Source organism: Paraburkholderia sp. SSBN10T (assembly GCF_056619545.1).
In genome coordinates, this window is sequence record NZ_JBWQQI010000037.1 from 1 (window position 1) to 57,671 (window position 57,671).

A 57,671-nucleotide genomic window follows, 5' to 3' on the forward strand; every position below is an offset into this window, starting at 1 on the left:
ACTCTCGCTCGGAAGCTCTGCTTTCTTCGCGTCCGTCATCAAACGGGAGGCGAATTATGCGATGCCGCCTCAGACACGTCAAGCGCATTCGTGAAAAAAGTTTGCGAGCATGTAGAAGTCAACGCTCGTGACGCTCACTGCGTTGATGAAGACGAAGGTCGCGTGTACCTCTTCTCATATCTATGAGAGGAAGAGGAAGGGATGCAGCGCCCCTTCACGAGACGCGGCGATCGTTGCCGCAAGCATGCCGGATTCCTTACGCACCTCCCGGCGACACCTTGCGTGCACCAAAGTCGCCCCTACATATAGAGGAGCTATAGAGGAGCAACAGAGAGGACGGCGCGCCGGGCAGGAATGCATCATCGTGGACGATCTGCCCCTAGGGCGTGCACCACTTGACCTTTCCTCAACATATATCTCGCAGTTGAGGAGAGTTCGCCCTCAAGTTCGTATATAATCGCTGGCCGCGCGAATTTCGCGCGCCTCTATGGGCCCGCTTCGAGCGGGCCAATCTTTTCGCTCTTTGCGAGCATAGACAAACCAGCCGCATGTATCACTCAGGTGATGTTGCGGCCTAGCCGAAACGCCTGAGCGACGCGTCTTGCGCCTCATAGCGAAGCCTTCGAGGAGAAGACATTGAACCCTTTCGATCGGGATGATTCCGGAGACAACGCCGGATACTCAATCAAGGCCCCTGCCGGGCGAACTGCCAAAGGTAAGGGCGCGGGTAAAGCGATCCCGGTTGCTGCCGAAACGTCGCAGCAAGTCGAAGAACAGCAACGCCAAATGCGCGCGCTGATCCAGTTGGGCAAAGAACGCGGCTACCTCACGCACGCGCAGATCAACGATCACCTGCCCGACAATTTCGCGCAAACCGCAGCGATGGAAACCATCGTCGCGACCTTCAACGACATGGGTGTGGCTGTCTACGAGACGGCTCCCGATGCCGAAGCGCTGCTGCTGAACGCCAACTCGCCGGTCGTCTCCGACGACCAGGCCGACGAAGAAGCCGAAGTCGCGCTGTCGACGGTCGACTCCGAGTTTGGCCGCACCACCGACCCCGTGCGCATGTATATGCGCGAAATGGGTGCAACGGAACTGCTGACCCGTGCCGGCGAAATCGCGATTGCCAAGCGCATCGAAGATGGTCTGCATGAGATGGTTCAGGCGATTGCAGCATGCCCGTCCGCCGTGTCGGCCATTCTGGCCAGCGCGGATCAGGTCGCGGCCGGTGAGCTGCGCATCGACGAACTCGTCGATGGCCTGAACGAAAATACGGCTTCGGAAGAAGTTGCCGACGACAGCGTCGACGCCGCAGCGGATCTCGACGCCGAAGCTGCCGACGACGATGCCGACGGCGACGACGACATCGCCGCGGACTCGAGCGCTGTGGACGAAGCGCGCCTGAAAAAGCTGACGGCCGACTGCCTCGAGATTTTCGCTCGCGTGCGTACCCGCTTCGAAGAAGTCAGCTCGCTTCACGCAAACGACGCCAGCTCCTCGGAAGCGCATCTGCGCGCACGCCAGGACATCCAGCAAGAACTCGCGGCACTGCGCTTCACCGCACGCACGATCGACCGCCTCTGCGGCGACGTGCACCATCAGGTCACGCAGGTTCGCGCGATCGAGCGGCGCTTGCAGCAAATCGTGCTGGAAAAGAGCAGCATGCCGCGCGATCTGTTCATCGAGTCGTTCCCGGGCCATGAAACCGACCTCGGCTGGACCATGCGCATGGCGGCGACGTCGAAGGAATTCGGCGCCGCGCTGGAGCGTAACCTGCCGGCGATCCAGGCTGAGCAGCAAAAGCTGATCGCCATCGAAGCGACTGTTGCGCTGCCGCTGAAGCAGTTGAAGGAAATCAACCGCAAGATGGTCGCCGCCGAAGCGAAGATGCGCAAGGCGAAGGGCGAAATGATCGAGGCGAATCTGCGTCTCGTGATCTCGATCGCGAAGAAATACGTCAACCGCGGCATGCAGTTCCTGGATCTGATTCAGGAAGGCAATATCGGCCTGATGAAAGCGGTCGACAAGTTCGAATATCGCCGCGGCTGGAAGTTCTCCACCTATGCGACGTGGTGGGTACGCCAGGCCGTGACGCGTTCGCTGGCGGATCAGGCCCGTACGATTCGCGTGCCGGTGCACATGATCGAGACGATCAACAAGCTGAACCGCATTTCGCGCGAAATCCTGCAGCAGACCGGCCAGGAAGCTCATCCGTCCGTGCTGGCCGAACGCATGGATCTGTCTGAAGAGAAGGTTCGCAGCATCCTGAAGATCGCTCGCCAGCCGGTTTCGATGGAAACGCCGATGGGCGAAGACGGCGACGCCACGCTGGGCGACATGATCGAAGACTCCTCGGCCACGTCGCCGGCGGAAGCTGCGGTGCAGGCCGACCTGCGGATCGCCATCGACGACGCGCTCGATTCGCTGTCACCACGCGAAGCGAAGGTACTGCGCATGCGCTATGGCATCGACACGAAGTCGGACCATACGCTCGAAGAAGTCGGCAAGCAATTCGACGTCACCCGCGAACGGATTCGCCAGATCGAAAGCAAGGCGATGCGCAAGCTGATGCATCCTAGCCGTGCGGATCGACTGAAGTCGTTCCTCGACCGGTAAGTTAGAAAGGGTTCTGGTTTCAAACAACCAGAGCCCTTTTTCTATGGAGCAGGCTTCCATTGACTTGCCGAGATTTCCTTCCAGCAGTAAGCCCCTGATTTCCTCGCAGCAACGTGCCAGAATCGAAACCGCGCAAGCCGAAGTCGATCCGCAGCAGAAAGCAAAATCGCTCCGCGCGACAGATGGCATGGCACACCGGTATTCCATCCACGAATCGACCTTAGCCACGGCCCGCAGAAAACCGTGAGGAGCTGCGAATGCTGAAACATTTAACGAATCGGCTATCCAGCAAAAGCATCCGTACGGTGTTCGCGCTCCCAACCATCACAACCGTTTCCCGCACCATGCCGGGATGCCTCCGGCGCGCGATCTTCGAGCGGCTGCGCACAGCCGCAGTCCTCTGCGCATTAGCGCTGCCACTTGGCGCCTTCGCTCAATTACACGTCGTGCCTCTCGCCACGCCGCATGCCAAAAGCGACGACGATACCTCGCTCAAATTCCCGCTTGTCACCGGCGGCAGCGAGCAAGCCGACCAACGCATCAACACATGGCTGCAGGTATCTCAACTGCAAAAGCTGCCGGGGCGTTACCAGAAGAGTCCCTTCGAAGACATCGAGATGAAAGGCGACTCGCCGCCGGGCATCTCGTCGCTCGACTACTCGGTGAACGCCAATACGCGTAGCTACTTATCGCTGTCCATCAATGGCGAGTACGATTCCGCGTCGGTCAACATGTTCGATGTCCAATATAACTTCGACGCCCAGTCCGGCAATCCGCTCACCTTGACGGATCTGTTCAGCCCCCAAGGTCTCGCGAAGTTCGCGCAGCAGGTTCGCACAACACGCCTGAAAGCGGTGGACGGCTACCTGGCCAAACTCGCTGCGAAGCCGGCGAATCCGCCATCCGATGCCGATCAAAACACCGACATACATCGAATCTTTAGCGCATGCCGCTCCGATCTGGTCACGGAAAACCTGAGAGCCACCGACTTCTCGCTCACCAGGGACACGCTCTCGCTAAGCCGCGATTGCGCACTGTCGCACTACGACCAGGCGACAACAGAAGATTACGGGCCGATCGTCACGACCTATCGTTTGCAGGCGCTGGCTAGTCTTCTGAGCGATTACGGACGTTGTCTGCTGATCGACCAGCGTACCGATTGCGTGAATCCACACCCCGATCCATCGTGGGGAATCCTGCACGGCACGCTGGACGGCCACTATCCGATTACCCTGGTCTACGGAACGCCGGCGAGCAACGGCTACTTCTACGACAAGTTCGCCAGGTACATCGAGTTGACCGGCGCAGCGGAAGCGGACGGCACGGTGCGCTTGCGCGAGTCTCCTGAACACGGGCCGGACGCACACTTCGTGTTGAAGCGTCAGGCTGACGGCAACGTAACCGGGACCTGGACCCAGGACACCACACACAAGACATTGGCAGTGGCACTGCACCCGTGATCAGGATCTTCCCCGAACGGCACGACCGCCGACGACGAGAAGACCTCGTATCCCCCGCCGCCTTCGGACCGCGCCGAGCTGGGCCAAGGAAGCCCGCGAGAATCCCGCCTTCGCGAATTTCGTGAGTTAACCAATCACGCGACATCGGCCAACCCGGCCTCATAATCAGGGTTGCGCGCCGGCCTGCATCCGCTGCATGCCGGCTCCTCGTCGGGGTTCACCGTTGGCGGTTGCGGCATCGCAATGCCGTTGCCCACCTGGCGCCTTGTCCTCCTGCCGATCCGGGGCGGAAGTCAACGCCCCGTCCGGGCAGACTTACAAGAGGTAAACAACATGAATGTGCGCACGAGAGAATATGCCGCCACTGATGCCCAAGCCGGCCTCGAGTGGTGGCGCAGCGCTGTGATCTATCAAATCTATCCACGCTCTTTCGCCGACTCGGACGGTGACGGTATCGGCGATCTACCCGGCATCGCCGCGAAGCTGCCGTACCTGGCGCGCCTTGGCATCGACGCAATCTGGCTCTCCCCGTTCTATCGCTCCCCCCAGGCCGACGCCGGCTACGACGTGGCCGACTACCGCGTCGTCGATCCGCTATTCGGCACGCTGGACGACTTCGACCGCATGCTGCACGGGGCCCACGCGCTAGGCATGAAGATCATCGTCGACCTGGTGCCCAATCACACCTCCGACGAACACGCGTGGTTCCAGGCGGCGCTGAAGTCGCCGCCCGGCAGCGCGGAACGGGCGCGCTACCTGTTTCGCGACGGCAAGGGCGCGCGCGGCGAACTGCCGCCCAACAACTGGCAAAGCGTGTTCGGCGGCAACGCCTGGTCGCGAGCGCCGGGAGACCCGCAGTGGTATCTGCATCTGTTCGACCGCAAGCAGCCGGACCTGAACTGGGATCACCCCGAGGTCCGCGCGGAATTCGAGGACGTGCTGCGCTTCTGGCTGGAGCGCGGTGTGGATGGTTTTCGTGTCGACGTGGCGCACGGTCTCGTCAAGGCGCCGGGGTTGCCGGACTGGAACGGTCAAGCCGCGATGATGGAGGGCGCGGAGGACAGCGGCGGCAACGCGGGACCGATGTGGGACCAGGACGGCGTACATGAGATCTACCGGAGCTGGCGCCGCGTGCTGGACGCCTACCCCGGCGAGCGGATGATGGTGGCCGAAGCCTGGATTGCGCCGCAGTCGCGGCTCGCCCGCTACATTCGTCCCGACGAAATGCAGCAGGCGTTCAATTTCGACTATCTGCTCGCACACTGGGACGCCGCTGAACTGCGTGCGGTGATCGACAGCTCGCTGGCCGCCTCGGCTGCGGTCGGCGCCCCCACGACCTGGGTCATGTCCAACCACGACTCCGTGCGCCATACGTCGCGCTATGGCCTGCGCAAGCCAGGCGCCCGCCCGAAAGGCATCGACGCGCACGGCGAGCAGCCCAACGAAGCCCTGGGGCTGCGCCGCGCCCGTGCGGCCGCCTTGCTCACGCTCGCGCTGCCGGGGTCGGCTTACCTCTACCAGGGCGAAGAACTGGGCTTGCCGGAGCACACCACGCTGGAGGCACGCTATCGTCAGGATCCGGCGTTTTTCCGCACGCATGGCGCTGAAATCGGCCGCGACGGCTGCCGTGTGCCACTGCCCTGGAAGGCCGATGCGCCCTCCTTGGGCTTCGGCCCGAGCGAGAAAAGCTGGCTGCCGCAACCGGACAATTTCGCGCGCTATGCGGCGGATCGTCAGGACGGCGTGAGCGGCTCGACCCTGGAACTGTACCGGCGGCTTCTACACCTGCGACACGACTATAGGCTCGGTGCCGGACAGTTGCACTGGCACGCTGCCGGCACCCCAGAAGTTCTGAGCTTCGACAACGGCCAGTTGCGCGTGGTGATCAATCTGGGCATGAAACCCGTTACGCTTCCTGCAGGAACGCTGCTCGTCGCTAGCGAACCGTTGAACGAGCAGTTGAGCGCAACGGGTCAATTGCCCGGCAATACGGGGGTGTGGCTACGCGTGAACTGAGCACCGCGGCGCCGGTGATCGGGTCCGCAACCGCTCAACGATCCACGAACACGTCACGGTAAGCGCCGTAGATCGACAGCAGCGGCACGGCCGTCAACAGCGGGTTCAGCACCAGGGCACGCAGCGTCAGCGGAACTATGGCGGCAAACAGCGCAGCTACCGTCAGCGCTGCGAAGTACGTCATCATCACTGGCCAGTTGCGCGCGGCACCGCTCAGGCTCGCCATCATCGCATCGTGCGGCGTCATGTCGTGCAGCACCACAAGCGCCGGCGCGAAGCAAACTGAAGCCATCGCAACCGCGAAGATCGACATGCCGAGCAACGATTCGAGCACGCCGCGCACGCCGTGGTCGCCGCCGTAGCTGATCGACACGTTATGCACGCCGCTTGCCGTGACCGAGGCGTTCAGCGAGACATGGAACGTCGCCAGCAGGACCACATAGCCGATGACGACAATCGCCGCGCCGTACAGCCCGATCACGCACAGCGCATTGCTGCGCTGCGCCAGCGCCGCGAACGTCTCTTGCAGCGACACCGGCTGGCCCTTGCCGGCGCCGTCCTGCACGAACATCAGCCCGCCCACCACGAGCGGCGCCAGCAACAGCGCGAGCGGTCGCAACAACGGCAGGAACCCCAGCAGGGTCGCGAAATCGGCGCACAACAGCAACACGCTCAGCCACAGCACAGGCTGCCGGCTCGCCGCACGCGCGCCGCTCGCGAACCAGTCGGCAATACGCTGGGGGTTGACCTCTCTTCCACCGGGAAAAGGCAGTGCCGGCACACGATGGAGACGGGTTTCCCTGGAAACGCTGCTCGGATAATCGATGTTCATGACAGTTTCCTCAGTGAAAGCTGAAATAACTATTCGCACTCCTACTAACAAGACATCCGATACCTCTGCGTTCGCTTACTACCGCTGCTTTTCCTGGCACGCATGAAATCGGACTGGCCTGCTGTTACTGCTAATCTACGTAACATTGCGGACAAAGGTTGTCCGCATCTACAGAGGCCGACGCCGAATGTTGCAAAACTCCCCAAGGTTGCTGCGTCTGCTGGGCATGCTCAGGAGCTCCCAGTCGTGGCATGGTGCCGTGCTGGCCGAGCGCCTTGGCGTCACTGAACGGACCGTGCGACGCGACGTCGACCACTTGCGGGGTCTGGGCTACCGGATCAGCGCGACGCCGGGGCCCGATGGGGGTTATTGCCTGGAGGCGGGGACAACCTTGCCGCCGTTGCTTTTCGAGGAAGACGAAGCGCTCGCTGTCTCGCTGGCGCTGCGGACGCTTGCCGCCAGCGGCGTGCAGGGAGTTGAAGAGTCGGCACTCTCCGCCCTCGTCAAGCTCGAACATTTGATGCCTCCAAGGCATAACCGCAAGGCAAGGACGTTCTTCGCATCTATCCAGAAGTTGGCCCAAGCAGGCCCCAAAGTGGATCCAGCCGTGCTGGCCGCGCTTGCCGGCGCATGTGCAGACCGCGAGGAATTGCAATTTCGCTACACGGATGGCCAAGCCAAGGTGAGCCAGCGCACGGTCGAGCCTCAAGGCCTTGTCAACGCGGAATCACGCTGGTACCTCGTCGCCTGGGACCGCGGCCGGGCGGACTGGCGCACGTTCCGCATCGACCGGGTTGTCCCGCCGGTTTCGACCGGGCCACGTTTCGAGCCGCGGATCGGGCCGGACAAGGGTGATCTCGCTGCATACGTCGCGCGTTCGATTTCCACGTCGGCCTACGCGGTGCGCGCCAAAGTGATCCTTTACGCGCCGATGCAAGCGCTTGCCCAACGCATCGGCCCACTCGTCGGCCAGTTGGCGCCGCTCGATGCGCGGCGCTGCATAGTGCATACCGGAGCAAGCTCCGTCCATACGATCGCCTCCTGGCTGTGCACGCTGGAAGTCGAGTTCGACGTCCTGGAGCCTCCCGAACTTCTGGAGTTCTTGCAAGGCATGAACGCTCGCCTCCACCAGGCGTTAGAACGTTCCAGTCCAGACAAGCTGCACGCCGTCGGCAAGATTCGGAGACGATGAAAAACGCCAGGTTTCCGATGAGAAAAACCCGGCCTCGTTCCACGAAATCCGCTCACTCGCCACGTGGCCATACAGCAAACAGCTAGGGAAAAGCCTCGTTGAGGCACTGCCCGGCCGCCCAATGTTATGATCGGAAACATTGCACGCCCTGCGGCGCGCTTATAGCTCTACACCCCATGGATACCCATCTCACCAAACCCGCCGAGCCCTCCACCTCGGATCTTGGCCGACGCGTGCGCGCCGCGCGCCAGGCGCAGGATCTGACGCTGGAGACGGCGAGCCGCCTGTGCGGCGTGTCGCGCTCGACCTTGTCGAAAGTGGAAAACGGCTTGATGTCGCCGACTTTCGACGTGCTGCAAAAAATCGTGCTCGGTCTGAAGATCGAAATCGGCGAACTGTTCGGCTCGACGCCGAAAGTCAGCGCCAGCGGCCGCCGCGCGCTGACCCGCAAGGATGCAGGGCAGCGCCACGCGTATCGCGGCTACCAGATGGAGCTGCTCGCCACCGACCTCGCGCACAAGGCAATGCTGCCGTTTCGCATCCGCATCTCCGCCCACACGCTCGATGCATTCGACGACTGGGGCCGGCACGAAGGCGAGGAATTCCTGTACGTAATCAGCGGCAGCGTGTGCCTGTACTCCGAGTTGTATGCCCCGACGCATCTGAACGCGGGCGACAGCATCTACTTCGATAGCCGCACGGGCCACGCGGCGGTCTCCACCAGCGACGAAGATGCCGAGGTGTTGTGGATGGCCACGAGTGCGGATATTCCACAAGCTCCGGCCGATTCGACGAAGAAGTAAGCGGCGCAGCCCGTACAAGCCCATCACGGGCAGGCACAGCGCGGCACGTGTCGTCGCTTTACCTGGTGGCGGGCTACACCGCCGGGTTCGCTGCCGCGGCAGCCTCGCTGCCCGCTTGCGCCGCACCCGGCGCGACACCTTGCGCCGCCAACGCGCGCTGCGCCAGTTGTGCAATATGCAGCGCACGACGCCCGGTCCCATGTTCGATCTGCTCGCGACAACTGAAACCGTTGGTCAGTACGATGGTTTGCGGCGCTGCGCCGCGAATCGCCGGAAACAGCTTGTCTTCACCGATCTTCTCCGAGAGTGCGTGGTGCTCCACGTTAAAGCCGAACGAACCCGCCATGCCGCAGCATCCGGTGTCGAGCAGCTTCCATTTCACGCCTAACTTCTCCAGCAGCGCCGTGTCGCCTTGCATGCCAAACAGCGCCTTCTGATGGCAATGGCCGTGCACCACCACCTCGGCGTCGAGCCTGGGCCAGTCGAACGGTTCGCGCACCACGAAATCCGAGAACAGGAAGGTCTGCGCCGAGAGGCGCCTCGCCAGCGCGTGATCGGGTAGCTGCTTCAGCAGTTCGTCCTTGAAGACCGAGAGGCAACCGGGTTCGAGACCGACCATCGGCACGCCTGCGGCGATCTCGTCTTTGAGATCGTCAAGGACATTCACGAGCAGTTCACGCGCACGCTCCAGCAGACCGAAATCGTAGAGCGGTCGGCCGCAGCACAAACGCTTTCTGGGCAACACGACGTGCCAGCCCAGTTGGGTGAGCACATCGGCGGCGGCCTCGGCGATTTCCGGCGAGAAGTGATCGCTAAACGTGTCCACCCAGAGGATGAGTTTGGGCGCGGCCTGCATAGGTGCAGCCGGCTTAGCCGCGGCCGGATTAGGTGCCGCACGGCCCACCGAACCCCGCGCAATTTGCCGGTACGTCTGCTTCGCAAACTTCGGCAATTCACGTGCCTGCGCCACCCCCGCAAGCCACTTGCCAAGCGGCGCGAGGCCCGGCGCCGAGGTTACAAAATTGATCAAACGCGGAAAGCGCGCGGCGAGCGGCGCCCATTCGCCGATGCGGCCCATGAACATCGCCTGGCGTGGCCGGCGATGCGTTTCATAGTAATGCGAAAGAAATTCCGCTTTGTACGATGCCATGTCCGTATGCGTCGGACAGTCGGACTTGCAACCCTTGCAGGCAAGACAGGTGTCGAGCGCTTCCTTGACTTCGCGGCTTCGCCAACCGTCGGTAATCACTTCGCCTTGCAGCATTTCCCAGAACAGATGCGCACGGCCGCGCGTCGAAAACGTCTCTTCGCGCGTGGCCCGGTAGCTGGGACACATGGTCCCGCCTTCGAGCGAGCGGCATTTGCCCATGCCAATACAACGTTCCACCGCGCGTTGAAAACCATCGCCCTCCTGACTCGCAAAGCTCAGCCTGGTTTGCAGCGTCACCGGCCGGTACGCCGGTCCCATGCGCAGATTTTCGTCGGCGCGGTAAGCATGCACGACCTTGCCGGGATTGAGCCGGTTAGACGGATCCCAGATCGCCTTGAACCGCTCCATGGCCGTCATCAACTCCGGGCCGTACATGATCGGCAGGAACTCGGCTTTCGCCTGGCCGTCGCCGTGCTCGCCGGACAGCGAGCCGCCGAACTCGACCACCAGTTCCGCCGCCTCGCGCAAAAAGCGGCGCCATGTCGCGATGCCTTCCGCCGTGCGCAGATCGAAGGTGATGCGAGCGTGCACGCAACCGTCGCCGAAGTGGCCATACAAACTCGTTTCATAGCCGTACCGGTCGACCATCGCCTGAAACGCGCGCAGGTAGTCGCCGAGCCGCAGGGGATCGACGGCTGCGTCCTCCCAGCCCACCACCGGATCGGGGCGCGCAGGATCGACTGAGAGCGCCACCGCCGATGCGCCGGTTTCGCGAATCGACCACACCTTCGCCTGCAACGCCCGTTCTTCGACGAGCATCATTGAAACGTCCGGCCCCGCTGCGCCCGATTCGAAATGGGCAGCCGCCGCGCGGGCCTGAAGCACGGCGTCGGCGTGCGTATCGGCGCCGAATTCGAGCACCACCCACGCGTCGCCGGCGGGCAGCAACGCGATCTCCTCCTTTTTGAGGCCACGCGCCTGCAGGCCACGAATGATCGCGCGGTCGAGCCCCTCGATGGCGATCGGCCCGCAACGCATGAAGTGCGGCACCGCATCGGCTGCGGTAAAAATATCGGCAAAGCCGAGCACCAGCAGCACGCGTTTAGCCGGGCTCTTCACGAGCCGCACTTTCGCCTGCAAGGTAACGGCACACGTGCCTTCGGTGCCGACCAGCGCACGCGCGACGTTAAAGCCATTCTCCGGCAACAACTGGTCGAGATTGAAGCCCGACACACGCCGCTTGATCTGCGGGAATTTTGCGCGGATCAGGTCGACATAGGTATCGCGCAGCGCTTTGAGCGCGGCGTAAATCTCGCCTTGGCAGCCGCCGGCGGCGATGATGCGTTCGAGTTCGTCATCTGTGGTCGGACCGACCCAGAAACGTGCGCCGTCGTAAGTGACGATTTCGAGCGCCTCGATGTTCTCGACCGTCTTGCCGGCCATCACCGAATGCGCACCACACGAATTGTTGGCGATCATGCCGCCGAGCGTGCAACGGCTATGCGTAGCGGGATCAGGGGCGAAGGTCAAACCGTGCTGTTCCGCAGCGTCGCGCAGCGTGTCGCAGACCACGCCCGGTTCGACGATCGCGGTGCGCGCCGCAGGGTCCACGAAGACGACACGATTGACGTACTTGCTCGCATCCGCGACCACCGCCACGTTCACGCACTGACCGTTCTGCGACGTCCCGCCGCCACGCGGCAGGAACGGCACGTCATTGCGGCGGCACGCTGCGACGGTGGCGACCAGATCGTCGACATCGGCGGGCACCACGACTGCGAGCGGCACCTGCCGGTAGTTCGAAGCATCCGATGCGTACAGCGCCTTCGACGCCTGATCGAAACGCACTTCGCCGCGCACGTGTTGCCGCAAATCGGCTTCGAGCGCCCGCATGACGGCGGCGGTGCCGCGAAACGGCGTAGCAACACGGCGGTCTTCGGCCCGCACGCCGATCGTGGTTGGGTTCGCACTGTGTGATTGCGCCATGCTTGCGTGGACCTTTTGCATCAACCTTTTCAGGCAGCCTGACCGGCCGTCATCTTGAAGATTCCCTGGGCATTGCCTGCATCGAAACGCAGATCCGTTTCCCAGCGACGCGAGTCCTGGTCGAACGTACGCTTGCGGGTGATGAACTCGTAGAACGAGCCCGGCACCTCGCGCGTCACCGTGCTGCCATCGGCCGCGCGAAATTCGCGCTTCACGAGATCGGCCCGGTAGGCAGTCTGGAACACCCGGCCCGAGCGCGAACGCTCGACTTCGGGTTTCATCGGACGGCCCTTGGCCTTTTCGTCATCCGCAAGCTGGAACACGTCCGCGACGCGATCCGTCGCATGATTGAACGCGTTGCCCTCGGTGGCGATCCACGCCATTTCCGCCGACTCCTTCAACAACGCTTCGTAATCTGCCTCACGGGGAATCTCGTGTTGGCGCGCAAACGCGCCGACGATCACCGGCAGCAATTCATGCGCCGCATCGAGCGGCAATACGCCTTCGCGCTCCAGTTCCCACAGATGCGCCGTGGCCACCGGCGTCAACGGATCACGCGAAGCGCCAATCACATTCGTCACAGCCTGCTGGAACGCGGCGGAAAAGCGCTCCGGATGCAGTTCGCTGACGAAGAACTGGGCGATTTCATCGGGCGCATCCTCATGCGCCCACGCGCGCCCCGTCATACCGAGACGGTCAAGCGGGTAGCGGCCGTTGATGCGAAAGCCGAGCGGGCGCAGGATGCGCGCGAAAGCGGCTTCGCCGGGCGGCAGCGCGCCGCTCGCCGGCCAGCGCACCGTGCGCAGCGCGCCGTGATCGAAGTACACGCTGCCGCCGGCCGCGAGTGCATCCTCGGTGTAAGCCCGGCCATTCGCCGAACGCGCCAGCAGGTCTTCGAACAGGACCATGTTCATCGCTTGCGCGAGTTCGGCGCGGGTGACCACGCCCGCTTCCCATTCATTGAGAACGTGCGGATGATTCAGCGTTCTGAAGAGCGCCGCGGTCTTCTCGGCGCCTATCAGCTTCAGGAGCAATTGTTCGACATTCGCATTGCGGAGGGTCTGCATGATCTTTCTCGGGAGGTCGGGCTGCGGGAGCCGGCGCATCAGTGGGGAGCCGCCAGGCGTGCGTCAGGACGCAAACCCGGCATCGTTCGACCCGCATTATTCGAATTCGCGCAGGTGCCGTAAAGCGAGATAATATTCAGACTTGATGCGTTTTCGGAATCAACGTGCGAAAGTTCAAGATCCCCAGCATGGGCGCGCTGCTCGCTTTCGAGGCGGCGGCACGCCATGAGAGTTTTACGCACGCGGCGCGCGAGCTGTTCCTGACCGAGAGCGCGGTCTCGCGCCAGATCGCGACGCTAGAGGGCAATCTCGGCGTGCGGCTGTTCGTGCGGGTCAAGCAACGCGTCGTGCTCACCAAGGCAGGCAAGGTCTACAGCGCGCAGGTAGCCCGTGCGCTGGAAGGGCTCGACCGCGACACGCTGTCGATCATCGCGCACGGCAGCGGCGGCGGCTACCTGGAGCTGGCCGCCCTGCCCACCTTCGCCTCGCACTGGCTGATCCCGCGCCTCTCCGACTTCAACGCACGCCATCCGGACGTGCGCGTGAACCTGGGGGTGCGCACCGGCACCTTTCCGTTTGCGGAGACCCACTTCGAGGCGGCCATCCACTATGGCAAACCCACCTGGCCTGGCACCTCCGCAGACTTCCTGTTCCGCGAAGAAGTCATTCCGGTCTGCGCGGCGAGCCTGCTGAAGCGGCCAGTACCCGCACCGGCGGATCTGCTCGATTACCCGCTGCTGCACTCGACGACGCGCCCGGACGGCTGGGCCAACTGGTTCGGGAAACTCGGCGTGGAGGATCACCGCGCCATGCAGGGCGTGCGCTACGAACTGCATACGATGCTGATCAGCGGCGCAGCGGCGGGCCTTGGCATTGCCCTGGTGCCGAGGTTCTTCGTGGAGGCGCAACTCGAGCGGCTCGGGCTGGTGGTGCCGTTCGACGCGCCGGCGATCGCCGAAGCCGCTTACTACCTGGTCTATCCCACCGAACTCAGCCACGGCCGGCCGCTAGCAAGCTTCAGGGAATGGCTGCTGGGGCAGGCGGCGCTGTATGGGGCAGCCAATCCGGTGCTGGCGCACGAGGCGGACGAGGACTGAGCGGCGAATCATCGGGCCTTCCTGGGCCTTCGCTCTTCCTTTTGCTTGCATCCCTGCTCACCATCAACGCGCCTGCGCCAGCGCACTCAGGTTGCCCTCGCCGAAGCCGTGATGCCCTTTGCGCTGCACGATCTCGAAGAAGATCTCGCCGGCGCGGCGTCGCACAAAAGTCTGAAAAAACAGCAGCGGCACACCGTCCGCGCCTATCTCGCCGTCCACCAGAACGCGGCAGCGTTTGAGCCGCTCCAGATCGAGCCCATGACCCGGCAGGCGCGCATCGATCTGCTCGTAATAGCGCGGCGGCGGCTCGACGAATTCAATGCCATTGGCCATCAGTTGCTCGACGCAGGCAAAGATATCGCCGGTGGCGAGCGCGATATGCTGCACCCCTTCGCCCGGATGATCCGGCAAATACTCGTGCATCAGGTTCGTACGGCGCGTGCCTTCCTCATACAGCGGAATCCGGATCGCGCCGCACGGCGACACCATCACGCGCGATTCGGCGGAGACATGCCAGTTCGCGTGCAGTTCGTGAATCTCGCGGAAGTTGAGCAGATCGCGGTAGAAATCGAGCCACTCCTGCATCCGGCCCGCGCCGACGGTTTGCGTCAGATGATCGATGGCGACGAGACCCGTGCCGGCGTGACTCAGGTCGGCGTGGGCCGTATCGATCTCGATGGGCCGGAAATCGATGTCGAAGATCGAGATATCGCCGAGGCCGCCGCGCTGACCACCACGGCCGCGCCAACGGTCGACGAAGTAGATGTGCGAATCGCCGATGCCCTGAATAGCCGGGATCACCAGCTCGCCCTTGCCGACCTTCTCGCCTTCGAAGGCCCACGCACCGAGTTCGATGGCCCGCTCGAAAGCGCGCGGGGCATCGGCCACGCGAATGCCGATCGCGCAAATGCCCACGCCGTATTCCTCCGCGTAGCGCGCGGCGAACGAGTCCGGCTCGGCATTGAGCAGGAAATTCATCTCGCCCTGGCGGTACAGGGTCACGTCTTTGCTAATGTGGCGCGCGATCGGTTTGAAGCCGAGTTGCTCGAAGGTCTGGCCGAGCGCCTGCGGGTCGCGCGCGGCGAACTCCACGAACTCGAGTCCAGCGGTGCCGAGCGGATTGTGCTCCGGGTCCGCGGCGGCCTGTATCGCGGCGCTCGGGGTGGGTAAATTGTTGGGCATGGCAATCTCCTGTCGACCAGAGTTCGTGCTTTAGCACGTTACTCTGGTCCCATGCAAAGCTGTTCATACGTTCCGACGCTCTTGCTGATGTTTTACGCAGGCCGCCGCGAATGCGCAACCTCGCAGCGCCTTGCGGATGCTACGCGATAGGTGAAACGGCACCCGCTTTCGCACCGTGTTTGTACACCGGGGACGGGGCCGCCCGCAACTGCATTTTGTACTGAATGGTTCATCCGCTGACGCAGCGAGCGGGCACGCCGCGCCGTGCGAGTCCGCCGGGCGACCTGTTAGCACCTGAGACCGCTCAGCCCGGCTTGCGACGAGCCTTCGACGGCCTCGCTTTGGCGCCTTTGGCTCTAGCGCCGGCCGGCGTCGCAGCCGCGGCAGACGCCGCCATGCGCTGCCGCGCGACCGTGCGCAACGCATCGATCAACGCCATCCCTACCGGGGACGGCTGCGTGTCGGAACGGCGCACCAGGCCGACTGGCTCGCCGGTACCGGCAAACGGCAACGGCAGACGCACGAGTACGCCGTGGGCCAACTCATATTCGACGGCGCTTTGCGGCACGAACCAGACCGCGTCGTTCTCGAGCGCCAGCGCCCGGCCCGTCGACACCGACAACACCTCCACGAACGCCGCCAGCGGCGGCACACCCCACGCTGCCAGCAGACTGTCCGCGGACTGCCGGATCAGCGTGCCGAACGGCGGCACCACCACGGTAAAACCTTCGAGCAGCGCCGCGGGAAGGCCGGCGCTCGCCGCCAGCGGATGTCCGGCGCGCACCACGGCAACCAACGGCTCGGTGAAAAGCTGCTCGAAACTGAGTCCGACCATGCGCTCGGGGTCGGCCAGACGCCCCACCGCAAATTCAATCGAACCGGCTTTCAGGCGCTCCAGCAATTCCGCATTGGCGCCGGTGGCAAGGCGCACGATCGCCCGTGGCCACTGCACGGCGAACAGCTTGAGGACGGGCGGCACCAGCGCGCCGGCGACCGTGGGCAGAACGCCGATCTCCAGCGTGGCCGACGCCGCGCCCTCGGCGCGTGCGAGCAGATCGACGCCTTGGCGCAGCGCGCTGACACAGGCGCTGGCATGCGGCATGAAAAGCTGACCCTCGCGCGTGGTCACCGCGCCATGGCGGCCGCGCTCGAACAGCCTGACGCCAAGAATCGCCTCCAGCTCGGCCACGGTCTTGGAGACCGCCGGCTGGGTGATGGACAGACTCTCAGCCGCCTTCTGGACACTGCCAAACTGCGCGACGGCCAGAAAACACTGGAGATGACGGAATTTGACGCGGCTATCCGCAAGGCTTCGTTGCATAACGGTAGGTTATACGAAAAGCGCGAAAACGTCATTTTTCATAACTTCCTGGATTGGATAAAGTCGCGGCATACCCTGCCATTCCATAATTCAACCAAGGAGACATCCATGGACGAGTCCATCCTTACTCCGCGCGACTTCGAATCGCATCCCCTTTACGTGTATCCCGGCTACGGCTCGTCCGTGAAGCGCGGCCCGACGCGCCCGTTGATTCCCCTGAAGGAAAAGCTGCGCGACCAGCGCGTGCCGGTGTATGGCGCCGAGGACCTCGGCCCGCTTGACCACGATTTGACGCGCAACGCGGTACGCAATGGCGAGCCGCTGGGCGAACGCATCATCGTGACGGGCCGCGTGCTCGACGAAGGCGGCCGCCCGGTGCGCAATACGCTGGTTGAAATCTGGCAAGCCAACGCGGCCGGCCGCTATGTTCATAAGGCCGACCAGCACGATGCGCCGCTGGATCCAAACTTCCTGGGGGCAGGGCGCTGCCTCACCGATAACGAAGGCCGCTATCGCTTTCTGACGATCAAGCCGGGCGCGTATCCGTGGGGCAACCACCCGAACGCATGGCGTCCGAATCATATTCACTTCTCGCTGTTCGGCGATCACTTCGGCTCGCGGCTCGTCACGCAGATGTACTTCCCCGGCGATCCACTGCTGGCCTTCGATCCGATCTTCCAGGGCACGCCGGAGCATGCGCGTGAGCGCCTTGTGTCGCGCTTTTCGCTCGATACGACGCAAGAAGCGTACGCGCTCGGCTACGATTTCGATATCGTGCTGCGCGGCGCCAACGAAACCCCGATGGAGCGCTAAGCCATGACGACACTTAAGCAAACGCCTTCGCAAACGGTTGGACCGTACTTCGCGTATGGACTGTGCCCGGAGCAATACAACTTCGATTTCAAGAGCCTCTTTACGCCAGCGGTTGCGGATTATGAAGCGGCAGGCGAGCACATCACGATTGTCGGTCAGGTGTTCGACGGCGACGGCAAGGTGATTGGCGATGCGATGCTCGAGGTATCGCAGGTGGATAGCCAAGGGCGGTATCCGGCTTCGCGGGCGGAAGCCGCGGCGAGCGGCTTCCGTGGATTTGCCCGGGTCGGCACCGGAACCGATCCGCAGAAGCGGTTTATTGTCGAGACGGTGAAACCGGGGCGGGCTTCCACGCATGAAGCGCCGCATCTGAATGTGATCGTGACGATGCGCGGAATGTTGCTACACACGTTCACGCGGATTTACTTCGATGACGAGGCGGCCGCGAACGAAAGTGATCCAGTGCTCGCGTCGGTGCCGGCGGAGCGGCGTGGGACCTTGATTGCACGGCGCGTGGATGGCACCAGCAAGACGGTGTATCGGTTTGATATCCGTATGCAGGGCGAACAGGAAACCGTGTTCTTCGACTTGTGATCTTTCACGGCGCTTTCATATTCAGCCCATACGATCATGGCTCGCGACTTTTGATTGCGAAACTCCGAGTACTTTTAAAGCCTGCAGGTTTGCGGGCTTTTTTTTCGCCCTCTTCATTTCTTCATCCCAGCGGCCGAACCCCAATCCACCATCCGTGCAACCAGAAAGCAAACACAATCCAGGCCACCGCCCCGCCCACTACCGCTATCGCGTCCTTACCCAGCGTCCCGTCCGGATAAACCACGCCTGAAGCCACATCCCGCCGCCGGGCGGAAAGATAAGCCAGCACACCCCAAACAAGGAAAGCCGCAAACAGAACAACCGCGTTCAAAGTCCCATTCGCCAGCAAATGCCCGAACGCCCACACTCCCACACTGAGCGCCATCGGGTGCCTGACCCAAGCCTTGAAGTGATTACCGGGAATGTAAGAGGCAAGAAAAAGAATAAAAGCGATCAGCGTCAGCAGGCCGGCAAGATGCGCTGCCCAAACCGGAGGCGTCCATAGCGGGACAGGATCACGCCGAGCGATCCCGTAACCCCAGACGATCAGCGCCAACCCCACGACAGAGGCCACTGAATAAGCGCCCTTCCACGGTTTCTCCCCTATCCGGGCAATCTGCCGTGTACGCCACGACTCGGCAAAGATTCGCACTGAATGCACGCCCAGAAAAATCACCAATCCCAGTACTAGTACCGACATGGCAGGCTCCTCGCGACGAGTGTCGACAGCTCGCCGCGATTGTCGCTCAAGAAACCGCGCCTGCCAATGACGGACGCCAAAGCGCCCGATTCAACTGCCCGGCGAATTCACTCCACAGCCGGAATCCATGCCGCGCTTGCCGCATCGCTCGCGCGGAAGGCCGGAAACTTCGCCCCCAGCTCGGCAATCGTCTTGATGTCGTTCTTCACGAGATCGTCACGCGTGATCAGGGTCGGCTTCACCACGATCCGATGCCCCGGATCCTCGCCCGCCACCTCCAACGCAGCCGCTCGCACCGAAACCGCACCCACCACAGCCGGATTGGTCGCGGCCGTCGCGACCCAGGCACTGTTCGGCGCCCGGATTGCCTCGATGTCCGCCGTCGAAATGTCCGCGCTGTAAATGCGCAGCTTCGAGCCGAGGTTCGCCTCGTCCGCAGCGAGCTTGGCGCCCCGCGCGAATTCGTCATAAGGGGCAAACACCACGCGAATCTCGGGATGCGCGCGGTAAGCGGCGGCGGCCTGATTCGCGACCGATTGAGCGATCGGATTGTCCACCGTGCCCCAGCGTGCTTTCTCCTGCACCTGGGGATGGGCGCTCTTGAAGTCGCGCCACACCGCGTCGCGGCGATCGAGCGGCGCAAAGCCCGCCACATAGACATACCCTGCCGCGAATGCGTCGCCGTTATCCTTCACGGCCTGATTCAGGAGCAACGTGGCCAGATCATGATCGCTCTGCTCGATCTGCGGCACTTTAGGGTTGTTCAGGTCCACGTCGAACGCCATCACCTTGATGCCCTTGTCGAGCGCGCGCTGCACCACGTCCTTCAGCGATTCCGGCAAACCGTGATTCACGATGATCGCCGCTACGCCCAGGCTGATCGCCTGCTGGATCTGCTCGCGTTGTTCGGCTGCGTCCTGCCGTCCTTCGTAAATACGCAGATCGATGCCGAGCGCCTTCGCCTGCTTCTGTGCGCCGGCCTCGTAGGCCTGGAAGAAATCTCCCGTTGACAGATAGTTGACCAGTGCAATCTTCACACCGCCTTTGTCGAACGGCGCAGGCGCGCCCTTGAGCGGTGCGGCCTGGGTGGTTTGACCCAGCAACACGCTCGCAGAGAGCAGCGTCAGCGCGCCGACCATGCGGCGTACTTGGGATGTATGACGAAACAGCGATTTCATGAATGCTCCCCGGCTTGTCGTTAAGATCGAATGGAACGATGTGTCATGCAGCGGGCGCGGTGTGACGCGCGCGGTACCGTGCGCCCGGATGTGGCTCGGCGAGACGCGGACCGCCGCCGTGCAGCTTCTCGCGCAGCGAGCCGCTCGCATACTCGGTCTTGTACACGCCGCGGCGCTGCAATTCCGGCACCACGAGTTCGACGAAGTCGCTAAACGTCTCGTGCGTCAGCGCATAAGCCAGGTTGAAGCCGTCGACGTCGGTCTCCTCGACCCACGATTGCAGTTCATCCGCAATCTCTTGCGGATCGCCAACCGAAAGCGGTCCGAGCCCACCTATGCTGCCCCACTTCGCGATCTCGCGCACGGTCCACACCCGCGTCGGATCGGCGCTCGACAGCGCCTCCACGGCGGATTGCACCGCGTTGCTCTCGACGTGACGCAGCGGTTCATCCAGTTCGTATTTCGACAGGTCGATACCCGTCCAACCCGACATCAGCGCGAGCGCGCCTTCGTCGCTGGCATAGCGGCGATAGTCCGCGTGCTTGGCGTGCGCTTCAGCCGAGGTCTTGCCGGTAATCACTGTATGCAGGTTGAAGATCAGCACGTCGTGAGGATCACGCCCGAACGACTTCACGCGTGCGCGAATGTCAGCCACGAACTGCTTCAGGATCGTGCGCGACGGCGCCGCAATAAAAATGCACTCGGCGTGCTGCGCAGCGAAATCCTTGCCGCGTTTCGAAGCGCCCGCCTGATACAGCACCGGCGTGCGCTGCGGCGACGGCTCGCACAGGTGAATGCCTGGCATATCGAAGTACTGCCCATGATGTTCAATGGGATGCACCTTGGAGGGTTCCGTGAAGACCTGTCGCGCCGCGTCGCGTACGACCGCATCGTCTTCCCATGACGACTCCCACAGCTTGTAGCAGACGTCCAGATACTCTTCGGCCAGCGCGTAGCGTTCGTCGTGATTCGCCTGGCTCGGCAAGCCCACGTTGCGTGCCGCGCTATCCAGATACGAGGTGACGATGTTCCAGCCCACCCGTCCGTTGGTCAGATGATCGAGTGTCGACATGCGCCGCGCGAACGGATAAGGATGCTCGTACGAGAGCGAGCACGTCACGCCGAAGCCAAGATGTTCGGTCACGTTCGCCATCGCCGAGACCAGCAGGATCGGATCGTTGACCGGCACCTGGGCGGCCTGGCGGATCGCGGCCTCGCCATTGCCCTTGAACACGTCATAGATGCCGAGCACGTCGGCAATGAACAGACCGTCGAATTTGCCGCGTTCGAGCAGCCTGGCGAGCTCGGTCCAGTAATCGAGGTGCTTGTAGCGCCAGGAGGTATCGCGCGGATGCGCCCATAACCCCGGTGACTGGTGTCCGACGCAGTTCATGTCGAATGCGTTGAGACGGATCTGTCTGGCCATAATCGGATCCACTTAGGTGATGCGTAGGTGATACCTGGTTGATGCAGACGAAGCCCGCAGCGGGCGCGTCAGAGCGCGCCGTGACGCGGCGGCAGCACGTCGTTCAGGTAGTAGTTGCCGACCGCGATGTATTTCCAGCGCACCGGATCATGCAGCGTGTGAGTGCGCGCGTTGCGCCAATGGCGATCGAGGTTGTGTTCGGCGAGCGTCGCCTGGGTACCGGCCAGCTCGATCAGGCGCGACGAAGCTTGCAATGCAATCTCCGTGGTCGCCGCGCGCGCCTCGGCCACGGCAATCGAAGCCGTGGCGACGCTCTGTTCGGTCGACACCTTGACTGCGTCGTCGACGCGGCGGCCGGCACGCTCGACGAGCGCCTCGGCCGCATGCAGTTGCAGCGAGAGCTTGCCGAACAGTTCGAGCGTCAATGGATCGTCACTCGCCCGCTCAACCCCGCTGTCGATCCAAGGACGCGAGCGTTCGCGCACGAAGCGCCGCGCATCGGCAATGGCTGCGCGTGCGATACCGAGATCGACGGCAGCATGAATCAACTGTCCAAGCGGCCCGACCGTCGTGGGACGCGCGTCGAACGCAGCACTGTATGGCACGACCGCGGAGGCTTCGACATAGATGTTGTCAAGTGTGGTGGTGCCGCTGCCCGTCGTCTTTTGACCAAAGCCCGACCAGTCGTCCACGACGCTCAAGCCGGGTGTCTGTGCGCTCGCAAACGCCACATGCAGCGTCTCGTCGGCTGCCTTGGCGACAATCGGAATCCACTGCGCAAACAATGCGCCGGTCGAATAGAACTTGGTGCCGTTGATCCGGAAGCCCTCGCCTTCCGGCGTGAGCGTGGTCCGGTAGTCGCTTACGGTTTTCGTGCCGCGTTCGGAAAGCGCGTTACCAAACCGGTCGCCGGCCAATGCTCGCTCGAAGTAGAACGCCTGCTGAGCGTGCGTGCCGTTTACGCGCAGCACGTCGAGCATGAAAAAGTGATTCTGCGGAATCTGTCCAAGCGCCGGATCGGCCTCCGAGATGATCGCGGTGACCTCGGCAAGCGTGGCGTATGAAACCGCTGCACCGCCGAACTCACGCGGCACCGCAATGCCCCACAGACCGCTTGCCGAATAGGTTTCGATCTCGGCATAAGGCAAGCGACGCTCACGATCGCGCTGTGACGCGCCTTCGGCGAGCGCCGGCGCCAAAGCACGGGCCACATCGAGTGCCTGCTGGTCGCTCCCGATACGCTCGGCCTGCCACGCGCCACGGGCGACGGACTCTGTCAAAGCGTTCATAGCGTCAATTCCACGGATGACGGGCCGGTTTGACGCCGTTCAGATAGTAGTTGCCGACGAGGTGATATTTCCAGCGCACGGGATCGTGCAGCGTATGAGTGCGGGCATTGCGCCAGTGACGGTCGAGGTTATGCTCGCTCAACGTCGCCTGGGTGCCGGCCAACTCGAAGAGCTTTTCGCTCGCCAGCAAGGCGATTTCGGTGGTCAACACCTTGGCTTCGCCCACCGCAACCGAAGCACGCGCAACATCGTCCTCGCTAGTTTCTGCCTGTGCGGCGATCACATCGAGCGTGCGGGCCGCGCGTTCGAGCAGCGCTTCAGCGGCATGCAACTGGATATGCAAATGACCGATTTCGCGTACTGTCAGCGGATCGTCGCTGGCACGCTCGACACTGCTGTCGATCCACGGCCGCGAGCGGGTGCGCACAAACGTGAGCGTGTCTTCCAGGGCCGCTTTCGCGATGCCCGCGTCGATCGCGGCCTGAATGATCTGTGAAACCGGACCATTCAGCGTCGGAAAATCGGAGACGCGGTGCGCAGGGAAGACATGCGACGCCGGTACACGCACCGATTCGAGCACCACCGTGCCGCTTGCCGTCGTGCGCTGCCCGAACCCCGACCAGTCGTCGATCACGCTCAGGCCCGCGGTGCCCTTCGGGATATAAGCGAGCCAGCCCTTGCGGTCGTCATCGAGTCCCAGCACCGGCACAAAATGCGCAAACAGCGCGCCGGTCGAATAGAACTTGGTGCCGTCCACCACGTAGTCGTCGCCGTCGCGCCGCACGCGCGTCTTCAAGTCGAGCACATGCTTGGTGCCCTTCTCCGAAAAGCCGTTGCCGAAGCGCTTGCCACTGAGTATCTGTGCAAAGAAATAGCGCTTCTGTTCCTCGGTGCCGGTCAGCGAAATCACATCGACCAGGCCAAAGTGGTTTTGCGGCAACTGTCCCAATGAAGGATCGGCCGCTGCGATAATCTTGACCACTTCTGTAAGCGTGACGAAGGAGACACCCGCGCCGCCATAAACCTTCGGCACGGTAATTGCCCACAACCCCGACTGCGAGAACCATTCGATCTCTTCATGCGGCAAACGGCGCACGCGGTCGCGCTCAGACGCACCTTGCTCCAGACGCGCTGCCAGTTCGTGCGCCACCGCTATAGCCTCGGCGTCGTCCCGAATGATGCGCACGGCATGGTTGTCCGCATCGCCCGTATGCGATGAGGTCGCTTCGTAAAGCTCGGCCATACGAATCTCCGCTTGAGTGACTGTTCGCACAATCTATCAGCGGGTAGGACGCGCGCAAACTGAACGATTCTGAAATGGATATTCCTTCGGATGGCAAACGAACCCAGATCGAATCAGGTATAAGCACTTCGCCTCGTGCCTGATAACGATAGTCCGATTTGATGGTTTCATGCACAGCGGGTTGTTGATTAGAGTCGTCGCAAGCTGGACACCTCTGCCTCTTCGATTCGGACACCATGACACGCTTGCACACCACTCTTTCTTCGTTGTTGACCGCGACCGTATTCAGCATGGCCGGCGGCCTCGTTACTCACGCTCACGCCCAAGGCGCAACGCCCGCAGCGGATGCAACGGCCAACGCCGATAACGCGGGTTCTGTGCCGTCGCTCAAGGGCAAACGCATCGGCATCACGGCCGCCGGCACGGATCACTATTGGGACCTGAAGGCTTATCAGGGCGCAGTGGACGAGGTGAAACGCCTCGGCGGCACGCCAATCGCACTCGACGCCGGTCGCAACGACAACCGCCAGATCGCGCAGATCCAGACGCTGATCGCGCAAAAGCCGGACGCCATCGTTGAACAATTGGGTACTGCAACGGTGCTGGAGCCGTGGTTGCAGAAAATCCGCCAGGCCAACATCCCGTTGTTTACGATCGATACCGCGTCGCCGTCGAGCATCAACGACACCACCTCGGACAATTTCTTCATCGGCGAACAGCTCGCGCTGAAGCTCGTCAACGATATCCACGGCGAAGGGAACATCCTCGTCTTCAACGGCTTTTACGGCGTGCCGGTATGCGCGATCCGTTACGACCAGCTCAAGGCGGTGCTCAAGTACTACCCGAAGGTGCACATTATCCAGCCCGAGCTGCGCGACGTGATTCCGAATACGGTGCAAAGCGCCTATGCGCAGGTGAGCCAGTTGCTCGCGAAATATCCGAAGGGGCAGATTGCCGCGATCTGGTCGGCATGGGACGTGCCGCAGGTCGGCGCCACCCAGGCCGTGGATGCCGCGCACCGCGACGAGATCAAGACCTACGCGGTCGACGGCAGCCCGGACGTCGTCACGCTCGTGAAGGATCCGAAATCGAGTGCCGCAGCCGTGGTTGCGCAGCAACCCGCGTTGATCGGCAAGACTGCGGTCGATAACGTCGCACGTTACCTTGCAGGCGATCGCACACTGGCGCCGTACACTTATGTGCCGTCGATTCTGGTCACCAAGGACAACGCCGGCACGATCCAGCAGACTCTCGGCCAGCTCACCGCAAAATGAACACCGAAGCCTCTCCTGCGGCGCTCGAACTGCGTGAGCTCGTCAAGCATTTCGACGGCGTGCCCGCGCTGCGCGGCGCGTCGCTGACGGTCGCGCGCGGCAGCGTGCATGGTCTGATCGGACAAAACGGTGCAGGCAAGTCGACGCTGATCAAGATACTCGCCGGCATTCACAGCGCCGATTCGGGCACGATCGCCATCGACGGCGCCGCGCAAGCACTGACAGCGCCGCCTCACGGCAGCGCCCCGGCAATAGGGTTCATTCACCAGGAGCGCTTGCTACCCTCCACGTTCACCGTAGCCGAAGCGTTGTGGCTCGGCGACGAACGAACCGTCGGCCCGCGCGTGGCAGGCGGCCTCCGGCTGCTCGATGTGCGACGTATGCAGCGCGACGCACGCGATGCGTTGCATACACACTTCGGCGTCGAAATAGCGCCGAACCGGCTCATCGGCGATCTGAGCGTCGCCGAACAGCAGATCGTGCAGATTACCCGCGCACTGATCCGCGAACCCCGTATTCTCGTATTCGACGAACCGACCGCCGCGCTGGTCAGCCGCGAAGTGGACCGTCTGCTGCAGACCATCGACCGTCTGCGGCAACGCGGCCTGACAATCCTGTACGTGTCGCACTATCTCAACGAGATCGCTGCAATTTGCGATCGTGTCACGGTGCTGCGCGATGGCGCGGACGTCGCCCACGTCGACGCGCGCACGACGCCCACCGAAGCGCTCGTCACGGCAATGATCGGCGCGCAGACCGAAGTGCGACCCCCGGTTGCGGCGCGCACGCCCGGGAAGGTCGTCTTGAACGTGCGCAAGCTTGGCGCCCCAGGCCGTTTCGAAGACGTGTCGTTCGATGTGCGGCGCGGCGAGATCGTCGGCATCACCGGCTTGCTCGGCTCGGGCGGCAAACCGGTGGTGCGCAGCCTGTTCGGACTCGAACGCGGCGTGCAGGGCGAGATCGAAATCGAAGGCAAACCGGTACGTCTGCGCCGTCCACAAGACGCCGTACGCCAGCAGATTGCGTTCGTGCCGGAGGACCGGCGCGCGCATGGGGTAGCGCCCGCTCTTTCCGTGCGAGAGAACACGACGCTCGCGAGCCTCGCTCGCTTTAGCCGCTTCGGCCTGCTGGCGCAACGCAGCGAAACCCGTACCGTACAACGCCTGATCGACGAACTGGCCGTGCGCACATCCAGTACGGAAACGCCCGTGCGGCATCTCTCAGGAGGCAACCAGCAGAAGGTCGCACTCGCCAAGTGGTTGAGCCGCACGTCCTCGCTCTATCTGCTCGACGAGCCGACGGTAGGCGTCGACATCGGCGCCAAGATCGAGATCTATCGGCTACTCGACCGGCTGGCCCGCGACGGCGCCGGCGTCCTGCTGTTTTCCAGCGATCTGATCGAACTGCTCGGCGTGACCGACCGCGTACTGGTCATGGCGCGGGGCCGCGTCGTGCGTGAACTCGTCTCGCGCGAAGCGGATAGCCAGGATGTGCTGGCATGGGCCACCGGAGCACGCAGTGCGCACGGTTCGGCAGCGCAACAGGAGGCCGCAGCATGAGCAAAGTCCTGGATGCTGTGCCACGCAGCGGAAAGTTCGAACTGCCCGCACGGATGTTCGGCGCTCAATGGTGGCTGAGAAGCGGCGCGGCGCTCGCGTTCGCACTGGTGTTTATCGGTTTCGCGGTGAGCTCGCCGCTGTTCTTCACGCTCGCGAATCTCGCGAACGTGTTGCAGCAATCGGTCGTCGTCGGGATTCTCGGTTTTGGGTTGACGGTCGTCCTTATCGGCGGTGGCGCAGATCCGCTTAGAGGCGGTCTCGATCTTTCGGTGGCGGCTAATCTCGGTCTATGCGCGGCCGTTTATGCCGTCGCGCAACGCGACGGCGCAGCACCCGGCACCGCCCTGCTATTGACGTTTGCAGCGGGCGCCGGAGTCGGTGCGCTCAACGCGTTTGCGGTCATCGTGCTGCGCATCTTTCCGCTGCTTGCCACGCTGACCACGATGAATCTCTGCGCCGGGTTCGAACTGGTGCTGACGCAGAACACGTCGGTGCCGGCAAGCGGTGCCTTGCTCGGTTTTCTGCTCGACAACGGTGCATTCGGCGTGCCGCATCTTGCCTACGCGCTGCTTGTCGTCGCCGCACTGTTCAGCGTACTGGTTCACTACACTCCATTTGGACTGCGACTGCACGCCACCGGCGCACATCGGGACGCCGCACAAGCCGCTGGCGTGCGTGCAAGCCGCTATGTCGCGGCAAGCTACGTACTGAGCGGGATCGCCGCAGCGCTCGCGGCATTGGCGTCTACCGCGTTACTCAGCGGCAGCGCGCCCGGCGCGGGAGAAAATCTGCTCGCCACCGTCGCCGCAGCGCTGCTCGGTGTCGTCTTTTCACGGCGGCTCGTGCCGACCATTCCCGGCACCCTGCTCGCTGTCCTCTTCATCGGCGTCATCAGCAACGGTTTTCAGCTCGACAACGTGTCGAGCTATTGGGTCAACGGTGTCGAAGGCGCGCTGATCCTGTTCGTCGTCGCCACTACCGCGCTCGTGCGCCGCCGTGCCGGGAATCACACTCATGATTGAACAGATAGGCCGCTTGCAGCGCTTCGCGCTGGTCGGGGCACTGCTTGCAGTGATCGCTTTCTTTGCGGTGTTCGCGCCGGGCTTCGCACGGGCAAACAATCTTGCCGACGTACTGTTGAACAATTTCGCGCTGCTGGCGATCGCCGCGCTTGGCATGACGCTCGCGTTATCGTTCGGCGCCGTCGATCTATCGCTCGGCACCTCCATCGATGTGGCGAGCCTCGCCTTCGTCCTCTTGAGCGCGCATCACGTCGGCACTGTGCCGGCGGCGCTCGGCGGGCTCGCCGCGGCGCTCTTCGTCGGCGCCTTCAACGGCGTGCTGACCGGGTGGCTCGGGATCGCGCCATTTCTCGCCACGCTCGGCACACTCTTCATCGGCCAGACCGTCCAGCAACTCGCCACCGATGGCGGCCAGCCAGTGTATCTGCTTAACCTCGCCTTGCCGCCGCTCTTTAGCGAGCTGGCGCACGGCACGCTTGCGGGCCTGCCGGTGCCGTTATGGATCGTAGCCGTGCTGGCTCTCGCCGTGCATGTGACGCTTGCGCATGCCACCCTGGGGCGGCAGCTTTCCGCGCTCGGCGCGCAACCGGGTGTGGCGCGTTATTCAGGTCTGCCGGTTGCGGCCATTACTGCCGTGACGTTTATCGCCAGCGCGTTGATTTATGGCGTCGTCGGCCTGCTGCTGTCGTCAACCGTCAAGGCCTATGTCCCGCAGGCCGGCAACGGCTACCTGCTCAATGCGATTGGCGCGACTTTCATTGGCACCACGCTGTCGCCGACGCGCCGTCCAGGCGTCGTCGGCACACTGCTGGGCGTCCTGCTGCTGAGCCTCGTCGCAAACGGTTTGTTGCTGATCGGCTGGAATTTCTATTGGCAGCAGGTGGCGACCGGTGGCCTGATCTTCGCGGTGCTGGCGGTCAGCTTCGCACAACGGCGTGGCCGCTATGCGTGAGGTTCCACGCCGCGCCCCACACTGAACGTGAAGGCCAGCGCGCCCACCAGCAGCACCCCTTTGATGAAATCCTGCATGTAGTACGGCGCATTCAGCATCGTCAAGCCGTTGAGCAATACGCCGACAAACACCGCGCCGACGACCGTGCCGAATACGTTCGGACGCTTCGCGCCCCAGACCGCGTAGCCGACCAGCGCCGCCGCCACCGCATCGAGCAGCATCGAATGGCCGGCACTGACATCGCCACGCCCGACGCGTGCGGCGATCAGCACGCCGCCAAGCGAAGCGATCGCGCCCGATGCCACATACGCGGCGATCCGGTATCGCGCGGTCGGCGCACCGGCCAGGCGCGCCGCCGTCTCGTTGCCGCCAATTGCGTAAATCACCCGGCCCCAACGCGTGGTTTCCATCACGACGCAGGCCACGATGGTCAGAACCGCCACCACGACCACCGGCAACGGCACGACATCGAAGAGCCGCAAGCGCCCGAGTGCGAGAAAGGCGTCAGGAAATAGGCCCGTTGTTTCCGTGCCGTCGGGCAGGATCGTACCGGTTGCGAGCGAGCGGCCGCCGGTTGGAATCAGTTGCAAACCCGCTAGCAGAAATAGCGTGCCGAGCGTCGCCAATTGGTCCGGAACGCGCAGGCGCGTAATCAGCAAGCCGTTGAACAGACCTGCGGCCACACCCAGTACGAGGCATGCCGCAACCGCTTCGAACGCATTGCCATGCCAGACGATCAACACGTAGCTCGCCGCCATCTGCGCCGACGCGGCCACGCTGCCCACCGAAAGATCGAATCCACCTGCAGCAAGCGTCACCGTCACGCCGATGCCGAGCAACGCGACAATCGACACCGCCTGCAGAATGCTGAAGAGGTTGTCGAGATTCAGAAAGGCCGGCTGGTTGACGGCGAAGACGATGACCAGAATCGCCAGCACGATGAGCATGCCGGTGCGTTCGAGATGACCGCGCAATTCTCGCAGCCGGTTGTGGCGGACCGCGTGTTCGTGCGCATTTTCGTGCGTCTGTTCGTGTGTAGCGGGGTTGCTTTCGGACGCAACCGCAGAGGCACCCTGAGATGTGATCGAAGGACTGGTTTTCATGAGCGAACGGAAGAGGTAACGTCAGGGTGGAAAGCGCGGTCGAGTGTCGACCGGTCAAAGCGAACAACGCGATCGGCAATCTCGAACGCCTCCTCGAGATCGCTGACGAAGACGAGAGTGGCGCGTTGCGGCGCGTGCCGCCGCAACGTATCGACGATATCGGCACGCGCCCCGGCATCGACGCCCTGAAACGGTTCGTCCAGCAGCAACAAGCGCGCGGCTTGTGCATGCCAACGAGCCAGCACCACTTTTTGCTGGTTGCCGCCGGAGAGCCGGGCAAGACGATCGTCCGGTCCCGTACAGCGAATTCCGAATCGTTCGATAGCATCAAGCGCGGCGCGCCGCTCGTGCGCGCGCCGGACCGTGCCGTATCTGAACCAGCGTGACAGAAACGGAAAGCTGAGCGTGCCGGCAATCGAGGCAAACGGCACGCTGTCCGGAAACAGCGAGGTTCGCCAACGGTCCTCGCCCGCGAGAAACACGCTGGCGCGAATCGCCTCGGCGGGTGAGCGCGGACGCCACGGTTTGCCGTCGAGCGTCATCGTGCCCGCAGCAGCACGCGCGGCGCCGAAAATTGCCCTTGCGAAGCGCGACTTGCCACCGCCAACCGGACCGGCAATCGCGACGATTTCGCCGAGCTGTACGTCGAGATCGAAAGGGGTGCTGCCGGGTGTCAACTGCAGGTCCCGCATGCTAAAACATGGCGTGTGCGCGGTGGTTGCCCCTGCGTCAAACATAGCGCGGCTGCGTAACGGACGCCCGATCATCGTTTCGACCGCGGCATCGAAATCGATCGGCGCGCGCAGATCGGCCACGATGCGGCCATCGCGCACGATCGCCACACGCCCGGCAATACGGCGCAGATCGCCGAGCCGGTGCGACACCAGCAGGATCGCGACACCCTCGGCACGCAAGCGCTCGATAAGACCGAAGAGACGTTCCGCTTCCGGCGCCGACAGGCTGGCGGTAGGCTCGTCGAGAATCAACAAGGCGGGCCGCGTTGCCAGTGCGCGGGCCAGCGTGACGAGCTGCTGCGCCGCAAGCGACAGCGACGCAAGCGGCGCAGTCAGATCCACATCGAGCCCCACGCGCGCAGCCAGCGGCGCCGCAGCCTGAAGGCGCGCTGCCGACGGCACGCGCCAGGGCGAGGTTGAATCGCACAAGCGCTCGAGCAGAAGATTGTCCGCAACCGAAAGCGGCGGCACTACCGCATCCGCAATGGCTTGATGCACGGTCGCGATTCCCAGCCGCTTGGCATCGTGCGGCGAAGCGGGGCTGAATGATTGTCCCCGCAACGACAGCTCGCCGCCGTCCGGGCGATAGACGCCGCTCAGAATCTTCACGAGGGTCGACTTGCCCGCGCCGTTCGCACCCATCAGCGCGACAACCTCGCCCGCATGGATCGACAGATCGATGCGATCGAGCGCAACGGTAGGGCCAAAGCGTTTGGAAAGCGCGCTAACGCTCAGAACGGGTGAGGTCATCGAAGAGGACGCGCTGTGCGGCGCTCGTAACGGATGACCGACCATCGTAGCCACCCGCTAAGGGTGTGCCAACGAAGCGTTGCTCATATGGATAGCATTGTCTGGGGATGACAAGGCGAATACCCGGAACAAGGTGAGCGGGATAACGGGGCGGGAGGTCTAACGGGCAACAAGGACACAGCGAGGTGCAGTGCACGCGTTTTCCGTCACGTACTCAGCACTCACCGAAAAAAACGATTCAGCAGGGATTTAAACCCGGAAATGATCGATATTCTGCCCGGCGTAAATCGCACGCGCCAGCCAATCCGGTTTATCGCCCTGGCCGTCCCACGTGTTGCCGTAGGCGTCACGATACATCACCGCTCTTTTCGCATTAGCGTCCGCTTCAATCGCCTCGGCCAATGCTTCCAGCGTAATGCCGTATTCGTCCATGCGGCGACGTATCCACAGGACCAGGCGCTCACGCGCGTTCCCGTCGAGGTCGAACATCCGTTGTTCTTCTCGCTCTTTCATAACGTACCGATGCCGCGGCTGGAATTGCGCGCGCTTTGAAAAATAAAAGGCTTCGCTGAGAAACGCGAAGCCTATACATGATTCGGGTGGGCGGAACGCCGTTCGACTTCACGTGGCCTTCCTGCACGTGCGTGCACCCCCGGAAATGATGCCCGACCAATCTATTGTTCAGGAAATCCGTTCGGCAAGCGGCTCGAATCGTCGCCCGTCTGGCCCTTTACCCACAAGGGCTGCTTCAGCGTCTATAAACCAATTTTAGCACCCATTTTTTCTGCCGCGCACAGCCGTGTCTCGCATCGGGCGGCGAAAATCTCGATAGCCGGCCGGCAGCGTGCTATTTTCACGTGTTAGCCTTCTTTCATCGACTTGCAAAGGAAAGGAATAACCATGTCCCCGTCAGCCGCCGTCGCCGCCATTCTCACCGCGCTCCTGATTGGCGCGATGAGTCCCGGACCGAGTTTCGTCATCGTCGCGCGCAACGCGATTGGCCTGTCGCGCCGCGACGGCCTGGCTACCGCGCTGGGCATGGGGATAGGCGGCGTGTTCTTTAGCGGGATCGCGTTGCTTGGCCTCTATACGCTACTCGCCGCCGTCACCTGGCTCTATGTGAGCCTCAAGGTGGCGGGCGGCCTCTATCTGATCTATCTGGCCTCGAAGATCTGGCGCGGCGCCAGCACCCCGCTCGCCGTCGATCAGGGCAGTACGAATGCCGGCAGCAACCCGCGTAAATCATTCTGGATCGGCCTGAGTACCCAACTCAGCAATCCGAAAACCGCTATCTATTACGGCAGCATTTTCGCAGCGCTTCTGCCGCAGCATCCGCCGCTCTGGTGTTATGCCGTGCTGCCGCCGGCAATTTTCTCGATCGAGGCAGGATGGTATACGGTGGTAGCGGTGTGCTTTTCCAGCAAACGGCCGCGCGAACTGTATCTGCGGGCAAAGACGTGGGTAGATCGCGTTGCAGCCAGTGCGATCACCGCTCTCGGCCTCCGTTTGATCTTTGCCGCGCATCGCGTCGGTCTTTGAGGCGCCGCGGCAAAAACCGCATCCGCAGGCTTCGTTGCGATTCCTTCAACGCCATGCCAGGCAGGGCGCACGGGGAATCGCAGCACGCCGGTTTCATCAGGGGGCTGACCGTTTCTCACGGCCCCGCATGGTGGCTGACGCGAACTTTACAAGAAAGTCCTTGACTGCAATGGCCTCGAACCGCTATTGTGGCCCCCGAAGTTCAAGAAGTTCGATTGCTGTTCATCAATTGCTCGCTCCCCTCAGCGGTATTCGTTGTCCTCTCCCTCCTTGACGCTTCGCGTGCTCTCTTCAGAGCGATCTTTTACTATTTCTACCTCAAGGATTCTTCATGGATACCGGTACCGTTAAGTGGTTCAACGACAGCAAAGGCTTTGGCTTCATTACCCCGGACAAGGGCGGCGACGACCTGTTCGCTCACTTCTCGGAAATCAGCGGCGACGGCTTCAAGACGCTGGCTGAAAACCAGAAGGTGAGCTTCGAAACGAAGCAAGGCCCCAAGGGTCTGCAAGCGGCTAACATCAAGCCGCTGTAAAGTTTGAAGGGTCCGGTATCCGAGTGACGGATACCGGGCTGCAGCGACATCCTCGCGGAGTTCGTTCTCCCACAGTTGGCGTAATCGCTTAGCAGTCTTCGTTGCGCCAAACGCCTCGCTTGCCCCCTCACTCTCCCTGGCTGGACCGGCTTTAACGCCCTTCCTATACGCACTTGTTCGGCATTCGCCCGGCATTCGCTTCGGCTCAATCTGGCTTGTCCTGATCGCCGCGCTCGCGTACGACTATTTAAAATTAAAAATGCAACCTAAACACATTCATCATTACAACGGCTATGCCGTCCAACCCTCGGCACATCGTTTGCCTGACGGTTCGTTTTCCTCCAACCTGCTGCTAGAGCGGGCCGGCGCGATGTCCGCGGAAGCGCGCTATCAGTTCTACTCGCTCGACTACTTCAGCAACGAAGAGCAGGCGCTGCAGCACTCGTGCCGCTGGGCTCGTCGTTGGATCGATAGCCGCGGATAAAAGGCCGCGGCTAAAGCGCCACGGCCAGGAGCGGGCAACCGACGATGCACGCCTCTCGCCATCGCACGACGAAGGGCAACCCGCGCTCCATACAGCGCGAGAGTCCATTCAATATAACGTCACAACCGCTTCACGGTTTGCCCTGCGCTGGACTGCCGCTCTCCCCTGCCATATCGATCGCGCTGACGGATTTCACACGCGCACGCAGCTCGAATTTCTGGATTTTCCCGGTCGACGTTTTAGGTAGCTCTCCGAAGCAGACTGCCTTGGGAAGCTTGAAGCTCGCCAGAAACAGCCGGCAATGCGCGATGATCTCTTCGGCCGTTGCCTCTGCGCCCTCTCTGAGTTCGACGAAGGCACACGGCACCTCACCCCATTTCGGATCGGGCATCGCCACTACGGCGGCCACCGCGACCGCAGGGTGCCGGTACAGCGTGTCTTCGATCTCGATGCTCGAGATGTTTTCGCCGCCCGAAATGATGATGTCCTTGCTACGGTCGCGGATGCGAATGTAGCCGTCGTCCATCAGCACGCCCAGGTCGCCGGTGTGAAACCAGCCGCCCCTGAAGGCGTCTTCGGTGGCATGCTCGTTCTTCAGATAACCCTTCATGCAGATGTTGCCGCGAAACATGATTTCGCCGAGCGTCTCACCGTCGTTCGGCACCGGTTCGAGCGTATCCGGATTCAATACGGTTACCGCCGCTTGCAGGTGATAGCGCACGCCTTGACGGGCGTTGAGGCGGGCGAGTTCGTCGTCGCTTGCGCTTTCCCAGTGGTTCTGCCGCGCGCACACGGAGGCCGGTCCGTAGACTTCGGTCAGGCCATAGACGTGCGTCAGATCGAAACCGATCGCCTTCATCTTCGCGATCACCGCGGGCGCCGGCGCCGCGCCCGCCACCATGGTCGCAACGCGGTGCCGGATGCCCTCGCGCCATGCCTCAGGGGCGTTGGCCAATGCGCTCTGCACGATCGGCGCGCCGCAGTAATGCGTGACGCCTTCGCTGCGGATCAGATCGAACACGATTTTCGCGTCGAACTTGCGCAAGCAGACGTTGACGCCGGCGCGCGCCGCCACAGTCCATGGGAAACACCAGCCATTGCAGTGAAACATCGGCAGCGTCCATAGATAGACCGCGTGCTTCGGCATGTCCCATTCGAGGATGTTGCTGACTGCATTCAGGTAAGCGCCGCGATGGTGGTAGACCACCCCCTTCGGATCGCCAGTCGTGCCCGAGGTATAGTTCAGCGCAATCGCGTCCCATTCGTCCGCCGGCAATTGCCAGGCGAATTGCGGATCGCCGCCTTGCAGGAAAGTCTCGTAGTCGATAGCCCGGGCAAACTTGTGCGGGTCGGCCGGCATCACATCATCGACGCTGATAATCCGCAGATCGGGAAACTCCAGAGCAGCGCGGTGCGCGAGCTCGGCGAACTCGGTATCGACAATCAACGCCTTCGCTTCACCGTGCCGCAACATAAACAGGATCGACGACGTGTCGAGCCGCGTATTCAGCGTATTGAGCACGGCCCCGGCCATCGGCACACCGAAGTGAGCCTCAATCATCGGAGGAATGTTGGGCAGCAGCACGGCGACGGTATCGCCGCGTCCTATCCCAGTGCGCTGCAGCGCGCTGGCGAGACGCCGGCTGCGCTCATAGGTCTCGCGCCACGTGCGGCGGATCGCGCCATGAACCACCGCCAGGCGCTCGCCGTAGACTTCGGCTGCGCGCACCATGAAATCGACCGGCGTGAGAGGAACATAGTTGGCCTCACGGCGCTCAAGGCCTGCCTCGAACATATGCGTCATCGCAACGTCTCCTCGGGAGCCCGGGGCTCCCCTTCGTTTTCAACATCTTATGGCCAAACAGGCCAACAACGAAGAGAGCGCGATCAAACACATGGGCGAATTTCTCGCCTCAAACAGGAATGGCGGTTTGCTCGACGTGGGCGCGCGCCTGGCGACAATGCCGCCAGCATGACCATCGTGGCAGCCTCGTCGAGGGTGAAGACCTTATGCGGAGGCAGCCTTGCTTTCGTGCGTTTCGCGCTTGCGCGAAACGTAACGCGCCAGGACCGCGTCGGTACGAAACAGTTCGAACGCGATGTCCGATAACACGCCGGCATCGCGCCAGCGCAAATAGTACCGATGAGAGGTCTGGTAGGGAGGATAATTTGCCGGCATCGTGTTCCATGGTTTGCCGGTACGCAATACCCACAAGACACTGTTGACCACCCCACGCAGATTGACGCAGGGACGTCCCCTGCGCACGACGCCATGGTTCAGTTCGGGTAACAGCGGAACAATTCGTTCCCATTGCGCATCGGTCAGGTCATGAACCGGGAGCGCGAACGACGCTGGCGAATGCGATTGAGTCGACTCGAGTGTATTCATGCAAGTGAGGAGCGCTTACTTCGCTACTAAGGTTCGCAAAGAAGGCGTGGACGAACGCCCACACCGCCCAATGCCTTGCATTGAGCTTAACTGAAGCGCCGCTCGAAGAAAGTCAAATCTTGTTAGATTTCGGGCCTGAAATTCGCATGCCGAAGGAAAGCAAACGATCGCGCGCCGCAAGCGGCGCGCACGGCGCGCAGCGCGATGGCCAGGCGATAGCGGTGTATAGCAGTGTAGTTAGTCGCGCGTGTCGACGACCTCGTCGCCGATCTGTTCGAGCCGGTATCCATAGCCGTAGATCGGCGTCAGGCGATAGCCGTTTTCCGGCCGCAAGCCGAGTTTCGAGCGTAGCATCGACACGTGCGTGTCCATGGTGCGCGTCGGAATGTCGGCGGTCTGCTTCCAGACCATATCGACGATATGCGCGCGCGACAACGGGCGATTCAAATGCTGGAACAGCAGCGCAGCGAGTTCGAATTCCTTCTGCGTGAGATTCACTAATTGTTGCTTCACGTATACCTGTTTAGCGTTCAGGTCGAATTCGAAATCGCCAAACGTTGCCTTGGCCGCAGCCGCGTCGAGCTGATAAGTGCGCCGTAGCAGCGAACCGACGCGGGCCAGCAGCACGCTCGCGGCGACCGGCTTGACCACGTAGTCGTCGGCGCCGGCGTTGAGGATCGAAACAATGTCGCTCTCGCGGCCGCGCGAAGTCATGAAGATCACCGGCACGCGCTCCGAGAGCGTCGAGCGAACCCAGCGCAGGACTTCCTCGCCGGACAGATCCGGCACGATCCAGTCGAGAATCAGGAGATCGAAGGTCTGGCGATGCAACTGCTGAACGAGTGCACGGCCTTCGGAAAAGGTATGGCAGACATGACCCGCGGCCGACATCGTTTCATGCACGAAAGCGGTTTGAGCGGGATCGTCGTCGAGTACTGCGATTCTCATGCTCGCCTCTTGGAGTGACAGGGCGCGGCGTACAACATGGCCCCCGCCGGCCGCCCTAGATGATATGTTGCGCGAGGTTGGCGAAAGCGCCCGATGTTCCGGGCCGGTCGACCTAAGCAGCATAAGCGTGAATTTATTGTAGCCTGGCGGGCTTGAGGTCCGCCATTAACCCGCTCGCGCGCTGCACCTTTGCGTACACCGCCTGTTCGAGCACCGGCTTGCCCTCCGGAACCGCCAGCGTCAGGAAAGCCCGGGCCCGCGTAATGCCGGTGTACACCAGTTCGCGCGTGAGAATCGGGCTGAACGTATCGGGCAGCACCAATGCCGCGTGCATGAACTCGGAACCCTGCGACTTGTGTACGGTCAGCGCGAGCACCGTCTCCACCGCTTGCAGGCGGCTCGGCAGCACCCACTTGATGCCGCCCGCGCCATCGCCGGCAGGAAAGGCGACCCGCAGCACCGAACCTTCGCCCGAGGAACCGGGAAGCTCCAGCGTGATGCCGATGTCGCCGTTCATCAGGCCGAGTTCGTAATCGTTTCGGGTCACGAGAATCGGCCGGCCCGGATACCATTCGCCGCGCACAGCAATCAAGCCGTCTTCCTGCAACAGCCGCGCGACGCGCTTGTTGAGTCCTTCGACACCCCACGGCCCGCGGCGCAGCGCGCATAGGAGCTGGAACTCGCCATGCGCCTCGAGCACTTCGCCAGCCCATGCGTCGAAGGCTGCCGCGTCCGCATCACGGTCGGGCTGCCGCGCATGCATCGTCTCCAGATAATGCCGGTAGCCGTGGCGTGGACGCCCAGGTTCGCCATTGGCGCCGAACAGTTGAGGCGACGCCGCGGCGGCGCCATACCCATCGATTACCAGCGCCTTGAACGCGGCATCGTCGGTCGCCGAGCAGACCAGCAAGGCAAGATCCGCATGCCCATGGCTCCAGACCCGTGCGACGCCGGCCGCATCGCCGGCATTGACGAGTGCGGCAAGCTGGCCGATCCCGCTCTCGGCCGAAAACCGATGGCTCTGCCGCAGCATCGCCACCGATTGATCGAGCGCCGTGCCCTGCTCGTCGAGCATCGCCGCGTCAATACGCTCGCCAGTCGCGGCCAGCAGCCAGTCGCGCGTAGCCGGTGTGTAGTGGCCCTGCGCCGCGCGCTGGCACAACTCGCCCAGCACGGCGCCGGCTTCGACCGACGCCAACTGGTCCTTATCGCCCAGCAGGATCAGCCGCGCCGAAGCGGGCAGCGCATCGAGGACAGCCGCCATCATCTCCAGATCGACCATCGACGCTTCGTCGATCACCAGCACGTCCACCGGCAACGGATTGCTCGCATCGTGACGAAAGCGCCGGCTGTCGGGGCGCGTGCCCAGCACCCGGTGCAGAGTCGTTACGACGGTCGGAATGGCCTCGCGCACCGCCGCGCCGTTCGGCAGCGTGTCGACCGGCAGTTGCGCCACGGCGCCCGCAATCGACTCGTTCAGGCGTGCCGCCGCTTTGCCGGTCGGCGCCGCGAGACGAATCCGCAAAGGCCGTGCGGGACGCAGCGGGTTCGCCGCACCGCCGAGCGCCAGCGTCTGCAGCAATGCCAGCAGCCTGACCACGGTGGTCGTCTTGCCGGTGCCCGGGCCGCCCGTGACGATGCTGAAGGCACTGCGCGCCGCCAGCGCACAAGCGAGCTTTTGCCAATCCGCGCCTGTCGCATTGGCCGGACGAGGCGGAAACAGAACGTCCAGTGCAGTCCGCGCGGAACCGGCCTGCAGCGACGCTTCCAGTTGCCCCGACGCCGCAAGCCGCCGCTCGATGCCGGCGCGCACATCCTGCTCGTATTGCCAGTAGCGGCGCAGGTAAAGCCGCGTACCGACCAGCACAAGCGGCGTATTGCCGGCCGAAGCGCCGACCAGCACGGGATGCTCGAGCGCCGCCAGCCAGCGCGCCAGATTGACGCCGCTCAGGACTTCAGCGGGCGCCTGCGGCGGTTCTGCAGCCGTGCTCGCTTGCGGTCCATCGGGGGGCAACGAGAGTGCGAAGGTCGGGTCGTCGAGCGTGGCCTGCAGGTCGAGGCACACGTGGCCGCGCCCCAACTGGTGACTCGCCAGCGCGGCGGCGAGCACCAGCAGCGGCGGGGTCTGCGGCTCCTCCGTCCACAGGAAGCGCGCAAAGCCGGCATCGAGCGCGCGCAGCCAGCCGCGCTCGACCCACTGGTCGAGCACGCCGAGCATGCGCGCGGTGTCGCCTTTGGCGTCGATGGCCGCGAGGGTGTCGGTGGAGCGGGTCGTCATTCGGCTTCCTTCAACGCATACTCCTCGGCATCCTCACCGCTGGAACCACGCGCAAACAGCGCGTCCAGTTCTTCGATCAACTCGCGCGGCGGCCGCTCGACATGCAAGCCCTGGCTGGGCGCGCGGCCGCCACGCAGAAACAGGTACACAGCGCCGCCCACATGGCGGTCGTAGTCATAGTCGGGCAGGCGCACTTTCAGCAGGCGGTGCAGCGCGAACAGATACAGCACGTACTGCAGTTCGTAGCGCGAGTGCAGGATCTGCGCGCGCATCTTCGCCGGCGTGTAGGCGGCGTCATCGGGGCCGAGCCAGTTCGACTTGTAGTCCGCGACGTAATAGCGGCCGTCATGCTCGAACACCAGATCGATAAAGCCTTTGAGCATGCCGTTCAGCCGGGCCGGTTCGAGCGCGGGCCGCGCCTCGCCGTCGAGCGTCAGGTCGCAGACGAGCTGATCGAGCACGAGCGTGTCGACCGCATGCGCCGCCAGCCAGAACTCCATTTCGGCCATATACGTATTCGACTGCAGCGCTGCCAGCACCACAGGCGCCACCGCCTCGCCTTCCACGGCCGGCAGCACCAGCGGCGTGCGCAGCAGGTACAGCAGCCATTGCGTGAGCGGTTCGATCCAGCGCGCCCAGCCGCGCAGATTGCAGCGGCGCGCGACCGTATCGCGCACCGCTTGCGGATTGGCGGCGAGCTTCGCAAAGCCCTCGTTGGCGGCCCATTCCATCAGGTCGTGCAGGAAGCTGCCGGCATCCGCGCCACGCTGAAAGCCGTGCAAGGTCTGATCCGCCGGCAAGGCGGGCGCAGCCGGCATCGAACCAGCCGCCGCGGTCGACGCCGATGACGCGCCTTCGTCGTCTTCGAGCGCTTCGGCTTCCAGCAATTCGTGGAACACATCTTCGCTGCGTGTCTCCGGCGCGCCGCGCGCTTCGTCGCTTGTCACATCGATCGCCGGCACAGGGAGGACATGGGGGGTTGTCCCGCCGATTACCCCGTCCTCCTTGCGCAGGCTCGAATAACTGGCGATCCACCACGGTTCGCGCACACGCCGCGTCAGGCGGCGGGCTTCCCCACGCACCTGCTGCGCGCCGCGCGGGACAAACGGGTCGTTGCTCGGGGGCGGTGCTTCGGTGACGCGGATCTCGGCGCACGGGCCACGCAACTGCTCGAGCAGAGCGTCCAGCTCCGCAGCGGCAATCGGCTTGCCGCCGCTGAGCAGGTAGCCGAATGCGCTCAACTCGACGCTCTGGATCGGCGCGATCCCCACCCACGTGGCGTAGCGCGCCCGCGTCAGCGCCACATAAAGCTTGCGCAGGTCTTCGCCGAGCCGCTCGCGGTCCGCGCGCGGCAACACGTCGGCGTCAGGGTCGCCCAGGGCGATATGCAGCTTGCCGGCCTCGTCGTGCCATTTGAGCGGCATGTCCGTGTCCTTGACGGGCCGGTAGGTGCAAGCGAACGGCAGGAACACCAGCGGATACTCCAGCCCCTTCGACTTGTGGACCGTCACCACCTGCACGAGGCCGGCATCGCTCTCGAGCCGCAGTTGCCGCGCGTCGCCGCCTGCACCGGCGCCCTCGTCCTGGCGCTGCTCGTCGAGGTAGCGAATCAGCGCGTGCTCGCCGTCGAGCTGCGAACTGGCCTGCTGCAGTAATTCGGCCAGATGCAACAGGTTGGTCAGCACGCGTTCGCCGTTGACCGCCGCGCCGGCGGTTTGCCCGAGCAGCCGCTGCGGCACATGAAAATCGTTGAGCAGGCGACGCAGCATCGGCAACACGCCTTTCTTGCGCCAACAGTCGCGATAGCCGCGGAACTGCAGCACGCAAGCTTCCCACGCCAGTTCGTCGCGATTGAATGCATCGAGCCCGGCCCAGTCGAGTCCCAGCGCCACCGTGGCCAACGCCGTGCGCACCAGACGCCCGTCATCGGGGTCGGCGCATGCCGCCAGCCAGTGCCGCAACTCCGCTGCCTGCTCGGTCTGGAAAACCGAATCCCGATCGGACAGGTAGACGCTGCGCACGCCGCGTTCGGCCAGCGCCGCGCGGATCGCGCGTGCTTCCGTGCCGTTGTTGACCAGTACCGCCATATCGGCAGGCAGGAGCGGCGTCGTGCCGCGTGCGCCGGCAAAGCCCGCCTCGCCTGCCTGGCCCAGGTTGAGCAGCCGCACCATCTCGGTCGCGCAACTGGCGGCCATGTTGCGCAGATACGCTTCCTTGCTGAGCGGCTTACCGTCTTCCGCAGGCGGCAGCCACCATGCGCTGAGCGCAGGCACCTCCACCCCGCCAGCTTGCAGCGTTTCTTTCCGGCCATTTGCCTCGGCTTCGATAAACGGCAACGGATTGTCGCCACCTTCGGCGCCGCGGAACAGGAACGCACCTTCGCCGTCAGGACGCTCTTCGGCTGCATCGAAGCAGCGATTCACGGCGCTCACCATCTCACGTGTCGAGCGGTAGTTCTTCTTCAGCGTGAAGAGCCGCCCGGCACAGGCGCGGCGCGCTTCGAGGTAGGTATAGATATCCGCGCCGCGGAAGGCGTAGATGGCTTGCTTCGGATCGCCAATCAAAATGATCGCCGTCTCGGGGTCGTTCTCCGCGATACGGTAGACGGCGTCGAAGATCCGGTACTGCACCGGGTCCGTGTCCTGAAACTCGTCGATCAACGCGACCGGATATTGCTGGCGGATGATCTCAGCGAGGCGTTCGCCGTTCGGTTTGTGCAAGGCGTCGTTGAGCCGCGTGAGCAGATCGTCGAAACCCATCTGCGAGCGGCGAGCCTCTTCCTCCGTGAAGCGCTGCGCCACCCAGCGCGCCGCGTGACACAGCAGCGCGTGGTAGGCCGTCGGTCGCGCCGCGAGGGACTCGCGCAGCGTCTGCATCGCGATGAACGCGGGATGCGCCGGCGGCTCGCCGATGAGCCAGATCTCGGCGAGACCCGCCGGGGTGAAGCGGGTCCAGACCGCGGCCGTGTCGTCGAAATCGGGCCGCAGCATCTCGGGATCGTTGGCCCAATCGCGCAGCTTGTCGAGCCACTTCTTGCAGTTCGGCGCGTTCAGGCTCGTAGCCTTGAACTGCTTCTTCGCCCGCGCGTCGTCGAACAGAACCTGAAGCTCGTCGGCCCACTCCGCCCAGTTTGCCTTCAGGCGGTCGAGGTGTTCGCGCTGCTTCGCGCGCGCATCCTGGAGCGCGTCGAGCGGCGGCGGCGCGTCCTCCAGCAGTTCGGCATGGCCGAGCAGACCGCGCAATGCCGCCTGCAACGCCGTCGGACTGCCGAACCATTGCCGCACTTCCGCCGCCGACGGCGCATCGAGCGGCGCCAGGAAGGTGCGCCAGTAATCGCGCACGACTTCCGCGCGCAACTCGCTCTGATCGGTTTCGAGCGTCTGCGAAAACAGGCTGTCGCTGTCGAACGCGTGCTCGCTCAGCATGCGGTTGCACCAGCCGTGAATCGTGGAGACCGCGGCCTCGTCCATCCATTCCGCGGCAAGTTGCAGGCGGCGGGCGCAGGCGGCCCACTGCTCGTCCGGGTAGGCGTCGCGCAGGTCGTGCAGCAGGTCTTCGCCCGGTGGGCGCGGCTCGACTTCCAGCGGATCGGCGCGGAAGTACCCGGCCGCTTCGATCAGGCGGGCGCGGATGCGCTCGCGCAGTTCCTTGGTCGCCGCATCGGTGAACGTCACGACGAGGATTTCCGGCGGCGTCAGCGGCCGCGCCTCGCTGTCCTGGCCACGGTGGCCGAGCACGAGCCGCACATACAGCATCGCGATCGTAAAGGTCTTGCCGGTGCCCGCGCTCGCTTCGATCAGGCTGCTGCCCGCCAGCGGAAACGCAAGCGGCTCCAGCACCGCGACCGGTCCGCCGGACGGCGGCTTCAGAGGCGTGTTCATGATGCGTCTCCCGCTTGGGCCGGTGTGCTCTTCGACTTCGACGACGCGACCGGGATCGCGCGATGTAGCGGCAACAGCAGCGCCACGGCGAGCGTCTCGAACTCGCCGCTTGCAGCCAATGCGTCGAAATCCGGGTAGGCGCGGTACAGATAGGCGTTGGTCTCGCGCTCGCCCGGCTGGCGCCCCGCGCCCTCGTAAGTGAGGCGAGCGGCTTCGCGTGCTTCGATGAGCTGCGCGGCCAACGCCTCGCGCTCGCCGCCGGTGTCCGTGCTATCCACAGCCGGTGCGAAATCGAGTGCGCCGGGCCGCTTTCGGAGCCACGCAAACGCCGTTTTCACGGCAAGCGGCAGCGGTCTGCGCGTGCCTTCGTCCCAGGCGCGTAGCAGCGTCAGAAGATGCGCCCGGGCCAGCTCCGCCGCAAGCGGTGCGAATTCCACACTCCCTACCTTGCTGACGATCACCGTCGTGACGGCGCCCGCCGCGAGTTGCGCAGCCAGATGCCCAACCCAATAGGCGATCAACCGGTCGCCGCGATACTTGCGGTCCTTGATCAGCGTACCCGGATCGAGAAACACACGGCCGCGCGTTTGGTTGGGACCGGCGCGCAATTCGCCCACCCAGTCTTCGATCGTCAACGCTTCCAGGCCGGGGCCGCCTTCGACGCGCAATTCGAATTGTTCGTCGAGCAGTTCGGGCCAGCGCTCGAGTTCAGTCCGGTAACGGTCGAACAGATCGGCCATCGGTTCCATCAGTTCGCCTGCGATCACCTCGCCGAAACCGCCTGCCGCCAGATCGCCGCTGCGATGCATGCGTTCGAGACGGCTCAACGCGGCGGGCAGCAGATCTTCGTCACCGCGCTCCAACGCGGCGGCCTGGGCGTGAATCAGTTCGTTTTGCAGTTGCCATGCCTCGAGCTGATCGACCTCGAACGGTTCGTGATTTTCGCTGGCGGCATCTTCGGTTTCGAAGGCGACCCGCAGGCGCTGGCGGAAAAAACTCTTGACCGGATCCTTGAGAAAATCGGCCAGCTCACGCACCGATAGCGGTTCCTCCCGCTCCAGTGGCAGCAGCATCGCGTCGTCCGAATGCGCGTGCGCTTGCGCGGCACCCAAGGTTGGCATGGCCGTATCGAAGCGCAGCGGCGGCGCGGCCTCGTTCCATTCGCGCGCATACGTGAACAGCTTCGACGCCTCCGGACGCGCCGGGAAATAGGCCGCGCTAAACGGCTGCAGCCGATGCTCGACTGTCAACGCGTCAAGCAGCGCATCCGCTTCGTCGTCTGCCGCGCCTTTGAGACGCCAGCCCGCTTTCAGATGGTCGCGCAACTGGCCGACCAGCACCGAGGGCGGGCGCGGCGTGTTGTCATTGACGCTGCGTCCGACCCACGAGACATGCAGATGCTCGCGCGCCGATAACAGCGCCTCCAGGAACAGATAGCGGTCGTCCTCGCGACGCGAGCGGTCACCAGGCCGGTAGTTGCGGCGCATCAGGTCGAAGTCGAGCGGCATGCGGTTGCGCGGATAGTCGCCGTCGTTCATGCCGAGCAGGCAAACGACGCGAAACGGAATCGCGCGCATCGGCATCAGCGTGGCGAAGGTGACGGCGCCGGCAAAGAAGCGCTGCGTCAGGCCGCCGCCTTCGAACTGCGACAGCCAGTAGTCGCCCACAATCGAGAGCGGCAACTCGCCGGTCAGCGCCGCCTCATCGCAGGCATCGCGCCACGCTTCGAGCTCGGCATCGAGCCGTTCCAGCGTGTAGGCGTCTTCACTGTCGTCAGCCGCGAAGAAGGTGCTCTTGAGCCGGCGCAGCCGCATGCACCATCCTTCGACTGTAGCCGGTTGGCGCAGCGTCTGCCAGGTATCGTCGAGCGCATCGACGAGGCGCGTCAGCGGTCCAAGCAAGGCGGCATCGAGACCGCCGATTTCCGCATATGGCTCGATATCGCGCCACGCCCCGGCCTTGTCGCCGGCCGCGTAGCCGAGCAACATGCGACGCAGACCAAAAGCCCAGCTATTGGGGGCGTTGTCGTCGCCAGTTTGCGGCAGGCCAAGGCTCGCGCGCTGTTCGGCGTGCAGTCCCCAGCGGATGTTCGCGCCGCTGATCCAGTTGCGCAGCTTGGGGAGATCGTCCGTGGTGATGCCGAAACGCGCGCGCAATGCGGGCACTTCGAGCAGGTCGAGCACGTCGCTGACGGTCAGGCGCGATTGCGGCAGCGCGAGCAGGGTTTCCAGCGCACCGATCAGCGGATCGAAATCGCGCTGTCCGCGGTCCGCCACGCTGAACGGAATATAGCGCGGGTCGTCGACATCGAGCAGGCCGAACACGGCCTGGATATGCGGCGTATAGACCTCGATATCCGGCACCATCACGATCACGTCGCGCGGACGCAGCGTCGGGTCCGCGGCGAACGCGGCCAGCAACTGGTCGTGCAGGATATCCACTTCACGCTGCGCGCTGTGCGCGACGTGGAAGCGGATCGAGTGGTCCGCCTGCGGATCCACTTCGGGCCAGAGTTCACGCGTTTCGCGCAGCGGCCGCAGATCGCGAATGTCGTCCTGCAGTTGCTGCAGCATCGTCAATGCATCGTCGTCGCTTTCGAACAGGTCGATACGCTGGCCGATGCCGGTGAATTGCGACGAGTAGCGCTCGCGTTCTTCCGCGCTATCGTACTCGTCTAGCAAACCGATGAAGTCGCGGCCCTGCTTGCCCCACGCCGCCAGCAGCGGTTGCGCATGCAGATGCAACTGCGCCTCGTCCATCACGGCGGGAGCACCCTGGCGGCGCTGCTGGCGTGAACGATCCGCGCGCAGCAAATCCTGGTCGGCAACGATGTCCGCCCAATAGTGGGCGCAGGGGTTGTGCACGCACATCAGCACTTGAGTCCAGCGTGACAGCGCGGCCAGCACTTCCACCGCTTGCCGCGGCAAGCTCGAAATCCCGAAGATGATGACGCGGCGCGGCAGCCCGGAAGGCCGCACGTCTTCAGGCAGCTCGACGGCGCGCCGCAGGAACGCGTCGTGCACCGCCGCGCGTCCAACGGTCGCCATCTCGACGCCACCCGCCACGTGCGTCTCGACGTCCTCCAGCAGCGAGCACCACAGCGCCGCCTGCCAGCGGTATTCGTCCGGCAGCGGCGTGCGGTTGTTGCGCGCGTCGATCTGCACGTCCTCGCCTTTGGCCCACGCCGCCAGCCAGTCCGCGCGGTACACCTGATACTGGTCGAACAGATCCGCCACACGCTGCGCAAGCTGGAAGCGTTTGCGCTGATCGTCGTCGCGGGCCATGAAGCGCTTGAGCGGCGCGTATTCCGGCGACTCGAGCAGCTCGGGCAGCAAACGCGTGAGCCGCCACACGAGACGCGATTTGTCGAACGGCGAAATGGCCGGGACCGAATCCTCGCCGAGCACCGCGCGATAGACCTGCCACAGGAAGCTCGCCGGCAGCGACACGTCGAGTGCTGCCGAAATGCCGCAGCCGCCGTCGTCCGGATCCGCGGCCAAGGCAAGCTTCAGCCATTGGGCGATACCGTTGCTCTGCACGAGGATGATTTCTTTTTCGAGCGGCGCCAGCGGATGCTGGCGAATCCACTGCACCATCAGATCGCGCAAGCGTTCCGGCTGATTGCCGTGAACCAGCATCAAGCCCGCGGGAATCGAACTCATGCAGCGGCCCTCAGGTCGTCAATGGCGCGCTGCTTGACGCCGAGGTCATCCCACAACTCCGGATGACAGGTGAACAGCAGGATCTGATGGCGGGTCGCCGCGTCGAGCAAGGCGCGCTTCAACGCGTCGCGCCGCATGCTGTCGGTATGGACCGCCGCGTCGTCGAGCATCAGCAGAGTGGGACGGCCAGAGGCCTTCAGCAAATCGGCGTAGGCGAGTCGCGCGAGAATCCCCATCTGCTCGCGGGTGCCGAAACTGAGGGCGTCGAGCGTATCGATGCGGCCGTCGCGCTGCAAGGCGACCGGACTCAGGTCGTCGCCGAGTTCGAGCGCCGACTGCGGAAACAAGCGTTTCAGATAATGGCCGAGCCGCTCGGTCAGCGGCGCACGCAGTTGCGCGACCGCCGCGTCGCGTTCTTCGACCAGCACCTTGTCGAGCAGGCTCAGCGCACCGGCTCGCAAGCTCAGTTCGGCGTGACGCCGCTCCATCTGCTCGAGCGATGCGCGCACCGCCGCGAGCCGCTCGCCAAGGCCCGAGGCGCCCATCGTTTCGAGCTGGCTGCGCAACTCCGCGATCCGCACTTGCCGCTCCTGCTGCTCGTTGCGTGCGAGCTCTGCGGACATGCGATAACGTTTCGCCTCTGCGGCCGGGTCGTCGGTACGCGCAGCGTTCAGCGCCTGGTTGCGCTCATCGCGTTGCCGGGTCAGCGCGGCCACGTGCGCGCGTTGTTCGACGATTTTTGCCTGCCATTGCGCGCGGCGGGCACGAAACGTTTCGTCCTGCAACTGCGCTTCCTTGCGCTGCACCTGCTCGGCGAGCGAGCCGCTCGTCGCCAGCGCGTTCGAACGCCGCTCGCCGGTTTGGGCCAACGCCCGCGTTGCCGATTCGAGCGCCTGCCGTGCGGCGTCCGCGGCGCGACGCGCCTCGTCGACCGCGGGCGCGCCCGCCACATCCGGCAATGCTGCACGACGTTCGTCGGCCGTTTGGCAGCGCGCGACAGCGCTCGCCAACTCCGCGCGCAGCGGCTCGATGCCCTTCGGTGCATGGACCGCGAGAATCTTCTGCTGGCTTTGCAGATGCGCGAGTTGTGCCTTCCATTGCTCGTGCCGCGCCTGGGCGTCGCCGAGCGATGCCACGCCTAGCGTCCGCAGCAGTTCCGCCTGTTGCACTTCGGCGCCGGACAGTTCGGCGCGCAGCGCCGCGAGATCGGAGACGCCGGGCACGATGCGCAATTCGCCCAGACCCGGCAGCTCGATCGTCTGCTCATCGTCGAGCCGCAACACGCCAACGCCCGTCAGCGTTGCGCCGCCCACCACGATCGCGCCGCCGCTCAAGCGATAGTCGATGCGCGTCATCGCCGCTTCCTTGCGGGCCCGCAGCACGCTGACGCGCGCTTCGAGCGCCTGCAGCCGCTGCAACTGGGCAACATCGACTTCGAGCAACGCCGCGCTGCGCGTGGCATCGAGCACCGCCGCCTGGGCCGCTTCGGCAGCGGCGATCGACGTTTCGAGCCGTGCAATCTCGGCGCGATACAGCGCGATCTGGTTATTCAGCTCCTGCGCCATCACGGCGGCATTCGCGAGTTCGAGCGCGCGGTTCGCGCCGTCATTGGCCTGCTGGCAGCGCACCACTGCGGCGCTCGCCTCGCTATGCGAGGACTCGGCGGCCAGTACCGCCGCTTTGGCCTGTTCGAGCTGCTGCCGGTCGTTGGCGAGCGTCGCTTCCAGTTCCGCTGCGCTTTGCTCCTGTTGCAAGGACATGGCCAGTTCGACTTCACTGACATGCAGCGTTTGCGCCAGCCCCTCTACACTGCGTTCGAGTTCGGCAAGCGCGGCGGCGCGCGCTTGCGCCTCGGCGGCTTTTTGCTCGTGCGCTTCCCATGGCCGTTTGCGCTGCGCGTCCTCGAATGCTTCCTGCTGCGAGGCGAGACGCGTGAGATTCTCGTCGAATTGACGGCGTTGTGCATCGAGCGTGTCGCGCTCGAGCGCGAGTGCGGCCAGCGCCTGCTCGGCCTCGGCCAGCGGACCAGTAGCGCGTTGCGTGCGGGCCGTAAGCAGTTGCCGCAACTCGCGTTGCACTGCGCCGATCAACACGTCTTCGCCGGCCGAGCTGTTGCCGCCGGAAAGCTGCGTGAGCGCGTCACGCAAATACAGCGCAGCATGGCCGCTGGCGTCGCGCACCTCATGCGTCTCGCCCTGCTGCACCCACAGCAGCCCCGGCACGCCGGCCTGGTCTGCTTTCATGGCGCCGCGTGTGGCGCGCGAAAAGCCGAGCAGCGCAGCAAGCCGGTCCTCCGCTTCGTCCTCGCCGAACACCTGCTGACCGATGCGCAGATCGCAGCGTTGCCGGGTCACGAACTGCTTGGCGAGCGTGCAGGCCACGCCGTCGAGATTGAAACTGACTTCGACCGCCGGCTGCCCGCTTGCCTTGCCCCACGGCAACAGGTCTTTCAGATGCGACGCCTTGTAGCGTTCGAGAAACACCGTCCGCACCGCTTCGGCGATGGTGCTCTTGCCAGCCTCGTTCGGGCCGGTGAAGAGGTTCAGTCCCGGCTGCAGATCGTCGATGACAAGACGCCCGTCGAACTGCCTGAACTCCTGGATCGCAATGCTTTCGAGCTTCATGCCGGCCTCGCTTCACGCTGCAACTGGGCGAGCAGCAGCAGCGCTTGCGCCGCGAGCTTCGTCTGCTGGGGGTCCGCCTGCAGATCGCGCAGACGCGCAACCACTTTGCCGAGGTAACCGCTTTGCGCGCCGAGGGCGGCGAGATCGTCCGCAGTGGGCTGCACCTGCAGCTCGCTCAGTTCCACGCGCAGCGCCCGCACTCGCGCACGGGTTTCGTCCACCGCGAGACGCACGGCTTCGGCGGAGGCGAGATCGGTGGTGCCGCGCACGTCGAGCTTGAGCACGTCCGTTGCGCCGAGCGCCTGCAGGCGCGCCTTCAAGGCGTCCACGTCGCTCGGCACCACGATTTCCTCTTCCCAGCGCAGCCAGCGATACTTGCCCACCGGCACCGCCTGGACCGCAGGCAGCGCGCCCGGCTGATCGAGCGTGACGTCGAGCATGAAGCCCGGATCGTTGGCGCGGAACCGGTCCTGTTCGTGCGTGCCGGCGTACCACGTGCGGCTGTTCACCTCGAAGTGGCCGTGCCAGTCGCCCAGCGCGAGATAGTCGAGGCGCGCGGTATCGGCGCGGGTCGGCTCGATCGGATTGGTCGAATCGATCCCCTCTTGCAGGATGCCGCTCACGCTGCCGTGGGCGAGCCCCACGCGGAAATAGTCCGGCGGCGTCGCGGCTTGATCGAAAAATGCCGTGGTGTCGTCGTAGGTGATGCGCTGCGTCAGCGGCGCGCACAAGAAGGCGCACTTGAGCGCATCGAGCAGGACGACGCCCGGTGTCAGCACGACGCGCACGTTGGCCGGGATGCAGTTCAGGCGCTGGGCCCGGGTCCAGACGCTTTCAACCAGCGCGGCATCGTGATTGCCGGGCAGCATGATCCAGGCGCCGGCAAAACCCGCCAGGGCGCCGAACAGGCGCCGGATCACGGTATCGGAGACGGTCTGCTGATCGAATACGTCGCCGGCCACCAACACGGCGTCGACGCGGCGCTCGGCCGCCTCACTGGCGATCCGGCGCACCGTTTCGAAACGCGCTTCCGCGAGATGGGCGGCTTCGTCGGCATCGAACTGGCCGAATTGAGTGCCGATCTGCCAGTCCGCGGTGTGCAGGAATCTGATCATGGATTTCCAGGCTATGAATGACGAGCGAGGGACGTCCCTCTTGGATCATGGATGTTACCGTGACAGCGGCCCAAAACGGAGCCGCGCAGCTCCTATCGGCAGGCATTTTTTATACTGAAATTCGACAAAAATACAGTAACAAAACCTGAAAACGTCGATTTATCCTAGTGCCCGAAACTGCTTCACGCACAAAGGCTGGTCGAAAAGCGGGTCGCTTGACCGGCTTCAATCAGGCGCTCTGTGTTTGCAGGCACTCCATCCGCCGACTCTCCCCCTACTACTGCCAACGAGGACATCGATGCCCCGCCCGATTGTTGCCCGGATTCACCCGGATGCCGTTCGACACAATCTTGAACTGGTCCGCCAGCGCACGCCCGGCGCGCGCATCTGGGCCATCGTCAAGGCAAACGCTTACGGGCATGGCATCGAGCGCATCTATCCGGGCCTGGCCCAGGCCGACGGCATCGGCCTGCTCGACCTCGACGAGGCGGCGCTTGTGCGCACCCTTGGCTGGACGAAGCCGGTGTTGCTGCTCGAAGGTATCTTCACGCCGGAAGACGTCGCGGTGGCCGACGAGCTGCGCCTGACGGTCGCAGTGCACTGCACGGAGCAACTCGACCTGCTGTGCGCGGCCAAGGTCAAGCAGCCGATCGACATCAATCTGAAGATGAATTCCGGCATGAACCGGCTCGGCTTCCGGCCGGACGCATTCCGGGCCGCGTGGGAGCGCGCGAGGGCGGCGGCGTCGATCGGCGAGATCACGCTGATGAGCCACTTTGCCAGCGCCGACGAGGGCGACCTCGACTGGCAGATAGAACGTTTCGACGCCGCCACCCGCGAGATTCCCGGCGCGCGCTGCCTGGCCAACTCGGCCGCGGCGCTGTGGCATCCCCGTGCGCACCGCGACTGGGTACGGCCGGGCATCGTGCTGTACGGCGGCTCGCCGTCGGGCGTATCGAGCCACGTCGCGGATATTCCGCTGCGCGCCTCGATGAGCCTGACAAGCCAGGTCATCGGCACCCAGACCTTGTCGCCGCAGGAGACGGTCGGCTACGGTCGCAAGTTCGCGGCGAACGAGCCGATGCGAATCGGCGTGGTGGCTTGCGGTTACGCGGACGGCTACCCGCGGCATGCGCCAACCGGCACGCCGATCGCCGTCGACGGCACGCTGACGCGGATCGTCGGCCGCGTGTCGATGGACATGGTGACGGTCGATCTCACGCCCTGCCCGGACGCCCGCGTCGGCTCGCAGGTCGAGCTGTGGGGCGATCAGGTCAAGATCGACGACGTGGCGCACGCCGCGGGGACGATCGGCTATGAATTGATGTGTGCGCTCGCGCGCCGGGTTCCGGTGGAAGTTCAGTAACGCAGCGGCACGGGCGCCGCATTCGACATCCCGCCCCGTGCCGCTTGCCGTTACACTGGTTCGCCTACCCTCAACACTAGGTCCGCGTTCAAAGCAGCGCGGACTGCCTATCAGGAGATGGAGATGCGAACGAGTGCGCGGAATCAGTTTGAAGGGACCGTTGCCGAAGTGAAGCACGGTGCGGTGAACGACGAGATCGTGCTGCGCACGAAAGACGGTCTCGACATCGTCGCAGTGATCACGCACGGCAGTGCGACTTCGCTGGGTCTCACGCAAGGCAAAGCGGCTTTCGCGCTGGTGAAAGCGTCGTCGGTGCTGGTGATGGTGGATGTCACGAGCAGCCAGGTGTCGGCGCGCAATTGCATCGCCGGCACGGTGGCCGCCGTCACCAGGGGCGCGGTCAATTCGGAGGTCACGATTGCCGCCGCCAACGGCGCGCAGGTCGCCGCCATCATCACCAACGAAAGCGTGGACCGGCTCGGTCTGGCCAGCGGTAAACCCGCTACGGCGATTTTCAAGGCATCGAGCGTGATCGTCGGCGTCGATCAGTAAGCTTCACGTCGTGCCAACCTCAGGCGCGTGCGGCATGGGCGACGCTAGCCGTCGGCAGTTCGAAGGCGAAGGTCGTCCCCGTGCCGGCCCGCTCTACCAGACGAATCCGGCTGTGGTGCAACTGCAGCATGCGCTGCACGATCAGCAATCCGAAACCGCCGCCGCGATGCGCACCGCCGGCGCCCAACGGGCGTTCGAATAGCCCTTCGCGCAGCTCTGCCGGAATACCCGGGCCGGTGTCGCTGACCGTCACCTGGACCTTGCCGTCGCGGTAAGCAAGCTCCACGTCGATCGCACCGTCGGGCGGCGTATGGCGAAGCGCGTTGTCGAGCAGGTTGGTCAGCACCCGCTCGATCATGCCGAGATCCGCACTGACCGCCGGCAGGCGCGGCGGAATGCCGGCCCGTAGCTGGATGCGGCGCGCTTCCGCCGGCAACTCGAATTTCTGGAACACGTCCTGCACCAGATCGACCAGTGAGAAATCTTCCAGCGCCGGCTGCACGTTGCCGTGCTCGAGCCGCGCCAACTCGAAGAGCGCCTGCGCGAGCCGCCCCACCTTGACGCTTTGCGCGAGCGCGATGCCGAGATAGCGTTTGCGCTCCGTCTCGCTGAGCGTATCCGCCTTTAGCGAGAGCGTTTCGAGGTAGCCGTGCAGCGAGGTCAGCGGCGTGCGCAGGTCGTGCGAAATATTGGCAAGCAGTTCGCGGCGCTGCTGGTCCTGGCGCGTCAGCGCGCGCCACTGCTCGCCGATGCGGTCCGCCATCTGCGCGAAGGTGGCCTCGAGCACGGCGATCTCATCGCGCCGCCCTGCCGCCGAGCGCGGCACCTGCGGTTGCGTATCCGGCTCGCCGTTGGCGTCGAACTGGCGCATCGCCTCGGTCAGGCGCCGCAACGGCCGAGTGATCAGGCCGAACGCCACGAGGCCCGCCACGAGCCCCAGCAGCGCCACCAGCGCCATCGACCACAGCGTCGTGCGCAACACTGAACTCGCGGCGACACGCGCCGCCAGTTCATCGTGCGCCTCTCCGAACAACACCACGTAGATATAGCCGGACGGCGGGTGCCCCGGCATTTGCAGCGGCGCCGCACTGAACACCTTATGGCCGTCCATGCTGCGCGGATCGTCGCCGAGGATCGGCAGCGCATCGCCGGCAATGAAACGCCGGATCGGCGCCAGATCGACCTGGTCCCGCTTCACGCGCCCGGCAGGCGCATCGTCGCCCTTGATGCGCCCCTGGTTGTCGAGCAGATAGACCTCGACGCTCGGATTCACGGCCATCAACTGACCGAATAGTTGCCGCACGGCGTCCGGGCGCAGGCCGTTGGCATCGGTCAACGGCGTGCTGCCGGCGATATGCGCGGCGAGGCCACGCGACAGGCCCTGCACCACTTCCTTTTCATGCAGGTCACTCGAGCGGATCTGCAGCCAGGCCGATGCGCCCGAGCAGGCGAGCAGCAGCGCCGAGAAGACGATCAGAAGCCGCTGGGTCAGGGTCAGGTTCACGGCAAATCCTTCGGCGCGGCGTCCGCTGATGTTGCGCCCTCGGACGGCACCGCCAGCTTGTAGCCGTGCCCCCAGACGGTCAGGATGCGCGAAGGTTGCGCCGGATCGGCTTCGATTTTCGCGCGCAGCCGGTTGATATGCGTGTTGACCGTATGTTCGTAGCCTTCGTGCTGATAGCCCCAGACGGCGTTCAGCAGATCCATCCGCGAATACACCTTGCCGGGATGCTGGGCGAAGAAATACAGCAGGTCGAATTCGCGCGGCGTCAACTCGATGCGGCGGCCTTCGACGGCCGCCTCGCGCGTCAACGGGTCGATCGTCAGGCCGGCGAGCTGCAAGGTGCCGGCATCGATGCGCGAGTCTTTCGCCATCGCATCGACGCGCCGCAACAACGCCTTCACCCGCGCCACCAGTTCGAGCACCGAGAACGGCTTGGCGAGGTAATCGTCGGCGCCAAGCTCGAGACCGAGAATCCGGTGCACTTCGCTCGACCGCGCGCTGGTGATGATGATCGGCGTATAGCGCGTCATGGCTCGGGCCCGCCGGCAAATCTCCAGACCGTCGACGCCGGGCAGCATCAGGTCGAGGATCAGCGCATCCCAGCCGCCCTGCTCGAGCAGCCGCAATCCTTCGTTGCCGTCGGCGCTATGCACGACTTCATAGCGTTCGTCGCGCAGATGCAGGCTCAGAACGTTGGCAATATCGACGTCGTCTTCGACGATCAGTACGCGCTTCGGATGATCCATGGGGCTTGGGGCGGTAGTTGGCGTGTGAAGGGCGGTGAGCGGCGCCCGCCCGGAAAAAGTGCCGTTACGTCATTGTGCAAAATTTCCCGGCCGCGAGTTATCACATTTAATTTAACTTTTCGTGAGGACTTCGACACCGCCCGCGACCTAGCATGTGGCCACTATCCGCACATTGGCACCAAGGAGCCCATCATGCAGAGTCGCAGACGCTTTCTGTTCGCGGGCGCAGCCGCCGTGGCGGCGCTCGCTGCCGTGAGCCGCCGGCCCCGGCTGGCTGCGGCGCCGGCCGATGCCGGCCAGCCGGCCGCCGGCTTCGAATTCACTCGCACGGACAGCCAATGGCGCCAGATGCTGACCCCGGCCCAATACTCGGTCCTGCGCGAAGAGGGCACGGAGCGCCCGTATACGAGTCCGCTGAACGCCGAACATCGCGCCGGGGTGTTCGCCTGCGCGGGGTGCCGGCTCGACCTGTTTTCGTCGCGCACCAAGTTCGATAGCCATACCGGCTGGCCGAGCTTCTGGGCGCCGCTCGAACACGCGGTGGCGACCCGCGAAGACAGTTCGTTCGGCATGGTGCGCACGGAGGTGCACTGCCGGCGCTGCGGCGGCCATCTCGGGCATGTGTTCGACGACGGCCCCAAGCCCACCGGCCTGCGCTATTGCATGAACGGCGTGGCGATGATCTTCACGCCGGCTGCCGCCTGAGCCCGGACGCGCACGACCGACGCCCCAAACCTACGCCTACAAAACCTCTGGAAAAATCATGCTCCTCATCGTCCTCGCCTACCTCGGCGGCGCCCTGACGATTCTCAGCCCCTGCATCCTGCCGGTGCTGCCATTTGTCTTTGCGCGCGCCGATCAGCCGTTCGTGCGCAGCGGCCTGCCGCTGCTGGCCGGCATGGCGCTCACCTTCGCTCTCGTGGCGACGCTGGCCGCCGTCGGCGGCGGCTGGGTGACCCAGGCCAACCAGTATGGCCGCTGGTTGGCCATCGCGCTGCTCGCCGTGTTCGGTCTCACCTTGCTGTTCCCGCGCTTTGCCGACCACCTGATGCGTCCGCTGGTGAGCGCCGGCAACCGGCTGTCGAACTTCGCCCAGGCCGACGGCCAGCAGGTGCGCGCCGGTTCGTCGTTCCTGCTCGGCATCGCCACGGGGCTGCTGTGGGCGCCCTGCGCCGGGCCGATCCTCGGCCTCGTGCTGACTGGCGCAGCACTGCGCGGCGCGAGTGTCGGCACCACCTTGTTGCTGGTCGCCTACGCGGCTGGGGCGGCCACCTCGCTCGCGGTCGCGCTGCTGATCGGCGGCCGGGTGTTCACTGCCATGAAGCGCTCGCTCGGCACCGGAGAGTGGATTCGCCGCGGCATCGGCGCGGCGATGCTGGGCGGCGTGGTCGCAATTGCGTTTGGGCTCGATACCGGGGTGCTGACGCGGGTGTCGACGGTGGCCACCGGTGGTATCGAGCAGAAACTGGTCGACCTGCTGTCGCCAGGCGCGAAGGCGGCGACCAACCCCACCGCCGTTGCGAACACCACTGTTGCCTCCGATACGGCCCCAGCCAACTCAGGCGCCGCGATGGTCGCGACGTCCGGCAGAATGATGCGCGCGACCCAGGCCGTGAACGACACTCCGCCGCCGTTGCCCGTCGAAGGGGAGCTGCCTTCCCTGAACGGCGCCGTCCAGTGGCTGAACTCGCCGCCGCTTACGGCGCAGAGCCTGCGCGGCAAGGTCGTGCTGGTCGACTTCTGGACTTACTCGTGCATCAACTGCCTGCGCTCGCTGCCGTACGTGAAAGCGTGGGCGCAAAAATACAAGGACCAGGGGCTCGTCGTGATCGGCGTGCACGCGCCGGAATTCGCCTTCGAACGCAATATCGACAACGTGAAGAAGGCCACGCATGACCTCGGCATCGACTATCCGGTGGCGATCGACAACAACTACGCGATCTGGCGCTCGCTCAACAACGAATACTGGCCCGCGCATTACTTTGTCGATGCACAGGGACGCATCCGCTACCACCACTTCGGCGAAGGCGACTATGCTCAGTCGGAGAAGGTCATCCAGCAACTGCTCACCGAAGCGGGCCACGCAGGCGCAGCGAATGTCCCGACCGGGTTGACCGGCACCAGCGTAGAGGGCGTGGAGGCTGCAGCCGACAACTCCGATATGCACTCGCCGGAAACCTATATCGGCTATGCGCGCGCTGAAAACTTCGCTTCGCCGGGCGGCGAAACTGAAGACAAGCCGCACACGTATGCGGCGCCGGTGCAGCCCGCGCTCAACGAATGGGGCCTCGACGGCAAATGGCGCGTCGGCGCCGAGCACGCGACGCTCGCGGCAGCCTCCGGCGGCATCGTCTACCGCTTCCATGCGCGCGATCTGCATCTGGTGCTGGGCCCGAATCAGGACGGCAAGCCCGTGCGGTTTCGCGTCAGCATCGACGGCGCCGCGCCGGGCGCCGCGCACGGCAGCGATGTGAGCCCGGACGGCATGGGCACGGTGACGGGGCAACGGCTCTATCAACTGGTGCGCCAAACCGGCGACGTCAAGGATCACACCTTCTCGATCGAGTTTCTCGATCCGGGCGTCGAGGCTTATTCGTTCACGTTCGGCTGATGCCGCGTGCGGCGCCGCTGGATTCGACGCTGTATTCGATCTAACCGATGAACATCATCACTTATTGAGGAGTGG

General features: G+C 64.1%; 42 protein-coding genes and 1 pseudogene. 20 read left to right on the top strand and 23 right to left on the bottom strand.

Going from position 1 to position 57,671, the window contains the following annotated elements:
• Positions 1–636 precede the first annotated feature (636 nt).
• The 3 genes from rpoD (at position 637) to AC1ECK_RS34970 (ending at position 6,095) form a co-directional block, all read left to right on the top strand.
• Entirely contained in the window at positions 637–2,619 is a 1,983-nt protein-coding gene (gene rpoD / locus AC1ECK_RS34960; protein WP_480327560.1) for an RNA polymerase sigma factor RpoD, read from the top strand.
• A 257-nt stretch (positions 2,620–2,876) separates the two neighbouring features.
• Positions 2,877–4,079, top strand: coding sequence for a hypothetical protein (locus AC1ECK_RS34965; protein ID WP_480327562.1), 1,203 nt, complete (start codon positions 2,877–2,879; stop codon positions 4,077–4,079).
• Between the two features lie 333 nt (positions 4,080–4,412).
• Positions 4,413–6,095, top strand: coding sequence for a glycoside hydrolase family 13 protein (locus AC1ECK_RS34970; protein ID WP_480327564.1), 1,683 nt, complete (start codon positions 4,413–4,415; stop codon positions 6,093–6,095).
• A 34-nt stretch (positions 6,096–6,129) separates the two neighbouring features.
• On the opposite strand, the gene AC1ECK_RS34975 is transcribed toward AC1ECK_RS34970, so the two are convergent.
• Positions 6,130–6,927: a BPSS1780 family membrane protein gene (locus AC1ECK_RS34975; RefSeq protein WP_480327566.1), complete on the bottom strand. Its 798-nt coding sequence runs from the start codon at positions 6,925–6,927 to the stop codon at positions 6,130–6,132.
• Positions 6,928–7,114: 187 nt separating this feature from the next.
• On the opposite strand from AC1ECK_RS34975, the gene AC1ECK_RS34980 reads away from it, so the two are divergent.
• Together AC1ECK_RS34980 and AC1ECK_RS34985 are read left to right on the top strand one after the other, a co-directional pair.
• Entirely contained in the window at positions 7,115–8,119 is a 1,005-nt protein-coding gene (locus AC1ECK_RS34980; RefSeq protein WP_480327568.1) for a helix-turn-helix transcriptional regulator, read from the top strand.
• 176 nt (positions 8,120–8,295) lie between these two features.
• Positions 8,296–8,922 carry a helix-turn-helix domain-containing protein gene (locus AC1ECK_RS34985; protein WP_480327570.1) on the top strand — a complete coding sequence of 209 codons (627 nt, stop codon included), beginning with the start codon at positions 8,296–8,298 and terminating at the stop codon, positions 8,920–8,922.
• 73 nt (positions 8,923–8,995) lie between these two features.
• On the opposite strand, the gene AC1ECK_RS34990 is transcribed toward AC1ECK_RS34985, so the two are convergent.
• Both AC1ECK_RS34990 and AC1ECK_RS34995 read right to left on the bottom strand, forming a co-directional pair.
• Positions 8,996–12,058, bottom strand: a complete 3,063-nt coding sequence (locus AC1ECK_RS34990) for an FAD-binding and (Fe-S)-binding domain-containing protein (RefSeq protein ID WP_480327572.1) — start codon at positions 12,056–12,058, stop codon at positions 8,996–8,998.
• Positions 12,059–12,087: 29 nt separating this feature from the next.
• Positions 12,088–13,125: a 2-oxoadipate dioxygenase/decarboxylase family protein gene (locus AC1ECK_RS34995; protein ID WP_480327574.1), complete on the bottom strand. Its 1,038-nt coding sequence runs from the start codon at positions 13,123–13,125 to the stop codon at positions 12,088–12,090.
• Between the two features lie 164 nt (positions 13,126–13,289).
• Between AC1ECK_RS34995 and AC1ECK_RS35000 the strand changes: the two genes are divergently transcribed.
• On the top strand, positions 13,290–14,222 hold the full coding sequence (locus tag AC1ECK_RS35000) for a LysR substrate-binding domain-containing protein (RefSeq protein WP_480327576.1): 933 nt from the start codon (positions 13,290–13,292) through the stop codon (positions 14,220–14,222).
• 63 nt (positions 14,223–14,285) lie between these two features.
• Here AC1ECK_RS35000 and AC1ECK_RS35005 read toward each other — a convergent pair whose 3' ends face one another.
• Positions 14,286–15,404, bottom strand: coding sequence for a 4-hydroxyphenylpyruvate dioxygenase family protein (locus tag AC1ECK_RS35005; protein ID WP_480327578.1), 1,119 nt, complete (start codon positions 15,402–15,404; stop codon positions 14,286–14,288).
• Positions 15,405–15,708: 304 nt separating this feature from the next.
• Complete coding sequence (pcaQ, locus tag AC1ECK_RS35010; RefSeq protein ID WP_480327580.1) at positions 15,709–16,725, bottom strand: pca operon transcription factor PcaQ; 1,017 nt, start codon at positions 16,723–16,725, stop codon at positions 15,709–15,711.
• Between the two features lie 108 nt (positions 16,726–16,833).
• Here pcaQ and pcaH point away from each other — a divergent pair, with 108 nt between their 5' ends.
• Together pcaH and pcaG are read left to right on the top strand one after the other, a co-directional pair.
• Entirely contained in the window at positions 16,834–17,538 is a 705-nt protein-coding gene (gene pcaH / locus AC1ECK_RS35015) for a protocatechuate 3,4-dioxygenase subunit beta (RefSeq protein ID WP_480327582.1), read from the top strand.
• A 3-nt stretch (positions 17,539–17,541) separates the two neighbouring features.
• Complete coding sequence (gene pcaG, locus AC1ECK_RS35020) at positions 17,542–18,132, top strand: protocatechuate 3,4-dioxygenase subunit alpha (protein WP_480327584.1); 591 nt, start codon at positions 17,542–17,544, stop codon at positions 18,130–18,132.
• Between the two features lie 121 nt (positions 18,133–18,253).
• Here pcaG and AC1ECK_RS35025 read toward each other — a convergent pair whose 3' ends face one another.
• From AC1ECK_RS35025 to AC1ECK_RS35045, 5 genes and pseudogenes are all read right to left on the bottom strand, one after another.
• On the bottom strand, positions 18,254–18,832 hold the full coding sequence (locus AC1ECK_RS35025; RefSeq protein ID WP_480327586.1) for an NnrU family protein: 579 nt from the start codon (positions 18,830–18,832) through the stop codon (positions 18,254–18,256).
• A gap of 107 nt (positions 18,833–18,939) precedes the next feature.
• Entirely contained in the window at positions 18,940–20,010 is a 1,071-nt protein-coding gene (locus tag AC1ECK_RS35030; protein ID WP_480327589.1) for a substrate-binding domain-containing protein, read from the bottom strand.
• A 43-nt stretch (positions 20,011–20,053) separates the two neighbouring features.
• Positions 20,054–21,436, bottom strand: coding sequence for an LLM class flavin-dependent oxidoreductase (locus tag AC1ECK_RS35035; RefSeq protein WP_480327591.1), 1,383 nt, complete (start codon positions 21,434–21,436; stop codon positions 20,054–20,056).
• 68 nt (positions 21,437–21,504) lie between these two features.
• Entirely contained in the window at positions 21,505–22,725 is a 1,221-nt protein-coding gene (locus AC1ECK_RS35040) for an SfnB family sulfur acquisition oxidoreductase (RefSeq protein WP_480327593.1), read from the bottom strand.
• Positions 22,726–22,729: 4 nt separating this feature from the next.
• Positions 22,730–23,902, bottom strand: a pseudogene (locus tag AC1ECK_RS35045) (SfnB family sulfur acquisition oxidoreductase); the annotation flags it as partial.
• A 356-nt stretch (positions 23,903–24,258) separates the two neighbouring features.
• On the opposite strand from AC1ECK_RS35045, the gene AC1ECK_RS35050 reads away from it, so the two are divergent.
• Genes AC1ECK_RS35050 through AC1ECK_RS35065 form a run of 4 tightly spaced genes read left to right on the top strand, consistent with a single transcriptional unit; the run spans position 24,259 to position 28,775 of the window.
• A complete protein-coding gene (locus AC1ECK_RS35050; protein WP_480327656.1) occupies positions 24,259–25,242 on the top strand; it encodes a sugar ABC transporter substrate-binding protein in 984 nt (327 codons plus the stop codon).
• Positions 25,239–26,801, top strand: a complete 1,563-nt coding sequence (locus tag AC1ECK_RS35055; protein WP_480327595.1) for a sugar ABC transporter ATP-binding protein — start codon at positions 25,239–25,241, stop codon at positions 26,799–26,801. Before AC1ECK_RS35050 ends, AC1ECK_RS35055 begins: the two co-directional genes overlap by 4 nt.
• 53 nt (positions 26,802–26,854) lie before the next feature.
• Positions 26,855–27,823: an ABC transporter permease gene (locus AC1ECK_RS35060; protein ID WP_480327658.1), complete on the top strand. Its 969-nt coding sequence runs from the start codon at positions 26,855–26,857 to the stop codon at positions 27,821–27,823.
• On the top strand, positions 27,816–28,775 hold the full coding sequence (locus tag AC1ECK_RS35065) for an ABC transporter permease (protein ID WP_480327597.1): 960 nt from the start codon (positions 27,816–27,818) through the stop codon (positions 28,773–28,775). The genes AC1ECK_RS35060 and AC1ECK_RS35065 overlap by 8 nt, the downstream gene beginning before the upstream one ends.
• Here AC1ECK_RS35065 and AC1ECK_RS35070 read toward each other — a convergent pair.
• The 3 genes from AC1ECK_RS35070 to AC1ECK_RS35080 form a co-directional block, all read right to left on the bottom strand.
• Positions 28,766–29,722, bottom strand: coding sequence for an ABC transporter permease (locus tag AC1ECK_RS35070; RefSeq protein WP_480327660.1), 957 nt, complete (start codon positions 29,720–29,722; stop codon positions 28,766–28,768). The two genes, AC1ECK_RS35065 and AC1ECK_RS35070, sit on opposite strands and share 10 nt — an antisense overlap.
• 152 nt (positions 29,723–29,874) lie before the next feature.
• Positions 29,875–31,362 (bottom strand): sugar ABC transporter ATP-binding protein, encoded by a 1,488-nt coding sequence (locus AC1ECK_RS35075; protein WP_480327599.1) that lies wholly within the window; start codon positions 31,360–31,362, stop codon positions 29,875–29,877.
• Positions 31,363–31,611: 249 nt separating this feature from the next.
• A complete protein-coding gene (locus AC1ECK_RS35080) occupies positions 31,612–31,875 on the bottom strand; it encodes an H-NS family nucleoid-associated regulatory protein (protein ID WP_480327601.1) in 264 nt (87 codons plus the stop codon).
• Between the two features lie 387 nt (positions 31,876–32,262).
• Between AC1ECK_RS35080 and AC1ECK_RS35085 the strand changes: the two genes are divergently transcribed.
• The 3 genes from AC1ECK_RS35085 to AC1ECK_RS35095 all read left to right on the top strand — a co-directional run bounded on the left by AC1ECK_RS35085 (position 32,263) and on the right by AC1ECK_RS35095 (position 33,920).
• The gene (locus AC1ECK_RS35085; RefSeq protein WP_480327603.1) at positions 32,263–32,901 is read left to right on the top strand and encodes a LysE family translocator; all 639 of its coding nucleotides are present in this window, start codon (positions 32,263–32,265) and stop codon (positions 32,899–32,901) included.
• A gap of 331 nt (positions 32,902–33,232) precedes the next feature.
• Complete coding sequence (locus AC1ECK_RS35090; protein WP_012428559.1) at positions 33,233–33,436, top strand: cold-shock protein; 204 nt, start codon at positions 33,233–33,235, stop codon at positions 33,434–33,436.
• Between the two features lie 259 nt (positions 33,437–33,695).
• Entirely contained in the window at positions 33,696–33,920 is a 225-nt protein-coding gene (locus tag AC1ECK_RS35095; RefSeq protein ID WP_480327605.1) for a hypothetical protein, read from the top strand.
• A 130-nt stretch (positions 33,921–34,050) separates the two neighbouring features.
• Here the strand turns inward: AC1ECK_RS35095 and AC1ECK_RS35100 are convergent, their stop codons facing one another.
• Positions 34,051–35,724: an acyl-CoA synthetase gene (locus AC1ECK_RS35100; RefSeq protein ID WP_480327607.1), complete on the bottom strand. Its 1,674-nt coding sequence runs from the start codon at positions 35,722–35,724 to the stop codon at positions 34,051–34,053.
• A 49-nt stretch (positions 35,725–35,773) separates the two neighbouring features.
• Between AC1ECK_RS35100 and AC1ECK_RS35105 the strand changes: the two genes are divergently transcribed.
• Complete coding sequence (locus tag AC1ECK_RS35105; RefSeq protein WP_480327609.1) at positions 35,774–35,896, top strand: hypothetical protein; 123 nt, start codon at positions 35,774–35,776, stop codon at positions 35,894–35,896.
• Between the two features lie 32 nt (positions 35,897–35,928).
• On the opposite strand, the gene AC1ECK_RS35110 is transcribed toward AC1ECK_RS35105, so the two are convergent.
• The 7 genes from AC1ECK_RS35110 to AC1ECK_RS35140 all read right to left on the bottom strand — a co-directional run bounded on the left by AC1ECK_RS35110 (position 35,929) and on the right by AC1ECK_RS35140 (position 50,817).
• Complete coding sequence (locus tag AC1ECK_RS35110) at positions 35,929–36,309, bottom strand: transposase (protein ID WP_480327611.1); 381 nt, start codon at positions 36,307–36,309, stop codon at positions 35,929–35,931.
• A gap of 237 nt (positions 36,310–36,546) precedes the next feature.
• Positions 36,547–37,257, bottom strand: a complete 711-nt coding sequence (locus AC1ECK_RS35115) for a response regulator transcription factor (protein ID WP_480327613.1) — start codon at positions 37,255–37,257, stop codon at positions 36,547–36,549.
• Between the two features lie 133 nt (positions 37,258–37,390).
• Entirely contained in the window at positions 37,391–39,535 is a 2,145-nt protein-coding gene (gene recD / locus AC1ECK_RS35120) for an exodeoxyribonuclease V subunit alpha (RefSeq protein WP_480327615.1), read from the bottom strand.
• Entirely contained in the window at positions 39,532–43,416 is a 3,885-nt protein-coding gene (recB, locus tag AC1ECK_RS35125; RefSeq protein ID WP_480327617.1) for an exodeoxyribonuclease V subunit beta, read from the bottom strand. Before recB ends, recD begins: the two co-directional genes overlap by 4 nt.
• Positions 43,413–47,078, bottom strand: coding sequence for an exodeoxyribonuclease V subunit gamma (recC, locus tag AC1ECK_RS35130; protein ID WP_480327619.1), 3,666 nt, complete (start codon positions 47,076–47,078; stop codon positions 43,413–43,415). The genes recB and recC overlap by 4 nt, the downstream gene beginning before the upstream one ends.
• Complete coding sequence (locus AC1ECK_RS35135) at positions 47,075–49,702, bottom strand: AAA family ATPase (RefSeq protein ID WP_480327621.1); 2,628 nt, start codon at positions 49,700–49,702, stop codon at positions 47,075–47,077. The genes recC and AC1ECK_RS35135 overlap by 4 nt, the downstream gene beginning before the upstream one ends.
• Positions 49,699–50,817: a metallophosphoesterase family protein gene (locus AC1ECK_RS35140; RefSeq protein ID WP_480327623.1), complete on the bottom strand. Its 1,119-nt coding sequence runs from the start codon at positions 50,815–50,817 to the stop codon at positions 49,699–49,701. The genes AC1ECK_RS35135 and AC1ECK_RS35140 overlap by 4 nt, the downstream gene beginning before the upstream one ends.
• Positions 50,818–51,115: 298 nt before the next feature.
• Here AC1ECK_RS35140 and alr point away from each other — a divergent pair, with 298 nt between their 5' ends.
• Together alr and AC1ECK_RS35150 are read left to right on the top strand one after the other, a co-directional pair.
• The gene (gene alr, locus AC1ECK_RS35145) at positions 51,116–52,183 is read left to right on the top strand and encodes an alanine racemase (protein WP_480327626.1); all 1,068 of its coding nucleotides are present in this window, start codon (positions 51,116–51,118) and stop codon (positions 52,181–52,183) included.
• Between the two features lie 123 nt (positions 52,184–52,306).
• On the top strand, positions 52,307–52,735 hold the full coding sequence (locus AC1ECK_RS35150; RefSeq protein WP_480327628.1) for a TOBE domain-containing protein: 429 nt from the start codon (positions 52,307–52,309) through the stop codon (positions 52,733–52,735).
• A gap of 19 nt (positions 52,736–52,754) precedes the next feature.
• Here the strand turns inward: AC1ECK_RS35150 and AC1ECK_RS35155 are convergent, their stop codons facing one another.
• Positions 52,755–54,239, bottom strand: a complete 1,485-nt coding sequence (locus AC1ECK_RS35155; protein ID WP_480327630.1) for a sensor histidine kinase — start codon at positions 54,237–54,239, stop codon at positions 52,755–52,757.
• Positions 54,236–54,985 carry a response regulator transcription factor gene (locus AC1ECK_RS35160; RefSeq protein ID WP_480327632.1) on the bottom strand — a complete coding sequence of 250 codons (750 nt, stop codon included), beginning with the start codon at positions 54,983–54,985 and terminating at the stop codon, positions 54,236–54,238. Before AC1ECK_RS35160 ends, AC1ECK_RS35155 begins: the two co-directional genes overlap by 4 nt.
• A gap of 192 nt (positions 54,986–55,177) precedes the next feature.
• Between AC1ECK_RS35160 and msrB the strand changes: the two genes are divergently transcribed.
• The gene (gene msrB, locus AC1ECK_RS35165) at positions 55,178–55,690 is read left to right on the top strand and encodes a peptide-methionine (R)-S-oxide reductase MsrB (RefSeq protein WP_480327634.1); all 513 of its coding nucleotides are present in this window, start codon (positions 55,178–55,180) and stop codon (positions 55,688–55,690) included.
• A 58-nt stretch (positions 55,691–55,748) separates the two neighbouring features.
• Positions 55,749–57,596 (top strand): cytochrome c biogenesis protein DipZ, encoded by a 1,848-nt coding sequence (locus AC1ECK_RS35170; protein ID WP_480327636.1) that lies wholly within the window; start codon positions 55,749–55,751, stop codon positions 57,594–57,596.
• The last annotated feature ends 75 nt before the right edge of the window (positions 57,597–57,671 follow it).

Bases quoted from the DNA above. Each gene is read 5' to 3' on its own strand.
- AC1ECK_RS34965 (WP_480327562.1), top strand. From the start codon at position 2,877: ATGCTGAAACATTTAACGAATCGGCTATCCAGCAAAAGCATCCGTACG.
- AC1ECK_RS34970 (WP_480327564.1), top strand. From the start codon at position 4,413: ATGAATGTGCGCACGAGAGAATATGCCGCCACTGATGCCCAAGCCGGC.
- AC1ECK_RS34975 (WP_480327566.1), bottom strand. From the start codon at position 6,927: ATGAACATCGATTATCCGAGCAGCGTTTCCAGGGAAACCCGTCTCCAT.
- AC1ECK_RS34980 (WP_480327568.1), top strand. From the start codon at position 7,115: ATGTTGCAAAACTCCCCAAGGTTGCTGCGTCTGCTGGGCATGCTCAGG.
- AC1ECK_RS34985 (WP_480327570.1), top strand. From the start codon at position 8,296: ATGGATACCCATCTCACCAAACCCGCCGAGCCCTCCACCTCGGATCTT.
- AC1ECK_RS34990 (WP_480327572.1), bottom strand. From the start codon at position 12,058: ATGGCGCAATCACACAGTGCGAACCCAACCACGATCGGCGTGCGGGCC.
- AC1ECK_RS34995 (WP_480327574.1), bottom strand. From the start codon at position 13,125: ATGCAGACCCTCCGCAATGCGAATGTCGAACAATTGCTCCTGAAGCTG.
- AC1ECK_RS35005 (WP_480327578.1), bottom strand. From the start codon at position 15,404: ATGCCCAACAATTTACCCACCCCGAGCGCCGCGATACAGGCCGCCGCG.
- pcaQ (WP_480327580.1), bottom strand. From the start codon at position 16,725: ATGCAACGAAGCCTTGCGGATAGCCGCGTCAAATTCCGTCATCTCCAG.
- pcaH (WP_480327582.1), top strand. From the start codon at position 16,834: ATGGACGAGTCCATCCTTACTCCGCGCGACTTCGAATCGCATCCCCTT.
- pcaG (WP_480327584.1), top strand. From the start codon at position 17,542: ATGACGACACTTAAGCAAACGCCTTCGCAAACGGTTGGACCGTACTTC.
- AC1ECK_RS35025 (WP_480327586.1), bottom strand. From the start codon at position 18,832: ATGTCGGTACTAGTACTGGGATTGGTGATTTTTCTGGGCGTGCATTCA.
- AC1ECK_RS35030 (WP_480327589.1), bottom strand. From the start codon at position 20,010: ATGAAATCGCTGTTTCGTCATACATCCCAAGTACGCCGCATGGTCGGC.
- AC1ECK_RS35035 (WP_480327591.1), bottom strand. From the start codon at position 21,436: ATGGCCAGACAGATCCGTCTCAACGCATTCGACATGAACTGCGTCGGA.
- AC1ECK_RS35040 (WP_480327593.1), bottom strand. From the start codon at position 22,725: ATGAACGCTTTGACAGAGTCCGTCGCCCGTGGCGCGTGGCAGGCCGAG.
- AC1ECK_RS35050 (WP_480327656.1), top strand. From the start codon at position 24,259: ATGGCCGGCGGCCTCGTTACTCACGCTCACGCCCAAGGCGCAACGCCC.
- AC1ECK_RS35055 (WP_480327595.1), top strand. From the start codon at position 25,239: ATGAACACCGAAGCCTCTCCTGCGGCGCTCGAACTGCGTGAGCTCGTC.
- AC1ECK_RS35060 (WP_480327658.1), top strand. From the start codon at position 26,855: ATGTTCGGCGCTCAATGGTGGCTGAGAAGCGGCGCGGCGCTCGCGTTC.
- AC1ECK_RS35065 (WP_480327597.1), top strand. From the start codon at position 27,816: ATGATTGAACAGATAGGCCGCTTGCAGCGCTTCGCGCTGGTCGGGGCA.
- AC1ECK_RS35070 (WP_480327660.1), bottom strand. From the start codon at position 29,722: ATGCTCATCGTGCTGGCGATTCTGGTCATCGTCTTCGCCGTCAACCAG.
- AC1ECK_RS35075 (WP_480327599.1), bottom strand. From the start codon at position 31,362: ATGACCTCACCCGTTCTGAGCGTTAGCGCGCTTTCCAAACGCTTTGGC.
- AC1ECK_RS35080 (WP_480327601.1), bottom strand. From the start codon at position 31,875: ATGAAAGAGCGAGAAGAACAACGGATGTTCGACCTCGACGGGAACGCG.
- AC1ECK_RS35085 (WP_480327603.1), top strand. From the start codon at position 32,263: ATGTCCCCGTCAGCCGCCGTCGCCGCCATTCTCACCGCGCTCCTGATT.
- AC1ECK_RS35090 (WP_012428559.1), top strand. From the start codon at position 33,233: ATGGATACCGGTACCGTTAAGTGGTTCAACGACAGCAAAGGCTTTGGC.
- AC1ECK_RS35095 (WP_480327605.1), top strand. From the start codon at position 33,696: ATGCAACCTAAACACATTCATCATTACAACGGCTATGCCGTCCAACCC.
- AC1ECK_RS35100 (WP_480327607.1), bottom strand. From the start codon at position 35,724: ATGACGCATATGTTCGAGGCAGGCCTTGAGCGCCGTGAGGCCAACTAT.
- AC1ECK_RS35105 (WP_480327609.1), top strand. From the start codon at position 35,774: ATGGCCAAACAGGCCAACAACGAAGAGAGCGCGATCAAACACATGGGC.
- AC1ECK_RS35110 (WP_480327611.1), bottom strand. From the start codon at position 36,309: ATGAATACACTCGAGTCGACTCAATCGCATTCGCCAGCGTCGTTCGCG.
- AC1ECK_RS35115 (WP_480327613.1), bottom strand. From the start codon at position 37,257: ATGAGAATCGCAGTACTCGACGACGATCCCGCTCAAACCGCTTTCGTG.
- recD (WP_480327615.1), bottom strand. From the start codon at position 39,535: ATGACGACCCGCTCCACCGACACCCTCGCGGCCATCGACGCCAAAGGC.
- recB (WP_480327617.1), bottom strand. From the start codon at position 43,416: ATGAACACGCCTCTGAAGCCGCCGTCCGGCGGACCGGTCGCGGTGCTG.
- recC (WP_480327619.1), bottom strand. From the start codon at position 47,078: ATGAGTTCGATTCCCGCGGGCTTGATGCTGGTTCACGGCAATCAGCCG.
- AC1ECK_RS35135 (WP_480327621.1), bottom strand. From the start codon at position 49,702: ATGAAGCTCGAAAGCATTGCGATCCAGGAGTTCAGGCAGTTCGACGGG.
- AC1ECK_RS35140 (WP_480327623.1), bottom strand. From the start codon at position 50,817: ATGATCAGATTCCTGCACACCGCGGACTGGCAGATCGGCACTCAATTC.
- alr (WP_480327626.1), top strand. From the start codon at position 51,116: ATGCCCCGCCCGATTGTTGCCCGGATTCACCCGGATGCCGTTCGACAC.
- AC1ECK_RS35150 (WP_480327628.1), top strand. From the start codon at position 52,307: ATGCGAACGAGTGCGCGGAATCAGTTTGAAGGGACCGTTGCCGAAGTG.
- AC1ECK_RS35160 (WP_480327632.1), bottom strand. From the start codon at position 54,985: ATGGATCATCCGAAGCGCGTACTGATCGTCGAAGACGACGTCGATATT.
- msrB (WP_480327634.1), top strand. From the start codon at position 55,178: ATGCAGAGTCGCAGACGCTTTCTGTTCGCGGGCGCAGCCGCCGTGGCG.
- AC1ECK_RS35170 (WP_480327636.1), top strand. From the start codon at position 55,749: ATGCTCCTCATCGTCCTCGCCTACCTCGGCGGCGCCCTGACGATTCTC.